38 protein-coding genes, 1 tRNA gene and 4 pseudogenes are annotated in these 48162 nt (G+C 73.3%); 17 read left to right on the forward strand and 26 right to left on the reverse strand.

Annotation, left to right across the window (positions count from 1 at the left end; genetic code table 11):
• Positions 1 to 29: 29 nt before the first annotated feature.
• Entirely contained in the window at positions 30 to 1928 is a 1899-nt protein-coding gene (locus tag EAO71_RS15975) for an outer membrane protein assembly factor BamB family protein (protein ID WP_147978338.1), read from the reverse strand.
• A gap of 112 nt (positions 1929 to 2040) precedes the next feature.
• Positions 2041 to 3846: an ABC-F family ATP-binding cassette domain-containing protein gene (locus EAO71_RS15980; RefSeq protein ID WP_147978339.1), complete on the reverse strand. Its 1806-nt coding sequence runs from the start codon at positions 3844 to 3846 to the stop codon at positions 2041 to 2043.
• Between the two features lie 95 nt (positions 3847 to 3941).
• On the opposite strand from EAO71_RS15980, the gene EAO71_RS15985 reads away from it, so the two are divergent.
• A complete protein-coding gene (locus tag EAO71_RS15985; RefSeq protein ID WP_147978340.1) occupies positions 3942 to 4988 on the forward strand; it encodes a hypothetical protein in 1047 nt (348 codons plus the stop codon).
• The gene (locus EAO71_RS15990; protein WP_147978341.1) at positions 4985 to 6079 is read left to right on the forward strand and encodes a hypothetical protein; all 1095 of its coding nucleotides are present in this window, start codon (positions 4985 to 4987) and stop codon (positions 6077 to 6079) included. Before EAO71_RS15985 ends, EAO71_RS15990 begins: the two co-directional genes overlap by 4 nt.
• Positions 6080 to 6116: 37 nt before the next feature.
• Here the strand turns inward: EAO71_RS15990 and EAO71_RS15995 are convergent, their stop codons facing one another.
• The 7 genes from EAO71_RS15995 to rsmI all read right to left on the reverse strand — a co-directional run bounded on the left by EAO71_RS15995 (position 6117) and on the right by rsmI (position 13088).
• Complete coding sequence (locus EAO71_RS15995) at positions 6117 to 7424, reverse strand: acyltransferase family protein (protein ID WP_147978342.1); 1308 nt, start codon at positions 7422 to 7424, stop codon at positions 6117 to 6119.
• A gap of 109 nt (positions 7425 to 7533) precedes the next feature.
• Complete coding sequence (locus tag EAO71_RS16000; RefSeq protein WP_147978343.1) at positions 7534 to 8475, reverse strand: 4-(cytidine 5'-diphospho)-2-C-methyl-D-erythritol kinase; 942 nt, start codon at positions 8473 to 8475, stop codon at positions 7534 to 7536.
• The gene (rsmA, locus tag EAO71_RS16005) at positions 8472 to 9332 is read right to left on the reverse strand and encodes a 16S rRNA (adenine(1518)-N(6)/adenine(1519)-N(6))-dimethyltransferase RsmA (protein ID WP_147978344.1); all 861 of its coding nucleotides are present in this window, start codon (positions 9330 to 9332) and stop codon (positions 8472 to 8474) included. Before rsmA ends, EAO71_RS16000 begins: the two co-directional genes overlap by 4 nt.
• On the reverse strand, positions 9329 to 10588 hold the full coding sequence (locus EAO71_RS16010) for a resuscitation-promoting factor (RefSeq protein ID WP_147978345.1): 1260 nt from the start codon (positions 10586 to 10588) through the stop codon (positions 9329 to 9331). Before EAO71_RS16010 ends, rsmA begins: the two co-directional genes overlap by 4 nt.
• 72 nt (positions 10589 to 10660) lie before the next feature.
• Positions 10661 to 11530, reverse strand: coding sequence for a TatD family hydrolase (locus EAO71_RS16015; protein ID WP_147978346.1), 870 nt, complete (start codon positions 11528 to 11530; stop codon positions 10661 to 10663).
• An 84-nt stretch (positions 11531 to 11614) separates the two neighbouring features.
• Positions 11615 to 12049, reverse strand: a complete 435-nt coding sequence (locus tag EAO71_RS16020) for a hypothetical protein (RefSeq protein ID WP_147978347.1) — start codon at positions 12047 to 12049, stop codon at positions 11615 to 11617.
• Between the two features lie 139 nt (positions 12050 to 12188).
• The gene (gene rsmI / locus EAO71_RS16025; protein WP_187282683.1) at positions 12189 to 13088 is read right to left on the reverse strand and encodes a 16S rRNA (cytidine(1402)-2'-O)-methyltransferase; all 900 of its coding nucleotides are present in this window, start codon (positions 13086 to 13088) and stop codon (positions 12189 to 12191) included.
• Between the two features lie 52 nt (positions 13089 to 13140).
• Here rsmI and EAO71_RS16030 point away from each other — a divergent pair, with 52 nt between their 5' ends.
• The 4 genes from EAO71_RS16030 to EAO71_RS16045 all read left to right on the forward strand — a co-directional run bounded on the left by EAO71_RS16030 (position 13141) and on the right by EAO71_RS16045 (position 18030).
• Entirely contained in the window at positions 13141 to 14901 is a 1761-nt protein-coding gene (locus EAO71_RS16030; RefSeq protein ID WP_147978348.1) for a dolichyl-phosphate-mannose--protein mannosyltransferase, read from the forward strand.
• A gap of 93 nt (positions 14902 to 14994) precedes the next feature.
• A complete protein-coding gene (locus EAO71_RS16035; RefSeq protein ID WP_147978349.1) occupies positions 14995 to 16629 on the forward strand; it encodes a penicillin-binding transpeptidase domain-containing protein in 1635 nt (544 codons plus the stop codon).
• Positions 16630 to 16672: 43 nt separating this feature from the next.
• The gene (locus tag EAO71_RS16040) at positions 16673 to 17182 is read left to right on the forward strand and encodes a YbaK/EbsC family protein (protein WP_147978350.1); all 510 of its coding nucleotides are present in this window, start codon (positions 16673 to 16675) and stop codon (positions 17180 to 17182) included.
• Positions 17179 to 18030, forward strand: a complete 852-nt coding sequence (locus EAO71_RS16045; protein WP_147978351.1) for a DMT family transporter — start codon at positions 17179 to 17181, stop codon at positions 18028 to 18030. Before EAO71_RS16040 ends, EAO71_RS16045 begins: the two co-directional genes overlap by 4 nt.
• An 88-nt stretch (positions 18031 to 18118) precedes the next feature.
• Here the strand turns inward: EAO71_RS16045 and EAO71_RS16050 are convergent, their stop codons facing one another.
• The 4 genes from EAO71_RS16050 to EAO71_RS16065 all read right to left on the reverse strand — a co-directional run bounded on the left by EAO71_RS16050 (position 18119) and on the right by EAO71_RS16065 (position 24032).
• The gene (locus EAO71_RS16050; protein WP_147978352.1) at positions 18119 to 21139 is read right to left on the reverse strand and encodes a protease pro-enzyme activation domain-containing protein; all 3021 of its coding nucleotides are present in this window, start codon (positions 21137 to 21139) and stop codon (positions 18119 to 18121) included.
• 333 nt (positions 21140 to 21472) lie between these two features.
• Complete coding sequence (locus EAO71_RS16055; protein WP_147978353.1) at positions 21473 to 22339, reverse strand: SDR family NAD(P)-dependent oxidoreductase; 867 nt, start codon at positions 22337 to 22339, stop codon at positions 21473 to 21475.
• A 7-nt stretch (positions 22340 to 22346) separates the two neighbouring features.
• Positions 22347 to 23519: a serine hydrolase domain-containing protein gene (locus tag EAO71_RS16060; RefSeq protein WP_147978354.1), complete on the reverse strand. Its 1173-nt coding sequence runs from the start codon at positions 23517 to 23519 to the stop codon at positions 22347 to 22349.
• Between the two features lie 72 nt (positions 23520 to 23591).
• Positions 23592 to 24032 carry an organic hydroperoxide resistance protein gene (locus EAO71_RS16065; RefSeq protein ID WP_147978355.1) on the reverse strand — a complete coding sequence of 147 codons (441 nt, stop codon included), beginning with the start codon at positions 24030 to 24032 and terminating at the stop codon, positions 23592 to 23594.
• Between the two features lie 89 nt (positions 24033 to 24121).
• Here EAO71_RS16065 and EAO71_RS38835 point away from each other — a divergent pair.
• Positions 24122 to 24430 (forward strand): annotated as a pseudogene (locus EAO71_RS38835) (AAA family ATPase); the annotation flags it as partial.
• Between the two features lie 221 nt (positions 24431 to 24651).
• On the opposite strand, the pseudogene cbiQ reads toward EAO71_RS38835, so the two are convergent.
• A pseudogene (gene cbiQ, locus EAO71_RS16080) lies at positions 24652 to 25380 on the reverse strand (cobalt ECF transporter T component CbiQ); the annotation flags it as partial.
• A gap of 1 nt (position 25381) precedes the next feature.
• Entirely contained in the window at positions 25382 to 26428 is a 1047-nt protein-coding gene (locus EAO71_RS16085; RefSeq protein ID WP_147978356.1) for an energy-coupling factor ABC transporter permease, read from the reverse strand.
• 127 nt (positions 26429 to 26555) lie between these two features.
• Between EAO71_RS16085 and EAO71_RS16090 the strand changes: the two genes are divergently transcribed.
• Positions 26556 to 26915: an SsgA family sporulation/cell division regulator gene (locus EAO71_RS16090; protein ID WP_147978357.1), complete on the forward strand. Its 360-nt coding sequence runs from the start codon at positions 26556 to 26558 to the stop codon at positions 26913 to 26915.
• Between the two features lie 89 nt (positions 26916 to 27004).
• On the opposite strand, the gene EAO71_RS16095 is transcribed toward EAO71_RS16090, so the two are convergent.
• Entirely contained in the window at positions 27005 to 29176 is a 2172-nt protein-coding gene (locus tag EAO71_RS16095; protein ID WP_147978358.1) for an MMPL family transporter, read from the reverse strand.
• 159 nt (positions 29177 to 29335) lie between these two features.
• Positions 29336 to 29908: a TetR/AcrR family transcriptional regulator gene (locus EAO71_RS16100; protein ID WP_147978359.1), complete on the reverse strand. Its 573-nt coding sequence runs from the start codon at positions 29906 to 29908 to the stop codon at positions 29336 to 29338.
• A gap of 182 nt (positions 29909 to 30090) precedes the next feature.
• Here EAO71_RS16100 and EAO71_RS16105 point away from each other — a divergent pair, with 182 nt between their 5' ends.
• The gene (locus EAO71_RS16105; RefSeq protein ID WP_147978360.1) at positions 30091 to 33360 is read left to right on the forward strand and encodes a S41 family peptidase; all 3270 of its coding nucleotides are present in this window, start codon (positions 30091 to 30093) and stop codon (positions 33358 to 33360) included.
• Here EAO71_RS16105 and EAO71_RS16110 read toward each other — a convergent pair.
• The 5 genes and pseudogenes from EAO71_RS16110 to EAO71_RS16130 form a co-directional block, all read right to left on the reverse strand.
• Positions 33303 to 33821: a GNAT family N-acetyltransferase gene (locus tag EAO71_RS16110; RefSeq protein WP_147978361.1), complete on the reverse strand. Its 519-nt coding sequence runs from the start codon at positions 33819 to 33821 to the stop codon at positions 33303 to 33305. The two genes, EAO71_RS16105 and EAO71_RS16110, sit on opposite strands and share 58 nt — an antisense overlap.
• 146 nt (positions 33822 to 33967) lie before the next feature.
• Entirely contained in the window at positions 33968 to 34150 is a 183-nt protein-coding gene (locus EAO71_RS16115; protein WP_147978362.1) for a hypothetical protein, read from the reverse strand.
• Positions 34151 to 34239: 89 nt separating this feature from the next.
• The gene (locus EAO71_RS16120) at positions 34240 to 35145 is read right to left on the reverse strand and encodes an SDR family oxidoreductase (RefSeq protein ID WP_147978363.1); all 906 of its coding nucleotides are present in this window, start codon (positions 35143 to 35145) and stop codon (positions 34240 to 34242) included.
• Positions 35142 to 36056, reverse strand: coding sequence for an alpha/beta fold hydrolase (locus EAO71_RS16125; RefSeq protein WP_147978364.1), 915 nt, complete (start codon positions 36054 to 36056; stop codon positions 35142 to 35144). Before EAO71_RS16125 ends, EAO71_RS16120 begins: the two co-directional genes overlap by 4 nt.
• Positions 36053 to 37302, reverse strand: a pseudogene (locus tag EAO71_RS16130) (flavin-containing monooxygenase). Before EAO71_RS16130 ends, EAO71_RS16125 begins: the two are co-directional and overlap by 4 nt.
• Positions 37303 to 37565: 263 nt before the next feature.
• Between EAO71_RS16130 and EAO71_RS16135 the strand changes: the two are divergent.
• The 5 genes and pseudogenes from EAO71_RS16135 (at position 37566) to EAO71_RS16155 (ending at position 42152) form a co-directional block, all read left to right on the forward strand.
• Positions 37566 to 38186, forward strand: coding sequence for a MerR family transcriptional regulator (locus tag EAO71_RS16135; RefSeq protein ID WP_147979331.1), 621 nt, complete (start codon positions 37566 to 37568; stop codon positions 38184 to 38186).
• A gap of 146 nt (positions 38187 to 38332) precedes the next feature.
• Positions 38333 to 38935, forward strand: coding sequence for a hypothetical protein (locus EAO71_RS16140; RefSeq protein WP_147978365.1), 603 nt, complete (start codon positions 38333 to 38335; stop codon positions 38933 to 38935).
• 611 nt (positions 38936 to 39546) lie between these two features.
• Positions 39547 to 39621, forward strand: a pseudogene (locus tag EAO71_RS38845) (hypothetical protein); the annotation flags it as partial.
• Positions 39622 to 40188: 567 nt separating this feature from the next.
• Positions 40189 to 40902, forward strand: coding sequence for an ABC transporter ATP-binding protein (locus tag EAO71_RS16150; RefSeq protein ID WP_147978366.1), 714 nt, complete (start codon positions 40189 to 40191; stop codon positions 40900 to 40902).
• Positions 40903 to 40970: 68 nt separating this feature from the next.
• Positions 40971 to 42152 (forward strand): ABC transporter permease, encoded by a 1182-nt coding sequence (locus EAO71_RS16155; RefSeq protein WP_187282748.1) that lies wholly within the window; start codon positions 40971 to 40973, stop codon positions 42150 to 42152.
• 88 nt (positions 42153 to 42240) lie between these two features.
• Here EAO71_RS16155 and EAO71_RS16160 read toward each other — a convergent pair whose 3' ends face one another.
• A complete protein-coding gene (locus tag EAO71_RS16160) occupies positions 42241 to 42591 on the reverse strand; it encodes an SH3 domain-containing protein (RefSeq protein WP_147978368.1) in 351 nt (116 codons plus the stop codon).
• Positions 42592 to 42939: 348 nt separating this feature from the next.
• On the opposite strand from EAO71_RS16160, the gene EAO71_RS16165 reads away from it, so the two are divergent.
• Positions 42940 to 44580 carry a sensor histidine kinase gene (locus tag EAO71_RS16165; protein ID WP_147978369.1) on the forward strand — a complete coding sequence of 547 codons (1641 nt, stop codon included), beginning with the start codon at positions 42940 to 42942 and terminating at the stop codon, positions 44578 to 44580.
• Between the two features lie 15 nt (positions 44581 to 44595).
• Here EAO71_RS16165 and EAO71_RS16170 read toward each other — a convergent pair whose 3' ends face one another.
• Together EAO71_RS16170 and EAO71_RS16175 are read right to left on the reverse strand one after the other, a co-directional pair.
• A complete protein-coding gene (locus EAO71_RS16170; RefSeq protein WP_147978370.1) occupies positions 44596 to 45309 on the reverse strand; it encodes a response regulator transcription factor in 714 nt (237 codons plus the stop codon).
• A 114-nt stretch (positions 45310 to 45423) separates the two neighbouring features.
• A complete protein-coding gene (locus EAO71_RS16175; protein WP_147978371.1) occupies positions 45424 to 46221 on the reverse strand; it encodes an exodeoxyribonuclease III in 798 nt (265 codons plus the stop codon).
• A 63-nt stretch (positions 46222 to 46284) separates the two neighbouring features.
• On the opposite strand from EAO71_RS16175, the gene EAO71_RS16180 reads away from it, so the two are divergent.
• Positions 46285 to 46770 carry a GNAT family N-acetyltransferase gene (locus tag EAO71_RS16180; protein WP_147978372.1) on the forward strand — a complete coding sequence of 162 codons (486 nt, stop codon included), beginning with the start codon at positions 46285 to 46287 and terminating at the stop codon, positions 46768 to 46770.
• Between the two features lie 86 nt (positions 46771 to 46856).
• Positions 46857 to 47825 (forward strand): trypsin-like serine peptidase, encoded by a 969-nt coding sequence (locus EAO71_RS16185; RefSeq protein ID WP_147978373.1) that lies wholly within the window; start codon positions 46857 to 46859, stop codon positions 47823 to 47825.
• Positions 47826 to 47896: 71 nt separating this feature from the next.
• On the opposite strand, the gene EAO71_RS16190 is transcribed toward EAO71_RS16185, so the two are convergent.
• A tRNA-Ala gene (locus EAO71_RS16190) sits at positions 47897 to 47973 on the reverse strand.
• Positions 47974 to 48162: the final 189 nt, after the last annotated feature.

Raw genomic sequence — 48162 nt, forward strand, 5'->3', positions numbered from 1 at the left:
GAGGGGGCTGGGTCATCGGTCTGCGTACCTCACTTGCTGAAGGCCATCATCGTCTTGACTTCCTTCTCCGCCTTGTCGTTCAAGGCCGACACGCGCCCTGCGGTGATCACGAAGGTGCCGTTGCCGTAGGCGTAGCCGGGGTCGTAGTAGGTGCTCTCGATCTGGGCGGTGGCCGCCGGGTGCTGGAGCAGGACCTTCGGCGCGCCGCCGGTCGGTGCGACGGTGGCGACGGCGCCGCCCTTGTCGTAGGACGGGTCGACGTAGACCAGGACGTCCGAGCCCTCCATCCGGAGGGGGATCATGCTCTGCTCGCCGGGCGCCTTGGACCGCCACTTGGCCTTGCCGGTGTTCAGGTCGAACGCGACGACCTCGTTCGGGGTTCCGTAGCTCGTCTCGGTGGCCATGTAGAAGGTGTTCGCGTCGGCGGCGACGCCCACGCAACCCTGGAGGTTCTTGCCAAACACGACGAAGGATCCGCCGCACTTGGGGGCGAACTTGTCGTTGCCGCCCTGGATCTGCGAGCGCAGGCGGCCGTCGGCGGTGAGGGCGAAGACCATCCACTTCTTCTCGTCGCGCTGCGTGGCGGAGACGACGAGGGGGTTCACCGAGTAGACCCGGTCGACCTCCCAGTTGGCCGGGAGCTTGTAGTTCCACCTGGCCTTGCCGGTGTTCGGGTCCACCTCCCCGATCTGCTGCTGCTTCTTGTTCACGTCACCGGAGGGGCAGGAGGAGGCCGCGATCAGCTTCTCCCCGCCCGCGTAGGCGTACGGCTTGCAGCCGCTGCTCGGCGAGGCGAAGAGCTGCTTGCCGTCCGCCATGGAGAAGCCGTACGAGCTGCTGGTGCCGGCGGCGGTCACCGTGCTGCCGCTGATGGCGAGGGTGTTGTCGTCGAAGGCGAACAGGCCGGTGGCCTTGGGCACTTCCTTCTTCCAGCCCGCCTTGCCGGTCTTCAGGTCGACCTGCTGGAGCTGCGTGCACTTGGCACGGTCGCCCGCCTTGTCATGGTGGCCGAAGACCATGGTGCCGTCGGCGGCCGGGGCCGGCGGGGCGGCGCACAGCTCGAAGGGCACGTCCAGGTGCCACTTCGCCGAGCCGTCGCTGAGGCTGTAGCCGTCGATGCTCTTGTACATGGCCTTGACGACGACGTCGCCGACGATCCACGGGCCGAGGACGTCGGAGCCGTTCTTCGGCAGGTCGACGTTGTTCTTCAGCATCCAGTTGATCTTGGCCTCGCCGGGCTGACGGCCGGCGTTGAGGTCCTCGGGACCCTTGTCGCCGTCGCCGCTGCCGTCGCCCTGGTCGACGGACTCGCTCGGCTTCGGGCCGGTCGGGGAGGCGGTCGGCTGGGCGACCGGCTTCCCCTCCTCGTCGCCGCTCAGGGCGAACCAGGTGCCGCCGCCGATGAGCAGGAGCGCGGCCGCGGCCGCGGCGATGATGACGCCGGGCTTGCCCTTGAAGGGGTTCGAACCGCCGCCGGGCGGTGCCGGGTACGGGGCCTGGCCGGGGTACTGCGGCTGGCCGGGGTAGCCGTAGCCGGGCTGCGGCGGCTGGCCGTACGGGCCGGGCTGCGCCTGCGTCGGGTAGCCGTAGCCGGGTTGGGGAGCCTGCTGGCCCGGGTAGCCGTAGCCGGGCTGCGGGGCCTGCTGCGGATAGCCGTAACCGGGCTGCGGCGGCTGGCCGTACGGGCCGGGCGCGGTCGGCGGCTGCTGCGGGGCCTGCGCCGGAGGCGGCGTCTGCGGGGCCGCGGCCGGCGGGCCCTGCGGGGGTTCCGGGGTCTTGTCGAACGGGCCGGGCGCGGGCGGCGTCTGCGGCGGCGCGGCCGGCGGGGCCGGCGGCATCGGCGGTACGGCCGGGGTGCCCTGGCTCGGGCCGTCGGGGCCTTCCGGAGCGCCGAAGCCAGGCGGCTGGTTGCTGGGCGGCTGGGTCATCAGCGCTTCCCCCTTGAAGTGAGCGGGTTTTCTTTCTACCACTCACGGGATGGCGCAAAAGTGACCGGTCCGCCCCTTGTACCCAAGGGAGGACCGGCCCGTGATGTCGTCGTTACGCGTCCTCGGCGAGTTCAAGCCAACGCATCTCCAACTCGTCACGCTCCCCGGCCAGTTCGCGCAGCTCGGCGTCCAGTTTCGCCACCTTCTCGAAGTCTGTGGCGTTTTCGGCGATCTGGGCGTGCAGCTTGCTCTCCCGCTCGGAGAGTTTGTCGAGTTGACGCTCCACCTTCTGCAGTTCCTTCTTCGCGGCGCGGGCGTCGGCGGCGGACACTCCCTGCTTCTGCTGCGCGGCCGGAGCGGCCGGCACCGGGGTGGCCTCCTCGATCATCCGGCGGCGGCGCTCCAGGTACTCGTCGATGCCGCGCGGCAGCATCCGCAGGGTCCGGTCGCCGAGCAGTGCGAGCGTCCGGTCCGTGGTGCGCTCGATGAAGAAGCGGTCGTGGGAGATGACGACCATGGAGCCCGGCCAGCCGTCGAGGAGGTCCTCCAGCTGGGTCAGGGTCTCGATGTCGAGGTCGTTGGTGGGCTCGTCGAGGAAGAGCACGTTCGGCTCGTCCATCAGCAGGCGCAGCAGCTGCAGGCGGCGTCGCTCGCCACCGGAGAGGTCGCCGACCGGCGTCCACTGCTTCTCCTTGGTGAAGCCGAACTGCTCGCACAGCTGGCCCGCGGTCATCTCGCGGCCCTTGCCGAGGTCGACCCGGTCGCGGATCTGCTGCACGGCCTCCAGGACGCGCAGCGAGGCGGGCAGTTCGGTGACGTCCTGGGAGAGGTAGGCGAGGCGCACGGTCTTGCCGACGGCGATGCTGCCGGCGGCGGGCTGGGTCTCGCCCTGGGTCTCTGCGGCCTCGGCGAGGGCCCGCAGCAGCGAGGTCTTGCCCGCGCCGTTGACGCCGACGAGGCCGATCCGGTCGCCGGGGCCGAGCTGCCAGGTGAGGTGCTGGAGCAGCGTCTTCGGTCCGGCGGTGACGGTCACGTCCTCCAGGTCGAAGACGGTCTTGCCGAGCCGGGCGTTGGCGAACTTCATCAGTTCGGAGGTGTCGCGCGGCGGCGGCACGTCGGCGATCAGCTCGTTGGCGGCCTCGATGCGGTAGCGCGGCTTCGAGGTGCGGGCGGGGGCGCCGCGCCGCAGCCAGGCCAGCTCCTTGCGCATCAGGTTCTGGCGCTTGGCCTCCTCGGTGGCGGCGATGCGCTCGCGCTCGGCACGGGCGAAGACGTAGTCGGAGTAGCCGCCCTCGTACTCGTGGACGGCGCCGCGCTGCACGTCCCACATGCGCGTGCAGACCTGGTCGAGGAACCAGCGGTCGTGGGTGACGCAGACGAGCGCCGAGCGGCGCTGCTGGAGGTGGCTCGCGAGCCAGGCGATGCCCTCGACGTCGAGGTGGTTGGTGGGCTCGTCGAGGACGATCAGGTCCTGGTCCTCGATGAGCAGCTTGGCCAGCGCGATACGGCGCCGCTCGCCTCCGGAGAGCGGCCCGATGACGGTGTCGAGCCCCTTCTCGAAGCCGGGCAGGTCGAGCCCGCCGAAGAGGCCGGTGAGCACGTCGCGGATCTTGGCGCTGCCGGCCCACTCGTGGTCGGCCATGACGCCGATGACCTCGTGGCGGACGGTCGCGGCCGGGTCGAGCGAATCGTGCTGGGTGAGCACGCCGAGCCGCAGGCCGCCGCTGTGCGTGACGCGGCCGGTGTCGGCCTCCTCCAGCTTGGCGAGCATCCGGATGAGGGTGGTCTTGCCGTCGCCGTTGCGGCCGACGACGCCGATCCGGTCCCCTTCGGAGACGCCGAGTGAGACACCGTCGAGCAGGGCACGGGTGCCGTACACCTTGCTGACGGCCTCGACATTGACCAGGTTGACGGCCACTTTGACTCCTGTACCGGGGGATCGATCGACGTCCAAGGGTAGACGCCGCGGGGGGTGCGATAGCCTGCTGCGATCTTTCGAGGCGGGGGGCCGGGATGTCCGATTCCGTGTGGGCGCGTCTGCGCGGGCACCGGTGGCTGCCCCAGGCGACCGCGGTGGTGGTACTCGCGGCGCTGGTCGCGGGCTTCTTCGTGGTCCGGGCGGAGCGCCGCGCGGACCACAACGCGGCGGTGCTGGCCAGGGCCTGCGGGGGCGTACTGCCCCGGGACGCCGTCCGGGACCTGCTGTCCGGGGACGTGCGGTGGGAGCTGCGGACCGGAGCCGGGCCGCGCGCCCTGGCCGGCTGCGCGGTCGGCGGGACCGGCGAGGACGAGCCCCGGCTCGAGTTCGCGGCCGTGCCGCTGGCGGACCCGCCCCTGAAGGGCGTCCGGGCGGAGGACCTGGCGGGCGACACCCCGTACGCGTCGGCGCCGGAGTGGGCACGTGAGCACGAGCGGGCCGACACGCAGGTGACCGTGGCCTGCCCCGCCGGGCTGCCCGGGCACCCGCGGAGGGTGACGGGCTTCCGGGTGTACGCCTCGCTGGTCGGGGGCCCGGAGGCGGCGGCCGAACTGGGGCCGGCCGTCGCGGCCCTCGCGAACGACGTCCGGGAGCGGAACCGCTGCGGGGGCGTGCCGGTGCGCCCGTCCGACGCGCGGGCGCCGGCACCCGCGCGGGATGACGGCGGCGAGCGCGAGGAGAACCCGGCGCCGTGCCGGTGGTTCGGCGGGAAGACGGAGTCGGCGGCGGGCGGCGAGCACGCCTGGGCCCGCGGCTGCGCGATCGGCCTGCCGGCGACGGACGTGCACGCGGTGAGCTCGGCGAGCTGGTGGGGTGACGTGCTGCCGGAGGCGCGCACGGAGTACGGAGCGGAACTCGCCGGACTCGGCGGCGGCGCGCCCGCTTCGGCGGTCCGGCGGTCCTACGAGGTGGCGGCCTGGGCCAGGTCGCGGTGCGCGCAGGGCACGACGCTGCACCGGGTGAGCGTGAGCGGCCTGGACAAGGCGGCGCTCGCGGCCCGCGTCGACGGGCTGCTCGACCGCTATCTGGCCGCGGCCACCGGCTGCCGTGACGTCGAGGTTCTCGGGAAGGTGTGGGCATGAGCGAGACGGACGACCGGCTCGTCCCGCGGCGGCGGGTGCGGCGGGCGGTGGCGTGGACGGTGTCCGTGGCCGTCGCGGCCGGGGCGGTGTTCTGGATGTCGGGTGGCTGGGACGCCTGGCGGCACGACGCCGCCCTCGACTCGGCCTGCGAGGGCGACCTGGCGGCCGGTGAGCTGCGGGCCCTGCTCGGCGGGGCCGAGGTGACGACGTCCGGCGGGCCCGGGGAGCGTGCCTGGTGGTGCCGGGTGCGCGGGGCGGACGACGAGGACGGGCGGGTCCGCCTCGACCTGTCGGTGCGGCGCGCCGGCTCCCCGGCGGCGGGCGTGGAGGCGGACCGCGAGGACGCCCCGCTCGGCCACGGCTGGACCGGGTCGTTCGGCTTCTCCCCCGACGGCGACGCGGAGGACCGCGGCGAGGCGAGGGTGACGGTGATGCTGGACTGCGGCACCGAACCGGGGGACGGGCTCGTCGCCTCGGTGAGCACCCGCATCGACCGGGCCGACTTCTCCCGGGCGGTGGAACGGGACCGGCTCACCGCGGTGCTCACCGGGACGGCGGTCTCCTACGCGCGCCGGACGGGCTGCGAGGCCGCGCCGGGGCGCCCGGTGAAAAACGTCGGCATGTCGGTGACGTCGTGGGACCACCGGCCGTTCGCCGAGGTGTCCGGGAGCTGCGCGGGCGTCCTGGACGCGGCGACCGCCGCGCGCTGGGGCGTCCGCACGGCGGTCGAGACCGTGCCGGGGCCGAAGCCGGTCGAAGGCTGCGCCCTCGGCGGGACGGCCGGCACCCCGCTGTACGGCTTCACGGCGTTCTACGGGCCGTTCCTCGGCCTCAAGGGCATGGAGCAGCGGGACGACGCCCGGCTGGTGGGCGCGCACCGGGACGGGCGGTACATGCTGGCCGCCTCGTGCCCGGGTGCCGGGGGCAAGGCCGTGTACGAGGTGGCCTCCCGCACCGGCGCGGGGCACACCTCCGTCCTCGCGCTGGACCACCCGGGCCTGCGCGCCGCCCTGCGGCGCTTCGCGGAGAAGTCCGCGAAGGCCCACGGCTGCGGGGTCCCGACGGCGTCCTCGGCGGTGTCCGGGAACTAGGTCCTGTCCGGGCGATCTCGGAGGATCGGCCCGCGGGTCAGACGGCTCCGGGCCGGTGCCGCGCGGTCCGGCCCGCACGTTCGACCAGGAGCCAGCCCGCGAGCGTCATGGCGATGGCGGCGGGGGCGGTGACCCGGACCGCGATCAGGGTGGCCGCGTGGCCCTCCAGGAGGCCCGCGAAGCCGGTCATGGACAGGCCCAGGACACCGAACAGCGCCAGGGTGATGCCGAGGACGGCGAGCGGGCCGCCGCTGCCGGTGGCGGGAGCGGCGGGTACGGGCTGTTCGAACCGGCGGAAGGCGGCGACGAGGACCGCGGTGACGACGACGGCCGCGGCGATGCGGACGGGCACCTGAGCCCACCAGGCGGCCGTCGCCGGGTCGGGCGGCGTCAGGCCGAGGGCGAGCACGGCGCCGTAGACGCCGAGCATGGCGGTCAGGTGCCAGAGGAAGGCCGTCATGGCGATGCCGTTGGCGGCGACGACCTTGCGCCAGACGCCGGCCCGCCCCGCGAACCTCGCTCCCGGCCCCTTGAGCAGTTCGACCGCGCCCACCAGCCACAGGCCGTGGCKGAGCAGGGCGAGTGTGGGCGGGGCCATGTTGGAGACCTTCTCACCGGGCATCCCGACCATGGAGAGCGGGTACGGGCCGAGGGCGACGAGCGCGGCGGCGCCGAGGAGGCCGGTGCCGGCGAGGAGGCCGGGGCGGCCGATCCGCCCGTCGGCGCGCAGGAAGCCGAGCTGGTGGACGGCGAGCCAGACGAAGGCGAAGTTGAGGAACTCGACGAACGGCACGTCGAGGGCGAAGCGCAGCACGTCGACGGCCGCCGCCCCGCCGGCCAGGCCCGCGAAGGCGCCCCAGCCGTGGCGCTCGTGCAGGCGCAGCAGCGGCGGGGTGAAGGCCACCATCGCGAGGTAGATGCCGATGAACCAGAGCGGCTGGGCGACCAGCCGCAGGGCGACGCCGGTCAGGCCGCCGTCCCGGCCGAGGAGCGGGACGAGGAGTGCCGCGGCGCCCCAGACGCCGATGAAGACCATCGCGGGCCGCAGCAGCCGCTGGAGGCGGGCCCGCAGGAAGGCGGCGTAGTCCGGCCGGGAGCGGTAGGCCAGGGCGTGGGAGAAGCCCCCGACGAAGAAGAACACCGGCATCACCTGGAGTCCCCAGGTGAGCGGCTGGAGTTCCGGTACGACGGCGAGCAGGTTGCCCACCGTCCCGTCCCCGGACACGGCGGCCATCAGCCAGTGGCCGAGGACCACGACGCCCAGCGAGGCGACCCGCAGGAGGTCGACGTACCGGTCGCGGGTCGCGGGCGTGGCGGCGGCGAGCTCACGAGCGCTGATTCCCATGCGCCCAAGGTCCCGCGGAGGGCGGGCCGTTCGTCAGGGCGCGGATACTCAACCGCGGCGTGAGTACGTGGCCGGGCCGGCGGGCCGGGCGGGACTTTCCGGACCCGCCCTACCGAACGGTGGCCCCCGGCGCGGGTGAGGTGGCCGTCCGTGCCGTGCGGCAGGTGCCGGAGGCGACGAGGGCGGCGGCGACCGACTCGGCGGTCTCGGCGTCCTTCACCAGGAAGGCGGTCGTCGGGCCGGAGCCGGAGACGAGGGCGGCGAGCGCCCCGGCCGACAGACCGGCGTCGAGGGTGGCGGACAGCGAGGGTCGCAGCGAGAGGGCCGCCGGCTGGAGACCGTTGGCCAGGGCGCCGGCGAGGGCGCCGGCGTCACCGGTGCGCAGCGCCTCCAGGAGCGCGGGCGAGGCGGCCGGTTCGGGCACGTCCACGCCGTCGTTGAGGCGGTCGAACTCGCCGTAGACGGCGGGGGTCGACAGGCCGCCGTCGGCGACGGCGAACACCCAGTGGAAGGTGCCGCCGACCGGTACGTCGGTCAGCTGCTCGCCGCGGCCGGTGCCGAGGGCGGCGCCGCCGACGAGGCTGAACGGCACGTCGCTGCCGAGTTCGGCGCAGATCTCCAGGAGTTCGGCGCGGGAGGAGTTCAGGCCCCACAGGGCGTCGCAGGCGAGCAGGGCGCCGGCGCCGTCGGCGCTGCCGCCGGCCATGCCGCCGGCGACCGGGATGTCCTTGACGATGTGGAGGTGGACGTCCGGGGAGATGCCGTGGCGGGCGGCGAGGAGCTCGGCGGCCCGCGCGGCCAGGTTCGTCCGGTCCAGCGGGACCTTGTCGGCGTCCGGTCCTTCGCAGGTGACGGTCAGGGCGGCGGCCGGAGTGGCCGTGACCTCGTCGTGGAGGGAGACGGCGAGGAAGACGTTGGCCAGGTCGTGGAAGCCGTCGGGACGCGCCGCACCCACGGCGAGCTGGACGTTGACCTTGGCGGGCACGCGCACGGTGACGCCGGCCGTCGTCGCGCCGGCGCCGGGGGTGCCGGCCGGTTCCGTACCGCTCACTTCTTGGCCTCCGCGATCCGCGCGAACTCCTCGACCGTCAGCGACTCGCCGCGGGCCTGCGGCGAGATGCCCGCCGCCACCAGGGCGTCCTCGGCCGCGGCGGGGGAGCCCGCCCAGCCGGCGAGGGCGGCGCGCAGGGTCTTGCGGCGCTGGGCGAAGGCGGCGTCGACGACCGCGAAGACCTCGGCCTTGGAGGCGGTGGTCGCGACCGGTTCGGTCCGGCGGACCAGGGACACCAGGCCGGAGTCGACGTTCGGCGCCGGCCAGAAGACGTTGCGGCCGATCGAGCCGGCCCGCTTCACGTCGGCGTACCAGTTGGCCTTGACCGAGGGGACGCCGTAGACCTTGTTGCCGGGCTGCGCCGCCAGCCGGTCGGCGACCTCCGCCTGGACCATGACCAGCGTGCGCTCGATGGTCGGGAAGCGGTCCAGCATGTGCAGCAGGACGGGCACGGCCACGTTGTACGGCAGGTTCGCGACGAGCGCCGTCGGCGGCGGCCCGGGGAGCTCCTGGACGTGCATCGCGTCGGAGTGCACGAGCGCGAAGCGGTCCCGCTTCGCGGGGAGGCGGGCCGCGATCGTCGCGGGCAGCGCGCCGGCCAGGACGTCGTCGATCTCGACGGCCGTCACGCGGTCCGCGGCCTCCAGCAGGGCCAGGGTGAGGGACCCGAGGCCCGGTCCCACCTCCACGACCACGTCGTCGGGTCGCACCTCGGCCGTGCGGACGATCCGCCGGACCGTGTTGGCGTCGATGACGAAGTTCTGGCCGCGCTGCTTGGTCGGGCGGACGCCGAGCGCAGCTGCCAGTTCACGGATGTCGGCGGGGCCGAGGAGGGAGTCGGGATCGGTGGTGCTCACCGGTACAGCCTACGGCCGCAGTGGGGCCAGGGACTCGCCCCCCGCTGCACGTAGAGCTTCTTGGCCCGGTACGTCTGTTCCGAGGCGGGCGCGTTCTGGGCGACTCCGGTGCCGCCGAGCGAGCGCCAGGTGCCCGGGTCGAACTGGTACAGCCCGCCGTAGGTGCCGGACGGGTCGACCGCGCCCGGCCGGCCGCCGGACTCGCAGGCGGCCAGCGCGCCCCAGTCGAGTCCGTCGGCGCCGGCCACCGACGAGGGCAGCGGGCGGGTGCCGACCTTCACCTTCCGGGCGACGGGTTCGCGGACGATCTCCTCGCCGATCCGCTTGGGCCGCTGCCGGACGCCGTTGACGGTCCGCAGCGCGTAGACGACTCGGCGCACACCGGCCCGGCCCTGCTCCTCGACGACCTCGGTGCCCGCGAACAGGTCGGGGTCGCGGGTGCGCTCGACGGCGTACGGGATCGGCTCCTCGCGCACTTCGCGGGTGCCGGTGATCCGCATGACGGTGATCGTCTGGCCGTCGCGCGGGAAGGATCCGGGCGGTGCCGAGGTGGTGTCCTGGCCGGTGAGGGTGATGCCGGCCTCCTCGACGGCCTCGCGGACGGTGGCGGCGTTGGTGCGCAGGGTCCGCTCGCGGCCGTCGGCGAGGAGCGTGACGGTCCGTTCGGTGCGGACGTCGAGGGCGAGGCCGTGGCGGGAGATGGCGGCGGAGCGCGAGACGGAGAGGTAGGCGCCCTCGGCGCGGACCCCGAGCTGGCGCAGGGCGCCGTCGACGGTCCGGGCCGTGGTCCACACCTCGCGGCGGCGGCCGTCCAGGGTGAGCCGGACGGGGCGGCCGTAGCGGACGACGACCTCGTCGCCGCTGGCCAGTGCCTCGCCGGGGGCGGGGGCGACGATGTCGTGGTCGCCGACGGTCAGCCCTTCGTCGGCGAGGAGTTCGTCGACGTCGTCGGCGAAGGTGTGCAGGGTGCGCGGGACGCCGTCGACGGAGAGCCGGACGGCTTTGTCGTTGGCGACGAAGGCGCTGGTGCCGCCGGCGAGGAAGGCGACGACGAGGGCCTGCGGCACGAGGCGCCGCAGGCCCTCGACGGCGGGCGGGGACGACTTGCGGCGCCGTGCGGCCCGCCGGGCCTCGGCGCGGGTGCCCTGACCGGGGACGACGAGGGGTGCCACCTGGGTCGGCTGCTCGTGGAAGGGCAGCGTCGCCGCCCGCTGTCCGCCCCGCGCGGCGCGATGACTGCCCTGGGAAGTGCTCACGAGGCCGGGACCCTAGCCCGGACGGCGGTCACTCTCCAAAGCGACTCGACTACACGACGTAACCGTTATGGATCAGTAATCGAAGGCCCGTGCGGTGTTGTCGGCGATCGCCGCGCACAGGGCGTCCTCGCCGATCCCGCGGACCGCCGCCATCGCGCGGACGGTGACGGGGATCAGGTAGGGCGCGTTGGGCCGGCCCCGGTAGGGCGCGGGCGTCAGGAACGGGGCGTCGGTCTCGACCAGGACGCGCTCCAGCGGGGCGACGGCGAGGGCGTCGCGCAGCGGCTGGGCGTTCTTGAAGGTCATGTTGCCCGCGAAGGACAGGTAGTAGCCCTTGGCCGCGCAGATCCGGGCCATGTCGGCGTCACCGGAGTAGCAGTGGAAGACGGTCCGCTCGGGCGCGCCCTCCTCGTCGAGGACCCGCAGCACGTCGGCGTGGGCCTCGCGGTCGTGGATGACGAGGGCCTTGCCGTGCCGCTTGGCGATCTCGATGTGGGCGCGGAAGGACCGCTCCTGGGCGGCCATGCCCTCGGGGCCGGTGCGGAAGTAGTCCAGGCCGGTCTCGCCGACGGCCCGGACGTGCGGCAGGGACGCCAGCCGGTCGATCTCGGCGAGCGCCTCGTCGAGGGCCGCGTCGCCGCCGGCCTCGCGCGCGCCCTGGCGGGACCAGCCGTCGGGGTCGCCGAGGACGATCCGCGGGGCCTCGTTGGGGTGCAGGGCGACCGCCGCGTGCACGTTCTCGTACGCGGCGGCGGTCTCGGCGGCCCACTGGGACCCCTTGAGGTCACAGCCGACCTGGACGACGGTCGTGACGCCGACGGCGGCGGCCTTGGTCAGGGCCTCCTCGACGGTGCCTGACTGCATGTCCAGGTGGGTGTGGGAGTCCGCCACCGGCACCAGCAGGGGCTCGGGCAGCGGCGGCGGGGCGTCCTTGGAACTCATGGACCCGATCGTACGAGGCTCGACGGGTCCCCTCGCGGTGGCCCGGGTGCGAGCGCCCGGGGCCGGCCGTCCGGTCGCGGCTGCCTACTTGTCGCGGTGCTGGAAGGGGTGCAGCAGGTCGGAGAGGTGCCAGTGGCGGGCGGGCTCGGCGGGCGGCGCCTCCTCTTCGGGCGAGCCCTCGATGAGTTCCTGTCCGATGGGCCCGGCCATGCCGACCGGCCTCGCCTCCCGGGCCCCGCGGCGGTGCTTCTCGGCCGCGGCGATGAGGTCGAGGACCGAGGAAACCTGTCCGGCCCGCATGATGCGCACGACGTGCCCGCCGCAATTCATGCAGGTCGGGCTGGACAGCGGTGACGGTACGCGTTCGCCACCCGCTTTGTAGACGATGAAAGTCTGACCGGCCGCATCGACGTGGTGCTCGATGTCGTACTCCTGCTCCCAGCCGTATCCGCAGCGCATGCAGGCGAAGGCGTACGCCTCGTGCGCGACGGGTGTGCCGGTGCCGGTGATCTCACTCATGCCAGCTCCTCTCCACTGATCCAGTGGACGCCTTTTCGGGCCGGAGCGCATCAGCGCCGGTGGAACAATGGAATGCTCTTTGGCCTTCCCTTGCCCTGAGGCCCTCGGCAGGCCCGCCGCACGGGTTTCGCTTTGCTTTTCACGATAGTCCTTTACCGTTCCCGGGGCTCTGCGCAGCCGCATTCTTTGCCGCGACGACGGCATCGAACACCTCGCGTTTGGGAAGTCCGGCCTCGGCGGCGACGGCGGCGATCGCCTCCTTGCGCCGCTCCCCCGCCTCCTCGCGCACCTGCACCCTGCGCACCAGCTCGTCGGCGTCGAGTTCGGCCGGCCCGGTCTCCGGGGCGCCCTCGACGACGACGGTGATCTCGCCGCGCACTCCGTCGGCGGCCCAGGCCGCGAGCTCGCCGAGGCCGCCGCGCTTCACTTCCTCGTACGTCTTGGTCAGCTCACGGCAGACGGCCGCCCGCCGGTCCGCGCCGAAGACCTCGGCCATCGCGGCGAGGGTGTCGTCGAGGCGGTGCGGGGCCTCGAAGTAGACGAGGGTCCGGCGCTCGTCGGCGACCTCGCGGAGCCGCCCGAGGCGCTCGCCGGCCTTGCGCGGCAGGAAGCCCTCGAAGCAGAAGCGGTCGACGGGCAGCCCGGACAGCGCGAGCGCGGTGAGCACCGCGGAGGGGCCGGGCACGGCGGTGACCTTGATGTCCTGTTCGACGGCCGCGGCGACGAGCCGGTAGCCGGGGTCGGACACGGAGGGCATGCCGGCGTCGGTGACCAGCAGCACCCGGGCGCCGCCGAGGAGCGCCTCGACGAGCTCGGGCGTCCGGGCCGACTCGTTGCCCTCGAAGTAGGAGACGACGCGCCCGGACGTGTGGATGCCGAGGGCGCGGGTCAGGCCGCGCAGCCGGCGGGTGTCCTCCGCGGCGACGATGTCGGCCGCCTGGAGTTCGGCCGCGAGCCGCGGCGGGGCGTCCGCGATGTCCCCGATGGGGGTACCTGCGAGTACGAGCGTTCCGGTCACCGTTCCTGTCACATGGCCCATCCTCGCAGCCCGCAGAGGCGACTCGCACAGGCGCGTTCCCTACGATGGCGCGGTGACCAGTACCGCACCTGAGGCCCTGGAGGGTCAGCACGCCGTGGAAGAGCCCTCGTCGGTCTCGACGCCGCCGGCATGGCAGCACCGTCTGCGGCGCTTCGGCTACGCGCCCGCGGCCCGGGGAGCGGCAGGGGCGGGGCTGCGGGAGCGCCTCGTGCCGTCGTACACCCGGCCCTCGGAGCGGCTGTGGTCGCTGCTGGGGGTGTCGCCGCTGCTCGCGGAGCGGCTGTGGCGGCTGTCGGCCTGGTGCGGTCCGCTGCTGGTGGCGCTGTTCGCCGGGGTGCTGCGGTTCTGGAACCTGGGCAAGCCGCACGCGGTGATATTCGACGAGACCTACTACGCCAAGGACTCCTGGGCGCTGGTCAACCAGGGGTACGAGGGTGCCTGGCCGAAGGACATCGACAAGACGATCCTGAGCGATCCGTCGAGCGTCGTCGTGCCGACCGATCCGGGCTACGTGGTGCACCCGCCGATGGGCAAGTGGGTCATCGGCCTGGGCGAGAAGATCTTCGACTTCACGCCGTTCGGCTGGCGTTTCATGGTGGCGCTGCTCGGCACGCTGTCGGTGCTGATGCTGTGCCGGATCGGCCGGCGGCTGTTCCGCTCGACCTTCCTGGGCTGCCTGGCGGGCACGCTGCTCGCCGTGGACGGCCTGCACTTCGTGATGAGCCGCACCGCGCTGCTCGACCAGGTGCTGATGTTCTTCGTGCTCGGTTCCTTCGGCTGCCTGCTGATCGACCGGGACTGGGCGCGGCGGCGGCTTGCGGCTGCCCTGCCGGAGGACGAGGAGGGGGTGCTGCGGCCGGACGCGGAGGTCGCGGAGACACTGCGCCTGGGCCTGCGACCGTGGCGGCTGGCGGCCGGGGTGATGCTGGGCCTGGCGTTCGCGACGAAGTGGAACGGGCTGTACATCCTGGCCGCGTTCGGCCTGATGGCCGTCCTGTGGGACGTGGGCGCGCGGCGCACGGCGGGCGCGGTCCGCCCGCATGCCGCGGTGGCCCGCCGGGACCTGGTGCCGGCGTTCGTCTCGGTGGTCCCGGTCGCGGTGCTCACCTACCTCGCCACCTGGACCGGCTGGATCAGCACCGACAAGGGCTACTTCCGCAACTGGGCGGCCGAGCAGGACAAGGCGTACGGCTCGGGCCTCTGGTCGTGGCTGCCGGACTGGCTGCGCAGCCTGTGGCACTACGAGACCGAGGTGTACCAGTTCCACGTCCACCTGACCTCGCACCACACGTACCAGTCGAACCCGTGGAGCTGGATCGTCCTGGGCCGCCCCGTCTCGTACTTCTACGAGAGCCCGGCACCGGGCGAGGCCGGCTGCCCCACGACCGCGACGGAGAAGTGCGCGCAGGAGGTCCTGGCCCTGGGCACGCCCCTGTTGTGGTGGGCGGCGTGCTTCGCGATCCTCTACGTCCTGTGGCGCTGGTTCTTCCGCCGGGACTGGCGGGCGGGCGCGATCGCCTGCGGGATCGCGGCGGGGTGGGTGCCGTGGTTCCTCTATCAGGAACGCACCATTTTCCTCTTCTACGCGGTGGTGTTCGTTCCGTTCCTGTGTCTCGCGGTGACGATGATGATCGGGGCGATGATCGGCCCGGCGGGTTCCTCGGAAAGGCGCCGGACGTTCGGTGCGGTGGGGGCCGGTGTACTGGTCCTGCTCATCGTCTGGAATTTCATCTATTTCTGGCCGCTGTACACCGGGACGGCGATTCCGATGGACCAGTGGAGAAACAGGATGTGGCTGGACACCTGGATCTAGTGGGGCCATTCCCGGCGCAATCGGATCTCGCTCGACACGCGGGCGGAGGCACTGGTTGACTGCGGCTACCACCTGGGGAGGGGATTCACAGTCATGCGCAGTGGAGCCAAGGTCGCGTTGGTAGGCAGTGTGTTCGTCGTCGTGGCGAGCGGGGTCGGATACGGCGGATACAACCTCTGGACCGGAATAAGCGGGAGCGGGAATTCCGGTACCGGCGTGCAATCCGGTACCGGTGCGAAGAAGTCCGGTCCCCTGCACACCGACGAGGTCGTCGGCACCGCCAAGGACTTCCTGGCCGCCTGGGCGGCCGGGGAGTCGGACCGGGCCGCGCAGCTGACCAACAACCCCGTCGACGCCGGGCCCGCCGTGCTCAACTACCGCGAGGGCGCGAAGGTCTCCGGAGCCGTCATCACCCCCGGCGCGCCGAACGGCACCACCGTGCCGTTCACGGTGAAGGCCACCGTCACCTACGAGGGGCGGTCGAAGCCCTGGACGTACTCCTCGCAGCTGACCGTCGTGCGCGGGCTCACCACCGGGCGCCCCCTGGTCGACTGGAAGCCGTCCGTCCTCCATCCGCGGCTGACCAGGGGCACGACGCTGCGCACGGGCACCGCGAAGGCCGCCGCCGTCAAGGCCGTCGACCGCAAGGGCGGCGAGCTGACGAAGGAGAAGTACCCCTCCCTCGGTCCGGTCCTCGACCAGCTGCGCGAGCGGTACGGCAGGAAGGCGGGCGGCACCGCCGGCATCGAGACCTGGATCGAGTCCGAGGCCGAGGGGGTGGCCGACTCCACCCTGCTGACCCTCGTCAAGGGCGAGCCGGGGCGGCTGGAGACCACCATCGACCCGGACGTGCAGGCGGCGGCCGAGCAGGCGGTCCGGCAGTACGGGCAGGCCGCGGTCGTCGCGGTGAAGCCGACCACCGGCGAGATCCGGGCCGTCGCCAACAACCCGGCGAGCGGCTACAACACGGCCTTCCTCGGCAAGCAGGCGCCCGGCTCCACACTGAAGATCGTGACCGCGGCCCTGCTCCTGGAGAAGGGGCTGGTGACGGCGGACCGGCCGGCCGAGTGCCCGGAGAACGCCATGTACTACGGCCGCACGTTCCACAACCTGAAGAACTTCAAGCTCGGCAACGTGCCCTTCTCGCAGAGCTTCGCGCAGTCCTGCAACACCGCGTTCATCAAGAAGATCGACGACGTCGGGGACGACGCGGCGCTCGGCAAGGAGGCCCGGGACGTCTTCGGGATCGGCCTCGACTGGCAGACCGGCGTGGACACCTACGACGGCAGCATCCCGGCCGAGACCGGCGGCGAGGCCGCCGCCCAGTACATCGGCCAGGGCACCGTGCAGATGAACGTGCTCAACATCGCCTCGATCACCGCCACCGCGAAGACCGGCTCGTTCAAGCAGCCGATCATCGTGCGCAAGGACCTGGACGACCGGACGATCGCCACCGCCCAGCGGCGCCTGCCCGACCCGGTGGCCCGTCAGCTGCGGGACATGATGCGGCGCACGGCCACCAGCGGCACCGGCGCCCGGGCGATGGCGCCGGTCGGCGGCGACAAGGGGGCGAAGACCGGCTCGGCCGAGGTGGGCGGCCAGGACACCTCCAACAGCTGGTTCACCGGGTTCTCCGGCGATCTGGCCGCGGCGGCCGTCGTCCAGTCCGGCGGGCACGGCGGCGACGCCGCGGGGCCCGTCGTGGCGAAGGTCCTGAACGCCGGCTGAAAACGTTCGCTTGGCCCGTACACATACCGTTAGCGTGCGGGCCATGAGCGCTCACGAACCCATCGCCGAGTCCACCGCGTCCCCGGTCCATCCCCTCTTCGCCGAAGCCCTGCGGGAGCTGGGCCTGGAGGTCGAGGTCCGCAGCTTCCCGGACGAGACCCGGACCGCGGTCCAGGCCGCCGAGGCCATCGGCTGCCAGGTCTCCGAGATCGTCAAGTCACTGATCTTCGCGGCCGACGGGGTGCCGGTGCTGGTCCTGATGGACGGCTCCTCCCGGGTCGACGTGGAACGCGTCCGCGAGGAACTCGGCGCCGCGGCCGTGACCCGGGCCGACGCCCGGATCGTCCGCGCGACCACGGGCTACGCGATCGGCGGTGTCCCGCCCTTCGGCCACCGCACCCGGACCCGGGTACTCGCCGACCGCGGCCTGCTCGACCACGCCGTGGTGTGGGCGGCGGCGGGCACCCCGCACACCGTGTTCGCCCTCGACCCGCGGACGCTGATCGCCCACGCGGGCGGCGCGGTCGTGGACGTCCGCGAGCGTGTGCGGTGACGCCGCTGGTCGCGGCGGCCGTCCTCGCCGCCGCGGTGACGCACGCCAGCTGGAACGCGATCGCCCACCACATCCGGGACCAGCTGCTCTCCTTCACGCTGATATCCGGCGGCGGGGCCCTGATCGGCGGCGTGACCGCCTGCTTCGTCGCCCTGCCGGCGCCGGGTGCCTGGCCGTACCTCGCCGGCTCCGCGGTGCTGCACGTGGGCTACATGGCCCTGCTCATGCGGTCGTTCACCCTCGGCGACTTCGGTCAGATGTACCCGATCGCGCGGGGCACGGCCCCGCTGGCCGTGACCGTCCTCGCGGCGGTCTTCGTCGACGAGATCCCGGACGGCTGGCAGCTCACCGGTGTCGCCTTCGCCTGCGCGGGCCTGACCGGCCTGGCCCTCTGGGGCATCCGGGGCACCGGGCGCCGCCCCGACTGGCCCGCCCTGCTGGCCGCCGGCGCCACCGGACTGGCGATCGCCGGCTACACGGTCGTCGACGGCGTCGGAGTGCGCGCGTCCGGTACCCCGCTCGGTTACATCGCCTGGCTGATGGTCCTGGAGGGCGTGGCGATCCCCGCGTACGCCCTGTGGCGCAGGCGCGGCGCGCTGCCGGCCCAGCTCCGCCCGTACGCCGTCCGCGGCCTGCTGGGGGCGGCGCTGTCGGTGGCCGCGTACGGACTGGTGCTGTGGGCCCAGACGAAGGCGGCGCTGGCGCCGATCGCGGCGCTGCGGGAGTCGTCGATCATCGTCGGAGCGGCGATCGGCACGCTGTTCTTCAAGGAGCGCTTCGGCGGGCCGCGGGTGGCCGCGGCCGGTCTGATGGTCGTCGGCATCGGGCTGATGCTGCACGCCTCCTGACGGGGGCGCGGAGCCCGGCGACCGAGGAGGCCCTGCCCCGCCGCGGTGAAGCGGTGGGGCAGGGCCTCCTGCGTGGCGCGGGGGCGCCTTACATGTAGTAGCCGAACAGGTCGGCGATCACGTGCACGGTGCCGCTCTTCGAACGGAAGTCGATCTTTCCGTTGACGACGGGGACGGTCACCAGGTTGGCCGTGGTCTGACCGGCCGTCCAGTTGAGGTTGGACGCGTTCGGCAGCGCCGTTCCGTCCGGCCACACGGTCAGGAAACCGGCGGTGGACGGGGCCGTGACGGTCACGTTGAGGACGACCGCCTTGGCGTTGGCCAGCGTGTGGCCGTCGTTCAGGTTCAGCACCAGGTTGGTGCCGGCGCCCAGCGGTGCCGCCGAGGCCGTACCGAGGGCGGAACGGGTGTCGAGCAGCCGGCTCGGGCCCGCGGTGTGGAAGGACACACCGTCGGTCGCGGCCGTGTAGTAGCCGAAGACGTCGGCGATGAAGTGCACGGTGCCGCCACCGGCGTTGTACAGCTTCACCTTGCCGTCCGCGCCGACCGGCACGACGACCATGTTGGGCCGGGTCTGACCGGTGAGCCAGTTGATGTTGGACGCGGTCGGCTGGGTGGTGCCGCTCGGGTACGCGATCAGGTGGCCGTTCGAGGTCGGCGCGGTCGCCGTGACGTTGAGGACGACCGCGGTGGCGCCCGTGGCCGGGACGCCGCCGGCGCCCGCGACGGTCAGGGTGACGGTGCCCTTGCCCGCGACCGGCGCGGTGCCGGCGCGGCCGATGGCGTTGCGGGTGTCCAGGATGCGGGCCGGGCCCTTGGGCACGTAGGTGCTGCCGCCGGCGTCGGCCGAGTAGTAGCCGGACACGTCCGCGATGAAGTGGGTGGTGCCACCACCGGCGTTGAAGAGGTCGACCGAGCCGTCCTTGCCGACCGGGACGGTCACCAGGTTCGGGATGGTCTGGCCCTTCAGCCAGTTGATGTTGGACGAGGACGGGCGGGTGGTGCCGCTCGGGTACGCCGTCAGGAAGCCCGACGCGGAGGGCGCGGTGGCCGTGATGTTCATGACGACCGAGGTCACGCCGGTGGCGGGGACGCCGCCGACGCCCGCGACCTTGAGCTTGACCGTGCCGTTGGCGCCGACGGGGGCGGTGCCGGCGCGGCCGATGCCGTAGCGGGTGTCCAGGATGCGGGCCGGGGCGAGCGCGTTGAAGGTGGTCGCGGCGGAGCGCGGGACCGCCTGGCACAGGCCCTTGACGATCTCGCGGCCGTTCGGCGTGCCGAGGCCGGTGGCGAGGTCGTAGCCGGCGCCGGCCTGGTAGAGGCCGCTGACGTTGCCGGACTGGGTCACGTTGTTGTGGCCGGTCGTCACGTCGCGGAAGGCCGTCGCCGGGAGCTTGTACAGCGCCTGGTGGGCGTAACCGACCGGGCCGTTGGCCTGGCAGGCGAGGTCCTGGTCGGCCTGGGCGATCAGGGCGGCCCACACCGGGGCGGCGCCACTGGTGCCGCCGATGATCCACCACCACTGGCCGCCGTCCTGGCCGAAGGCGACGGGGTAGCCGGTTTCGCCGTCGCCGACCGCGGAGACGTCCGGGACCTGGCGGCAGTTCGTGCCGGCACCGGCGGTGCAGAGGTCGCTGTAGCCCGCGCCGGTCTTCCCGGTCTGGAAGCCGTCGGCGGCCACGGTGAAGTGACGCGAGACGCCGCCGCCCGAGCCGGTCCAGGTGGTCTGGTTGGTGACCGAGGTCCGCATGGTGGTGCCGCCGACGCCGAGGACGTACGGCGAGGAGGCCGGGTTGTCGGTCACGAGCTGGTCGGCGTTCGGCTGGTCCGGCACGCCGTTCTGGTCGTTGTCGAAGTAGCAGCCGGTGGAACCGCTGTCGCCGGAGGCGGCGACGATGGTCTGCCCCTGGGCCGCGGCCTGCTGGAACGCCAGGTTCTCGGCGTCCATGACCTCGGTCGGGGTGTTCATCTCACAGCTGCCCCAGCTGACGGAGACGACCTTGGCACGGTTCTCCGTGACGATCTTGCGGAAGACGTCCGTGCCGTCGTCCCAGGTGTTCGGGCCCTGGTAGACGAGGATCTTGGACTGCGGGGCGAGACCGATGATGGTCTGGACGTCGAGCGCGGTCTCCATTCCCGCGCCGGTGTCCAGGCCCGCCGGCTCGGTGGGGCCGCCGTTGACCCGGACCGGGGTCACGGGCACCTTCGTGCCGTGGCACGCCTGGTAGCTCGCGATGTCCTTCGGGTCGTAGTTCTCCAGCGAGTAGATGGCGATCGTGGTGCCGGTCTGGACGTTCGGCTGGTTCGCCATGTTGTACGCGGTCGCGAGCGACCGGGCACTCCAGTAGTCCTGCTTGTCGTACATCGGCGGGTAGTTCGGGTCGGACGCGTCCGCGAACATGTCCACGATGCCCGAGCACATCGCCGGGGTCGTGCCCGTCAGGCGCGGCTGGCGGGTGACCGAGCCGGCGTCGTCCGTCGGCTGCACGCGGCCCGCGCGCTTGGCGCCGGAGTTCCGCGGCTCGAACGAGGCCAGGCTGCTCAGGCCCACGACGCCGCGGACGGCGCCGGCCGTCGCACCGTCGAACTGCGGGGCCGCGGTGTTCGCGACGCCCTTCTTGCCGTCCTTCAGCCGGTAGCCGTCGAACTCGGTGCGGAACGCCTTGGCGGCGCCGCCGACCGTCGTGGTCACCGGCAGGGTGAGGCCGTCGGCCTCCAGCTCGCCGACCGTGAGGCCCTTGGCCTCCAGTTCGGCCCTGACCTTCGCGACGGTCTGCGGCGCGGCGCCGAACGCGGCCGCGAACTCGCCCGTACCGAGGTACTGGCGGTACTGCGGCGACTTCGGGTCGGACACCGCCGCGACGAAGCGGTCCAGCGCGGCCTGGTCCCGCGGCTCCAGCACGACGTTCAGGTCGAGCTTCTCGCCGGCGGCCGGGTCCGCCGTGCGGACGGCGCCGTGCGGGATCTTCGGGGCCGATCCGACCCGCTTGGGTCCGGGCTCGTCCGTGGTGGCCGCCTGCGACGCCGGTATCCCGGCGGCGGTGACGGCGAGGGCGGCGACCGCCGCCGCGCCCCATCTGAATGCCTTCTCACGGGCGGTTCGGCCCATGCACACTCCCTTTCACGATCCCCGTCGTCCCGGTGTGCGGGCAGGTGAATCCGCGGGAAGGGTGCGCCGTGCGGGTATGCGGGCACGGCGAAAGCGTGCAAAGTCGTACTGGGGTCCGGGCTCCGCCCGGGACCCGACCATGTGAGCCCCCCCGGCGGTGTCACCGCTCCTGCGCGGTGGACGACGGCCAGACCTGAATCTTTATCAGGCAACAAAAACGCACTCCACAGCGGGTGCCGATGGTTACCGGACTGTGATCGATCCGAACCGGCACCGAAGGGGCGTTCAGGGAGCAACGGGTCGGAACGGGCGGGCTCCCGGGGCCGGTTCGGCTCAGTCGTCGAAGGCGCCGAGGACTTCGCGGAAGTGGGTGTTCACGGCCAGGAGCCCGCCGTCGACGCGCAGCGTCGTGCCGGTGATCCACGCGGCGTCGGCCGAGGCCAGGAAGGCGACCGCGGCGGCGATGTCCTCGGGGGTCCCGACCCGGCCGAGCGGGTAGACGCGTTCGGCCAGCGCGGCGAGGCGGTCCTCGCGGCCCGCCCAGCCCCGGGTCGCGACGGTGCCGGGATCGATCTGGTTGACGCGGACGCCGCGCGGGGCGCCGTCGCCGGCCAGGGTGCGGGTGAGCGAGGCGAGGCCGGCCTTGGCCGCGCTGTAGGCGTGGTTCCCGAAGTCCTGACGCGCGTTGACCGAACCGATGTTGACGATGGCCCCGCGCCCCGCAGCGGCGGCGAGGAGGGGCAGCGCCGCCCGGGAACAGCGGACCGCGCCGAGGAGGGTGGCGTCGAGCTGCTGCCACCAGCCCTCGTCGTGGTCGTCCTCGAAGGCGGCGGCGTCGGGCGCGACCGGGGCGAGGGCGTTGTTGACGAGGACGTCGAGTCCGCCGAAGGACTCCGCCGCGCAGGCGACCGCCGCCTCCACGGAGGCGCGGTCGGTGACGTCGCAGCTCAGGCCGACGGCCCCGGGGATCGCCTCGGCCGCGGCGCGCGCCGCCCGGCCGTCCAGGTCCGTCACCAGGACGCGGGCGCCCTCGGCGGCCAGCCGACGGGCCGTCGCCTCGCCGATGCCGCGGGCCGCGCCCGTGACCAGGGCGGTGTGGCCCGCGAAGCGACCGTGGACGGCGCGGGGCGAAGGGCCGCCGGCAACGTCCGGGAGACGGTCCGCGGGCGGCTGCGGGGAAGGGTCCGGGTGGTGATCCATGAAGGGATCACAGCACCGAACGCACCGCCCGCACCAGAGCCTGGGCCCGCGGATCGGCGGTCACCGTCTTGCGCATCCCGTTGGTCACGTACCCGAAGGAGATGCCCGACTCCGGGTCGGCGAAGCCGAGCGAGCCGCCCCGTCCGGGGTGCCCGAAGGAGGTGGGGCCGAGCAGCGGGGAGGCCGGGCCGTGGAGCATGTGGCCGAGTCCGAAGCGGGTGCCGACCATCAGCACCCGGTCGGGCCCCACCGACTCCTCGGTGCGGGCGAGCGTCAGGGTCGCCGGGGCGAAGAGGCGGACGCCGCCGTCGACGGGTCCCAGGGCGGAGGCGTAGAAGCGGGCCAGCGCGCGGGCCGTGGAGACACCGGCCGAGCCGGGGAGTTCGGCGGCCCGGTAGACCGGGTCGTTCTCGTCGGGCTTGGGGTCGATGGCGCCGAAGGCGCGCCGGGTGAGCGAGCCGGGATCGCGGTAGGCCTCGGTGACCGAGCGCTTGGGGCGCAGCCTGAGCGCTCCGCCGCCGGGCGGGTCGATCTCCTCGACGGGGCCGATGCGGCCGACCCGGTGGTCCTCGTCGGCGGGCAGGCCGATCCACAGGTCGAGGCCGAGCGGGCGGGCGATCTCCTCGGCGACCCAGCGTCCGATGGTGCGCCCGGTGACCCGGTGGACGATCCCGGCGAGCAGCCAGCTGAAGGTGTGGGCGTGGTAGCCGTGGGCGGTGCCGGGCTCCCAGACGGGCGCCTGGGCGGCGATCGCCCGCAGGGCGGTCTCCCGGTCGACGGCCTCGGCGAGGGTCAGCGGCCGGTCCAGGACGGGCAGGCCGGCCTGGTGGGCGAGCACCTGCCGCACCGTCACCCGGTCCTTCCCGGCCGCCTTGAACTCGGGCCAGTAGGTGCCGACCGGGGCGTCGAGGTCGAGCTGTCCGCGCTGGTGGAGCAGCAGGGGTACGGCGGCGGCGACGCCCTTGGTGGCCGAGCGGACCACCTGTGCGGTGTCCACGGCCCAGGGGGCGTCGGCTGCGTTCCCGTCGACGTCCCGGGCGCCGGCCCACAGGTCCACGACCTTGACGCCGTCGCGGTAGACGGCGACGGCCGCGCCCCGCTCCCCGCGCTGCTCGAAGTTGCGCCGGAACGCGTCCCCCACCGGTTCGAATCCGGCCGCCACCGTGCCCCGGACGTCCACGTGCCACGCTCCTCGTCGTTCGTCGTCACCCCATGGTGCAACGTCCGCCTCGAAGCGCGGATTCCGGGTCGGTCAGCTCAGCACGACGGAGACGTCGATGTTGTCGCGGGTGGCGTTGGAGTACGGGCAGACCTCGTGCGCCGCTTCCACGAGCGAGGCGGCCAGCTCCTGGTCGACCAGGGGCAGGGAGACGCTGAGGGCGACCGCCAGTCCGTAGCCGCGCGCCTTGTTGGGTCCGATGCCCACCTTGGCGGCGACGGTGGATCCGGAGAGGTCGTAGCCGGCCCGGCGGCCGACGAGCACGAGCGCGTTGTGGAAGCAGGCGCTGTACCCGGCGGCGAAGAGCTGCTCGGGGTTGGTGCCCCGGCCGTCCCCGCCGAGCGCGGGCGGCATCGCGAGGCGGAGGTCGATCAGACCGTCCTGGCTCGTCACGAAGCCGTCGCGACCGCCGTGCGCGGTGGCCTCGGCCACGTACATGATCTTCGTCGGACGGCTGTCCGCGCGGTCGCTCATGGTCCGCCCCGGTAAGTGAGGAGTGCACAAATGGATTGTGCACAAGGTATCGGACGGAGCGGCTCCACGTTACCCCGGGGTAGTGAGGGCGCCCACGGCCCCGGGCGGCGACCGTGCTCGCGATGGAGCCGGAGATCCTCGTCCTCGACGAGCCGTCCTCCAACCTCGACCCGGCCTCGCGCCGCGAGCTCGCCGACATCCTGCGGTCCCTGGACGTCACCGTCCTGATGGTCACGCACGACCTGCCCTACGCACTGGAACTCTGCCCGCGCTCGGTGATCCTCAGCGACGGGGTGATCGCGGGCGACGGGGAGACCAGGGACGTGCTGAGCGACGCCGAGCTGATGCGGCGCCACCGGCTCGAGCTGCCCTTCGGCTTCTCCCCGCAGTCGGTCTGAGCCTCCGCGGCCTGACCGCCCCGCTCAAGCTGCGCGTCGGCGGCGAGCTCGTCGACGCCGCACCGGCCCGCGAGGCCGCGCCCGCCGGCGGCCCCGCGCCGCGCAGGCTGTGGCTCGGCGGTCTGGTCACCGCCCTCCTGCTGGCCGGCTTCGTCTCCTTCTACGCCTCCGCCAGCCCGGACGGCCATCAGGCGCTCTTCGGGGTGGACCTGACCGTGGGGCGCGGCGAGCGGGAGGGCGGCGGCCCGCGCCCACTGGGCCCGGGAGGCGGTCACCTCGTCGATGACCGGCATGGCCCCCGCGTATCCGCGGCTGACCATGGCGAGGTGGACGCGTTCGCCCCGCTCGTAGGAGCGGATGAAGAGCGCGCCGGCGGACTTGGCCAGCACGCCCCAGTGGCGGACGCCCTTCGCCTCGAAGCCGCGCGAGCGCCGGGCGATCGACATCCGGCGCATCTCGTCCGAGATCACGTCGCCGTAGCGGAGCATGAAGGACGCGATCTGGACCAGCAGCGGCGGGAGCCTCAGCCGCTGGAGACCGAGCAGCAGGGAGCGCAGCTCGGTCGTGGCGGCGAGCAGGACGGAGGCGGCGACGCCCAGGGTCCCCTTGGCCAGGACGTTCCAGGCGCCCCAGAGGCCCGGGACGGACAAGGAGAGACCGAGCAACCCGACCTGCTCGCCGGGGACCACGAAGGGCATCAGGAACGCGAACGCCACGAACGGGATCTCGATGACCAGCCTGCGCAGCACGAAGCGGGCCGGCACCCGGGCCCGCGCCGCCACCCCGGCGAGGAGCAGGGCGTAGAGACCGAAGGCCCAGACCGCCTCGCGGGACGTGCAGACCACGACCACCACGAAGGCGAAGACCGCGGCCAGCTTGACGTGCGGCGGCAGGGCGTGGACCGGCGAGTCGCCCCGCCGGTACAGCTTGTGCGCGTGCCCCGCCCCCATCTCAGACCCGCACCCCGGCCGACGCGTCGTGGGAGGCACGACGGCGCTTGACGGCCCAGAACGCGCCGGAGCCCGCGGCGAGGGTCACCCCGACGCCGATCACGCCGGCGAGGCCGCCGGAGAGCCGGGGGGCCTCGATGCCCTTGATCCCGTAGTCGGCGAGCGGGGAGTCGGCGGCGGCGTGCTCCTCGACGTTCCTGTCGATGCCCTTGTCGGCGGCGACCTTCTCCAGGCCGTCCGGGCTGGCGGAGGCGTAGAAGGAGACGAAGCCGGCCAGCAGGAGGGCGGTGACCAGACCGCCGAGCCACAGCCTGCGCGGCGCGGGGCCGCCGGCGGGCGCGGCCTCGCGGGCCGGTGCGGCGTCGACGAGCTCGCCGCCGACGCGCAGCTTGAGCGGGGCGGTCAGGCCGCGGGCGCCGTGGACCAGGTCGGGGCGGACGGCGATGACCGCGCCGACAGTCAGCATGGTGATCACGGCCTCGCCGATGCCGATGAGGGTGTGCACGCCGATCATGGCGGTCAGCACCTGCGGGATCGGGACGTCGGTGGTGCCGCCGATCGCGTAGACGAGGGTGAAGGCACCGGCCGCGGCCGGCACGGAGACGAGCGCGGCGACGAAGGAGGCGACCGTCACCGAGCGGCGGGTGCGCGGCAGGACGAGGACGAGACCGCGGAAGAGCGCGTACGCGACCACGACCGTGACGACGCCCATGACGGTGATGTTCACGCCGAGCGCGGTCAGGCCGCCGTCCGCGAAGAGGATGCCCTGCATCAGCAGCACGACCGCTATGCAGAGCACGCCCGTGTACGGGCCGACGAGGATCGCGGCGAGCGCGCCGCCGAGCAGGTGTCCGCTGGTCCCGGCGGCGACCGGGAAGTTCAGCATCTGGACCGCGAAGATGAAGGCCGCGACCAGGCCGGCGAGCGGAGCCGTGCGCTCGTCCAGCTCGCGGCGGGCTCCGCGCAGGCTGACGGCGACGGCGCCCGCGGCGACGACTCCGGCGGCCACCGAGACCGGGGCGTTGATGAATCCGTCAGGTACATGCACGGCACTGATGATAGGCGCTACCTGCAAAGAGCTTGCAAGAGCGCACGGACGACAGAAGTGCGCCGCGCGAAAGCCGGAGAATATGGGACATTAGGTAATACAAGCCTCAAGCGCGAGGAGTCGGCCGATGCACCCTGCGGATGACCACGCCGTCGAAGATCACGCCAAAGGCCGGATCATCACCGACGCCCCTCTCTCGCGGCCCGTCCCGGTCGCCCTGCGCTACGACCCCGACGCCGAGCCCGCCACCGTGCGCTTCGCCTTTCCCGGCAACATCGAGTGGTCCTTCCCGCGCGCCCTCCTCGAATCGGGGATGCGCGCCCCCGCGCGCCGCGGCGACATCGGCATCTGGCCCTGCGGCCGGGTGCAGACGGTCGTCGAGTTCCACACGGCGCACGGGGTCGCCGTCGTCCAGTTCGACACGACCGCCCTGCTGCGCTTCCTGCGACACACCTACGCCGTCACCGCGTCGACCACGACACGATGACGGCGTAAGGCCGCGTCGGTACCCCGTCCCCACGGGTCCCGGCGCGATCCGGGGCGCGACCGCTCGTTCGCGGCCCCGGAGCCGGGGGATCAGACCTTCACGAGCCTGCGGTCCGCGTCGGGGTCCGCGTCCTGCGGGTCGTCCGCGGGGGCGGCCAGGGCCTCACCCTCCACGTCCACGTTCGGCAGGATCCGGTCGAGCCACTTGGGCAGCCACCACGCCTTGTGGGACAGCAGGGCGAGCACCGCGGGCACGATCGCCATCCGGACCACGAACGCGTCGAAGAGGACGGCGACGGCGAGACCGAAGCCGATCATCTTGATCATCTGGTCGGTCATGCCGATGAAGCCGGAGAAGACCGCGATCATGATCACGGCGGCGGCCGTGACCACCCGGGCGCTGTGCCGGAAGCCGGTCACGATCGTCTCGCCGGGGCGTTCCCCGTGGACGTACGCCTCCCGCATCCGGGTGACGAGGAAGACCTCGTAGTCCATCGCGAGGCCGAAGACCACACCGACCATGAAGATCGGCATCATCGACATGATCGGGCCGGTCTGCTCGACCCCGAACAGCGAGCCGAGCCAGCCCCACTGGAAGACCGCGACGACCGCGCCGAGGGCGGCGACCACCGAGAGCAGGAAGCCGAGGGCCGCCTTCAGCGGGACCAGGACCGAGCGGAACACCAGCATCAGGAGCAGGAAGGCGAGGCCGACGACCAGCGCCAGGTAGGGCACGAGCGCGTCGTTCATCTTCTGCGAGAAGTCGATGTTCATCGCGGTGGCGCCGGTGACCAGGACGTCGTCGCCGGTCGAGGCCCGGATCTCGTGGACCAGGTTCTCGGTCTCCACGGAGGAGGGGCGGTCCTTGGGGATCACGGTGATCATCGAGGTGTCGCCGGCCTTGTTCGGCGTCGGCGGGGTGACGGCGACGACGCCGTCCAGGCCCTTGATCGTCGAGACGGTGGAGTCGGCCGCGGCCTTGTCGCCGTCCACGACCACCATCAGCGGGCCGTTGAACCCGGGACCGAACCCGTCCGACAGCAGGTCGTACGCCCGGCGCTCGGTGGCGGAGGCCGGCTTGGCGCCGTCGTCCGGCAGGCCCATCTCCAGGGAGGCGGCGGGCAGGGCGATCGCACCGAGGCCCAGGACGCCGACGAGCAGGACCATGACCGGGCGGCGGATGACGAACCGCGCCCAGCGGGTGCCCATGTTGGGCTTGTCGTCGGCCTTCTTCAGCCCCTTGCGCTCCTTGCGGCCCACGACCTTGGAGCCGGCGAAGCCGAGCAGGGCCGGGATCAGGGTGAGCGCGATCAGGACGGCGATCACGACCGTGCCGGCCGCGGCGAAGCCCATCTTCGTCAGCATCGGGATGTTGACGACGGCGAGGCCGACGAGGGCGATGACCACGGTCAGCCCGGCGAAGACGACGGCCGAACCGGCCGTGCCGACCGCGCGGCCCGCTGCGTCCTCGCGTTCCCGGCCGTCGGCGAGCTCCGCGCGGTAGCGGGAGACGATGAAGAGGGCGTAGTCGATGCCGACGGCGAGGCCGATCATCATCGCGAGGGTGGAGGTGGTGGAGCCGAGGTCGAGGACGTTCGCGAGCGCCGTGATCGAGGAGACGCCGATACCGACGCCGATGATCGCGGTCAGCAGCGGAAGCCCGGCGGCGACCAGCGAACCGAAGGTGATGACGAGCACGATGCCGGCGATCACCACGCCGACGATCTCGCCGGCTCCGGTCTCGGGCATGGTCTGGAGCGCGTCACCGCCGATCTCGACGGTCAGCCCCTGACCCTGCGCGTCGTGCCCGGTCTTCTGCAGGGCCTCGCGCGTCTCGTCGCTCAGCTCCATGCCGGAGAGCTTGTAGCTGACGGAGACGTAGGCGGTCGAGCCGTCCTTGGAGACCGCCTGGGCGGTGTACGGGTCGGTGACCGAGGCGACCTGGTCGGAGCCGGACTTCAGCTCACCGACCACGTCCTGGACCTTGGCCTTGTTGGCCGGGTCGGTCATCTTCTGACCTTCGGGGGCCTTGAAGACGACCCGGGCGGTGGCCCCGTCGGCGTTGCCGCCGGGGAAGCGCTGCTCAAGGAGGTCGAAGGCCTTCTGGGCCTCGGTGCCGGGGATCGAGAAGGAGCTGGAGGTCGCGGCGGGCGCGGAGGCCGCGCCGGCTCCGGCGAGCGCGAGCAGCGCCACCCAGAGCAGGGCGACGAGCCGTCGGCGCCGGTAGGCGGAGCGACCCAGCTTGTAGAGGAACGTGGCCACGGGGGCGTACTCCCATTGGTGAGTGGGACAAGGGCATGGGGAGCCGGCCCGACGGCGTGAGCGGTGCGACGTCAGGTACTGCGGTCTTCAGGGGTGCCGGACGCCGGGGTGAGGGGGCACCTCGGCGTCGGGACGGTGCCGGTCGGGGGGGATCCCCGGTCAGACGCCCAGTGCGGGGAGCACGACGGCGTCGACGTAACCACTGAGGAAGGCGTGGTCGACCGGCTGGTCCTCGATCAGCGGGCGGGCGATGAACGCCCCGATCAGCATGTGGGGCACGAGTCTCAGGGCCGGGTTGTCGGCACTGATCTCGCCCCGGTCCACCGCTCGCCTCAGCACCTCGTCGAGGCCGGTCATCTCGGGTTCGATGAGCAGCTCGCGCAGCGCCTGGAGCAGTTCGGGGTTGTTGTGGACGGCATGGGCCAGGCCCCGCATCAGCGCGGAGTCCTTCTCCATCTGGCAGTCGTCGGTCCGCTCCAGGATCGCGTGGAAGTCGCCGCGCAGGCTGCCGCTGTCGATCTCGGCGAGACTGACGGGCTTGTTGTGGCGCAGGGCCCTGGCGACGAGTTCGGCCTTGCTCCCCCACTGGCGGTAGAGGGTGGCCTTGCTGGACCGGGTGCGGGTGGCGACGGCGTCCATGGTGAGGGCGTCGTAACCGACCTCGCGCAGAAGGTCGAGCACGGCTTCGTACAGCTCGGCCTCACGCTCCGGGGTGAGCCTGCTGCGGGCCATGTCCGATCCTCCTTCCGAACGAAACGGTTTCGTACAGTACGAAGATACCCGCCCGCCCAACGAAACGAAACCGTTTCGTACGTGTCGCAGCCCACACCGGCCGGGCGCGGAAGCCGGAACTCCGCCCGAAAGATTCGCGTTCCCGAGTTGCCGCACCCCCTCCCCGCGGAAAGCATTGGGGAGTGAGTGACGACGTCGCGTATCTCCGCTTCCCGCACCTCCACGACGACCTGTTGTGCTTCGCGGCCGAGGACGATCTCTGGGTCGCGCCCCTCGTCCCCGAGGGGCGGAGTCCGGGCCGGGCCTGGCGCATCACGGTCGACCGCACCCGGGTCGGCCATCCACGCTTCTCGGCCGACGGACGTCGGATCGCCTACACGAGCTGGCGCAGTCTCGACCCCGAGATCCATCTCGCCCCGGTCGAGGGCGGCCCCTCCCGCCGGCTCAGCTACTGGGGCTCGACGGACACCCGGGTCTGCGGCTGGTCGCCCGACGGCGACATCCTCGCCGTCTCGTCGCACGGCCAGCCGTTCTCGTACTACTCCTGGGCCTACACCGTCCCCACCGACGGCTCCCCCGGCGGCCGGATGCCCTGGGGGCCGGTGTCCGACATCGCCGTCGCCGACCTCGACGGCGAGCGGCGCACCCTGCTGCTCACCGGCAAGCCGCCGCACGAGCCGGCGGCCTGGAAGCGCTACCGGGGCGGGGCGACGGGCCGGCTCTGGCTGCACGGCGAGCGGCTGCTGCCGGAGCTCGGAGGCCACCTCGACGCGCCGATGTTCGTGGCCGGCAGGATCGCCTTCCTCTCCGACCACGAGGGCATCGGCAACCTCTACTCCTGCCTGCCCGACGGCACGGACCTGCGCCGCCACACCGACCACGACGCCTTCTACGCCCGGCACGCCTCCAGCGACGGACGCCGGGTGGTCTACCAGTGCGCGGGCGACCTGTGGATGGTCGAGGACCTGACCCTCCCCGACGCCGCCCCGCGCAAGCTGGACGTCAGGCTCGGCGGCCCGCGCGCCGGCCGCCGCCCCTACCAGGTCCCGGCCGCCCATCACGTGGACGCGCTCTCGGTCGACGAGACGGGACGCGCCAGCGCCGTCGACGTGCGCGGCAGCCTGTACTGGCTCACGCACCGCGACGGACCGGCCCGGACCATCGCCGACACCCCGGGCGTCCGGGTGCGCCTGCCCGAGATGCTGGGCAGCGGCGGTCAGATCGCGTACGTCACCGACGCCGACGGCGAGGACGCCGTCGAGGTCGCCTACCTCCCGCGCGCCAGCGGCGACCGGCCGCCGCGCCGGCTCGCCTCGGGTGAGCTGGGCCGGGTCGAGGAGCTGGTCTCCGACCCGGACGGCGAGCGCCTGGCCATCGCCTCCAACGACGGCCGGCTGCTGCTCATCGACGCCACCGAGGAGTCCGGCGGCGAGGTGACCGAGCTGATCCGCTCGATCAACGGCCCCGTCCGCGACCTCGCCTTCTCCCCCGACGGGTGCTGGCTGACCTGGTCCCACCCGTTCATCGGCCGCTCCCTGCGCCAGATCAAGATGGCCCGGATCGCGGGGCCGGGCGCCCGGATCATCGTCGACGTCACCAACGGCCGGTTCGAGGACGAGAATCCGGTGTTCACCCGTGACGGCCGCTATCTCGCCTTCCTCTCCTGGCGGGGCTTCGACCCGGTCTACGACGTGCACACCGGCGACCTGTCCTTCCCGCTGGGCTGCCGTCCCTATCTCGTACCGCTGTCCTCGGCGACGCCCTCCCCCTTCGCGCTGCTGCCGGACGGCCGCCCGGCGGCGGGCGGGCTCGACCCGGTCGAGGACACCGACGACGGCGACGGCACGGTGACGGTGGAGGTCGAGGGGCTGGAGAGCCGGGTGACGCCGTTCCCCGTGTCGGCCTCCAAGTACTCGGCGCTGCACCCGGTCAGCGGCGGCGGGCTGGTCTGGCTGCGCTGGCCGATCTCGGGCGCGCTCGGCGAGACCTTCGCCAACCCCTCCGACACCTCGGGCCGCCCCACCCTGGAGCACTTCAACATCACGAAGGCCCGCAAGGCCGAACTCGTCCAGCACCTCGACTGGTTCGCCGTCAGCGGCGACGGCTCACGGCTCGTGGTGGCCGACGAGGGCGAGCTGCGGGCGGTGCCCTCGACGGAGTCGGGCGACAGCGACTCGACCGTCTACATCGACCTGCGGCGGATCCTGCACGAGGTCGAACCGGAGGCGGAGTGGCGCCATGCCTTCGACGAGGCCGGCCGGATCGTCCGCGCCTACTTCTGGGAGCCCGGTCTGGGCGGGGTCGACTGGCCCGCCGTGCTGGACCAGTACCGCCCGCTGGTCGAACGGGTGTCCTCGKCCGACGAGTTCGCCGACCTCCTGCGCGAGGTCATGGGCGAACTGGGCACCTCGCACGCGTACGTCACGCCCGCCCGCCGCAACGAGGGGCCGCCGCACTACCAGCGGCCGATGGGACTGCTGGGCGCGAACCTGGTGCCCCGCGACGGCGGCTGGACGGTCAAGCGGATCCTGCCCGGCGACTCCTCCGACTCCAAGGCCCGCTCGCCGCTGGCCGGTACCGGCATCCGCGAGGGCGCGGTCCTCACGCACGTCGACGGCCGCCCGGTGGACCCGGTGTGCGGCCCGTACCCGCTGCTGGCCTCCTCCGGCGGCACGACGGTCGAGCTGACCTTCCGGCCGGCGGAGGGCGAGGGCCCGGCGCGCCGGGTCGCCGTCGTGCCGCTGGTCGACGACCGGCCGCTGCGCTACCAGGACTGGGTGGCCAAGCGGCGCGCGGTGGTCCGGGAGATCAGCGGCGGCAAGTGCGGCTACCTGCACATCCCGGACATGGGCGGCTCGGGCTGGGCGCAGTTCAACCGCGACCTGCGGATGGAGGTCTCCCGGCCGGCGCTGATCGTGGACGTGCGCGGCAACGCGGGCGGCCACATCAGCGAGCTGGTCGTCGAGAAGCTCACCCGCAGGATCCTGGGCTGGGACCTCACCCGCAACGCCCAGCCCGTCAGTTACGCCTCGAACGCCCCGCGCGGTCCGGTCGTCGCCCTCGCCGACGAGGCCACGTCCTCCGACGGCGACATGATCACGGTCGCGTTCAAGCTGCTCGGCCTCGGGCCGGTGGTGGGGCAGCGCACCTGGGGCGGCGTCGTCGGCATGACGGGGCGTCACCGGCTGGGCGACGGCACGCAGATCACGGTGCCGATGAACGCCGCCTGGTTCCCCGAGTACGGCTGGTCGGTCGAGAACCACGGCGTGGAGCCGGACCTGGCGATCCTGCGCACCCCGCTGGACTGGGCCGAGGGCCGCCACGCGCAGCTGGACGACGCCGTCGAACTGGCGCTGTCGCTGCTGGCCGGGACCCCCGCGGCCAGTCCCCCGAACTACGACTCGGTGCCCGACCGTTCGCGCCCGAAGCTGCCACCGAGGTCCAGCACGTAGAAGAGGCCGGGCCGCCCGTCGAACGTCTCCTCCCCGACGGGCACGAAGCCCGTCCTGGCGAGCACCGCCCGCGAGCCCGCGTTGTCGAGAGTGGTCGCGGCCCGGATCGTCCGCAGCCCGTGGACCCGGGCGGCGAGCCGGCACACCTCCCGCACGCCCGCCGTGGCCACGCCCCGGCCGGCGGCCTTCCGGGCGACGCGGTAGCCGAGTTCGGCCGATCCGTCCGCCACGTCGACGAGGTTGAACCGCCCGAGGATCTCCCCGTCGTCGCCGACCAGCACGTGGAAGAGGATCGCGCCGGTCTCCTGCTCGTCGAGCAGCGCCCGGTGGCGCTCCTCGAACTCCTCGAAGTACGCGTCCCCGCGGTCGGGCACGGAAGCGGCGAACCAGGCCCGGTTCTCCCGCTCGAAGGCGAGCAGGGCGGGGGCGTGGTCGAGGCGCAGCGACTCCAGTCCGGGCATGGCGGCACGGTACGCGCCGCCGTGGACGGGCCGCACCCGGGTTTCCTCCGGCCGCCGGGCAGGGACGGCGCGCGGCCCGGGGCGGGCGCGGACGGCGCGAAAGGCGCACCCGGCGTCCCGGGTGCGCCTTCCTCAGTGGACAGACGTCAGGCGTCGTAGTCCTGGTCGAAGCGGTCCTGCGCCTCCATCTGGGCCCGGCGCTCCTCGTCGGAGCGGTCCTTGGCCCGGGAGGCACGCGACGACGCCTCGTCCTTCGCGTTGCCCATCTTCGCCCTCGCCTGGTCGGCGAGGTCCTGCGCCTTGTCCCTGAACTGGTCTGCCTTGCCCATGAAGGTTCACTCCTGTGTGAGGGGTACGGGGCGTGACGCCCCTTGGGCCTCGACCAGCGTGGCACGGCAGAACATTCCACGCATTTCGATCAGGCACCCTCGGTAGTCGCCGGGCCCCGGCCCACCGAGCGGGCCTCCTCGTCGGCCGCTCCGCCGGCGCCCACCAGGCCCTTGGACACACCGGAGAGCCGCGGTTCGAAGCGCTTCATCTCGCGCTGCCCGACGGTGGCGATGAGCCCCGGGAGGTAGCCGCGCACCGACTGCATCCCGCGCAGCCACCACTGCGCGTAGACGTGCGCCGAGCGCCGCTCGATGCCCGCCACGATCCGGTCCACGGCCGGGCCCAGCGGGTAGGTGCGGTTCGACGGCCAGGGGAGCCGGGAGCGCAGCTCCTTCATGACGTCGTCCTGGTCCGCGCCGCGCACCATGTCGGTGTCGGTCCAGGACAGGTAGCCGACGCCGACCCGCACGCCCTTGTAGCCGACCTCCGCCCGCAGGCTGTGGGCGAAGGCCTCGACGCCCGACTTGGAGGCGCAGTACGCCGTCATCATCGGTGCGGGCGTGATCGCCGCCAGGGAGGCGATCTGGAGGAAGTAGCCACGGGACTCCGTGAGGACCGGCAGGAACGCGCGGCCGGTCACCGCCCCGCCGATCAGGTTGACCTCGATGACGCGCCGCCAGGCCACCGGGTCGGAGTCCACGAAGGGGCCGCCGGCGGCGACGCCCGCGTTGGCGACGACGATGTCGACCTTGCCGAAGCGCTCCTTGACCTCCTCCGCCACCCGGGCCATCGCCACGTGGTCGGTGACGTCCGCGTGCCACCAGTCGGCCTCGGTGTGCAGCCGCGCGGCGACCTGCTTCAGCTCCTCCGGCTCCAGGCCGACGAGCGCGATCCGCGCGCCGCGCGCGGAGAGCTTGCGGGCGAGGAGCTCGCCGACACCGCGGGCCGCGCCCGTGACGACCGCGACCTGCCCCTCCAGGCTCACCCTGCTCATGCGTCCTCCTTCACACCCAGGTACGTGACGGTCAGTTCGCGGATCTGCCCGGTGACGACCTCCGGGGCCTCCACCGGTGTCATGTGGCCCATGCCCGCCAGTTCGACGAGGCCCACGCAGCGGGGCAGTGCCGCCGCGATCGTGCGCGCGTGCACGGGCGGGGTCAGCCGGTCCGCCGTGCCGACGAGCACGGCCACCGGCTGCGTCAGGTCCGCCAGGCCCGCCTCCAGGTCGAGCTCCGCCAGGACGTGCGACCAGGCCACCCGGGCCGGGCGCGGGCAGGCGTGCACGATGCGGGCGCAGGCGTCGACCCGGTCCGGCGCCGAACCCGGGCCCATCGTGGCGTACTTGAGGACCTTCCGGGAGACCGGCGTGACCGGCCCGAGCGGCGCCCTGGCTCCCAGGATCCCCCGGGTCAGCCGGCTTCGCAGGCCGCCCGGCCGGATCGGCACCACGAGGGACTCGGCCACCAGCCGGGCGGGGCCGGTGGAGCACAGCAGCACGGCGGCGGCGTGGTCCCGCAGACCGGGGCGGTCCGCGGCGGCCATGATCGTCATGCCGCCCATGGAGTGCCCCGCCAGGACCGCCTTCTCGCCGGGCGCGAGGGTCGCGGCGAGGACGGCCTCGAGGTCGTCGGCGAGGGCCGCGGTCGAGTAGCCGGACCGGCCGACCTGCGGCGTACGGCCGTGGCCGCGCTGGTCGTAGGCGATGACCCGGTGGTCGGCGGACAGGTCGCGTATCTGCTCGGCCCAGAAGGCGATCGAACAGGTCCAGCCGTGCGCGAGGACGACGGCCGGGGCGTCCTCCGGCCCGAACACCTCGACGTGGATCCGCGATCCGTCGGCCGAGACGGCGGTCAGTTCGCGCGCGGGGCGCGGTGCGGCGGGTCCCCCGCCGGTCAGCCGGCTCACTTGACCTTCTCCTTCTTCTCGGCGGTCCGCGGGGCGGCCTCGGCCTGCTCCTGCCTGGCGGGGGCGCGCAGCACCTCGTACTCCGCGAGGTCGACCTGCCTGGTCTCGCGCCGGAACTCGCCCGTGGTGCCGGGCCACAGCGTGGTGTTGCGGCCGTTGGCGTCGAGGTACCAGCTGTCGCAGCCGCCGGCCTTCCAGACCGTGCGCTCCATCCGGGACTGCACCTTGCGGTTCCAGGCGCCGACGGCGGAGGGCCGGGCGGCGAGGGCGGCGCGGCCGCCGAGGACGTCGAGCTGGCGCATGTAGTCCGCCAGGTAGTTCAGCTGGGACTCGATCATCAGGATCATGGAGGAGTTCCCGAGGCCCGTGTTGGGGCCGATGATCGTCATCCAGTTGGGGAAGCCGGCGGCGGTGGCGCCGCGCAGCGACTCCATGCCGTCCTTCCAGGTCTCCGCGAGCGTGCGGCCCTCGGCGCCGACGACCCGTTCGGCGATCGGCATGTCGGTGACGTGGAAGCCGGTGCCGAAGACGATCGCGTCGACCTCGGTCTCGGTACCGTCGGCGGCGACGAGCGTGCTGCCGCGGATCTCGCGCAGCCCGGAGGCGACGACGTCCACGTTGGGCTCGGCCACCGCCGGGTAGTACTCGCTGGACAGCAGGATCCGCTTGCAGCCGATGCGGTACGACGGGGTCAGCTTGGCCCGGAGCACCGGGTCCTTGATCGCCTTGGCCATGTTGGCCTTCGCGATCGACTCGACCAGACCGAGCTCGGTCGGGCGCTTGGTGAAGGCGCTCACTTGGAGTTCACGGATGCCCCAGAGCAGTCCGCGGCGCAGCGTGCCGGTCACCGGCAGCTTGCGGTGCAGCCAGCGCTCGGGGCCGGTGATGGCGCGGTCCATGCGCGGCATCACCCACGGGGGCGTGCGCTGGAAGAGGGTGAGCGTGCCGACGCGGGGCTGAGCCGGAAGGTGTCGGTGACGTGCTCCAGGTAGGCGCGGATGTGCCGCTGCCCGGAGAAGGTCCGCGGCCAGTCGGCGTTCGGCGCGAAGGAGAAGGAGTAGAGGTGCGAGGGGACGTCGCAGGCGCAGCCGGGATAGCTGTTGTCCCGCCAGGTCCCGCCGACGGAGTCCGCCCGCTCCAGGACGACGAAGTCGGTGATCCCCTCGCGCCGCAGCCTGACCGCCGCGCCGAGGCCACCGAAGCCCGTTCCGATCACCGCCACCCGCACATGCTCGTGGTTCGTCATGCCGCCTCCGCCGCACCCAGGACTCCGCCAGCAATCACTGGCACGATTGGGAGAGTAGAGCAGCTCCATACCGAGCGGTAGGGGTACGACGAGGGAAAGTTACCGGCGGTACAACATAGGCTGGCCGCGTGGCGGAAGGATCGGATCACGTGACGGATCAGGCGGCGGGACGGACGACGGGGCAGCCCGGCCGGGCGGGCGGAACGGGCCGCGCCGACCGGACGGGCACGGCCGACCCGGCATCCGGCGTCCGTGAGTACCGGATGGAGGAACTGGCCTCCGAGGCCGGCATCACCGTGCGCACGCTGCGCTTCTACCGCGAACGCGGCCTCATCCCGCCGCCCCGCCGCGAAGGCCGGATCGCCTGGTACGACGAGCACCACCTGGCCCGGCTCCGCACGATCGCCGCCCTGCTGGAACGCGGCCACACCCTCAACGGCATCGCCGACCTCACCGCCGCCTTCGAGAGCGGCCGGGACGTCGGCGAGGTGCTGAGCCTGGGCGAACCCACCGAGGAGGAGCCAGTCCGGCTCACCCCGGAGGAACTCGCCGACCACTTCGCCGGCGAGGTCACCCCCGAGAACCTCGCCGCCGCGCTCGACCTCGGCTACCTCGCGACCGACGGCGAGGAGATCATCCACATCAGTCGCCGGCTGCTGGACGTCTCGGCCGCGCTCGTCAGGGAGGGCGTCCCGCTGGCCGCGGTCCTGGAAGCGGGCGGCCGGGTCCGCGAGCACGCGGACGCGCTGGCCGCGCTCTTCACGGACCTGCTGCGCGCCCACGCCGAGGAGAAGGACGTCGAGCGGCTGCGCCCGCTGGCGAAGAGCGTCGTGGAGGCCGAGCTGTCGATGGCGCTCGACCGCAGGCTGCGCGAGGCGCCCTGACGGCCGGACCGGCGGGACGCCCCCGGGCGCTCCCGGAGCGCATGATCAGGTGACAGGTTCTTCAAAGGTTCTTCATCACTCCCGGCCTACGTTCGATCCGCCCGCCGCACCCGCGGCCGGGCGAGGCGGGACGAGCGGGAGAACCGATGAGGACGAACCGGGTACTGCTGGCCGCGGCGGCCTCGGTCATGGCGTTCGCGCTGACCGGCTGCGGCGGTGACGACGGCGCGGCGAAGGTGCCGACGGCCGACGGCGGCGGATCGTCCGCGTCGGCGGGGGCCACCGGCGGGAAGGACGGCGCGGGCGGCAAGGACGAGATCGCCGCCTACGTGGACGGCCAGCGCGCGTACGTGACGTGCATGCGGAAGAACGGCGTCGACCTGCCCGACCCGGACGCCCGGGGCCGGATCGACTACGGCACCGGCGGCAACGCGCTCACCCTGAAGAAGAACCCGAAGTTCGTCGCGGCCTCCCAGAAGTGCGCCTCGCTGGCGCCGGCCGTCCCCGAGAGCCTGGAGAAGGCCGACAACCCGAAGCTGACCCCCGAGCAGCTCAAGACCCGGCGGGACTACGCCGCCTGCATGCAGAAGAACGGCGCGCCCGACTTCCCCGACCCCGGCCCGGACGGCGACTGGGGCGGCTCCTCGGGCTCCGAGTGGAACCAGACCTCGGCCGGCGCGCGACGCGCGACGCGGCTCTGCGCGGCGATCAACGGCGACCCGACCGACCCGCCGCCGGCCAAGGGCTGACGATGACGGAGACGGTGACGCAGGCCGCCGACGCGGTCGCGGCGGCCGGCCCGCCGGCCCGGCCGCCGCGCGGCCGGTACCGCCGGCGGACGGTGCTCGTCGGGACGGCCGTGGTCGTCGTGGCGGCGGTGGCCGTCGCCGGGGCGCTCGGGCTCGGCGGGGGCGGGGCCGAGGGCCCGGGCGCCCCGCCCCGGGCCGGCTCCCTGGTGCCGGTGACGAGGACCACGCTGACCGAACGGACCTCGGTGGACGGCCGGTTGGGCTTCGGCGCGGAACTGCCGCTGCCGGTCAAGGCCCAGGGCACCGTGACCTGGCTGCCCGAGGCCGGCACGACGGCCGAGCGCGGCGACGAACTGCTGCGGGTCGACGACCGGCCGGTGACCCTGCTGTACGGGGCCCTGCCGATGTACCGCGACCTCGGACTCGCCCCGCGGGAGGACGCCGAGGCCCCGGCCGGGCGCACGGCGGACGACGGCGGGCAGGGCGAGGGGAAGGGCACCTCCCCGACCCCCTCGGGGTCACCGGCGCCGGGGGGCGCCGGTGACCGGGGGACGGCCGGCGGGACCGGTGCCGGCGGCACCGCCCCCCGCGTCACGAGAGGCATGGACGTCATGCAGTTGGAGACCAACCTGGCCGCCCTCGGCTACACCGGCTTCACCGTGGACGAGACGTTCACCCGCGGCACCGCCGAGGCCGTCAAGCGCTGGCAGCGGACGCTCGGGCTGCCCCGGACCGGAACGGTCGGCGTGGGCGACGTCGTGTACGCGGCGGGCCGGGTCCGGATCGGCCCGGCCGGCACCTTGCTCGGCCAGGCCGTCGGGGAGAACACCCTGGCGTACACCGGTACGGCCCGGAAGGTGGTCGTCGACGCGTCCGCCACGGACGCCGCCTGGGCCGTGCGCGGGGCGGCCGTCACGGTCGGACTGCCCGACGGCGCCACGGTCAGGGGCGAGGTGGTGTCCGTCGGCAGGCAGGCGACCGCCGGCCACGGTGCCGGTCACCGTCGGCATCAAGGACCAGAAGTCCGCGGGGCGTTGGGAGAGCGGCCCGGTGACGGTCGAGTACGTCGGGCGGGAGGTCGCGAACGTGCTGAGCGTCCCGGTGTCCGCCCTGGTCGCCCTCGCCGAGGGCGGGCACGGCCTGGAGACGGCGGACGGCCGGTTCGTCGCCGTCAGGACCGGTCTGTTCGCCGACGGCAGGGTCGAGGTCCGCGGCCCGGCCGTCCGCGAGGGCATGAAGGTGAGGATCCCCGAATGACGGTCACGGGGTGCGACACGGTGGTGGAGTTCGACGCCGTCGGCAGGACCTACCCCGGCGGTGTGGCGGCCGTACGGGACGTGAGCCTGCGCATCGGGCGGGGTGAACTGGTGGCGATCGTCGGGCCCTCGGGCTCGGGCAAGTCCAGCATGCTGAACCTGATGGGCAGCCTCGACCGGCCGTCCACGGGGCGCGTCCTGGTCGACGGCCACGACGTGGCGGCCCTGTCCGACCGGGAGGTCTCCGCCCTGCGCGCCACCCGGATCGGCTTCGTCTTCCAGCAGTTCCACCTCGCCGTCGGGGTCCCCGTCCTCGACGCGGTGGCGGACGGCCTGCTGTACGCGGGCGTGCCGATGCGCCGCCGCCGCGCCAGGGCGTCGGCCGCGCTGGAACGGGTGGGCCTGCGCCACCGGACGCACCATCTGCCGCACCAGCTCTCCGGCGGCGAGCGCCAGCGCGTCGCGGTGGCCCGCGCGGTCGTCGGGGAACCGGCCGTCCTGCTCGCCGACGAACCCACCGGCAACCTCGACTCCGCCTCGGGCGCGGCCGTCCTCGCCCTGCTGCGGGAACTGCACGCCGCCGGCACGACCGTCGTCGTCATCACCCACGACCGCGAGATCGCCGCGGAGCTGCCCCGGCGCATCGAGATGCGCGACGGCCGGGTCGTCGCCGACACGGCGCACGGCGCGACGATCGGGGCACCCCGGTGAAGCGCACCGCCACCGGGGCGGCCGGACGGGATCCGGCGACCCCGGCCGACCCGCCGGCGCGGTCCGCGCTGCGCGCCGCGCGACTCGGCCCCGCGGACGTCGTCCGGCTCGGCGGCACCGGTCTGCGGACCAGGCCGCTGCGGGTCTTCCTGTCCGCGCTCGGCATCGCCATCGGCGTGGCCGCCATGATCGCCGTGGTCGGCATCTCCGGCTCCGGCCGGGCGGAGGTGGACCGGCGGCTGGACGCGCTCGGCACCAACCTGCTGCGGGTCGCGCCCGGCGAGACCCTCTCCGGGGACGCGGCCGCGCTGCCGCCGGAGTCCGTGGCCATGATCCGGCGCGTCCCGCCCGTGCGGCAGGTCGCCGCCACCGGCGCGACCGGCGCCCGGGTCTACCGCAACGACCGCATCTCCCTGGGCCGCACCGGCTCCCTCGACGTGCTCGCCGCGGGCTCCGGCCTGCTGCCCGCCGTCGGCGGACACGTCCGCAGGGGGCGCTGGCTGGACGGCGCGACGGAGGACTACCCGGCCGTCGTGCTCGGGGCGACCGCGGCCCAGCGCCTCGACGTGTACACCCCGGGGATCCGGCTCTGGATCGGCGGCCGCTGGTTCTCGCTGATCGGCGTGCTCGACCCCGTACCGCTCGCGCCGGAACTCGACAGCGCCGCGCTGGTCGGCTGGCCGGCCGCCGGGACGTACCTCCGCTTCGACGGCCATCCGTCGACCGTGTACGTCCGGGCGGAGGACAGCCAGGTCGCGGCGGTGCGGGCGGTGCTGGCGGCGACGGCCCACCCGGCGAAGCCCGGCGAGGTGCGGATCTCGCGCCCGTCGGACGCACTGGCGGCCCGCGAGGCCACCGAGTCGGCCCTGACCGGCCTGCTGCTCGGCCTCGGCGGGGTGGCCCTGCTCGTCGGCGGGGTCGGCGTCGGCAACACCATGGTGATCTCGGTGCTGGAGCGGCGCCCGGAGATCGGCCTGCGCCGGGCCCTGGGAGCGACCAGGGGGCAGATCCGGACCCAGTTCGTCACGGAGTCCCTGCTGCTGTCGCTGATCGGCGGCCTCGGCGGGACGGTCCTGGGGACGCTGATCACCGCCGGATACGCCGTCAGCCGCGACTGGCCGACGGTCGTCCCCGTCTGGGCGAGCGCGGCGGGCGTCGGCTCGACCCTGCTCATCGGTGTGATCGCGGGGCTCTATCCCGCGGTCCGGGCGAGCCGGCTGTCGCCGACGGAGGCGCTGGCCGGCACCTGAACGGGGCCGGGGGCGGCCCCGTTCGGGACCGCCCCCGGCGTGCTCCGTTCGTCAGGACCCGGGCGCGCTCAGCGCGTCCGGGACGGCGTCAGCACGGGACGAAGCTGCCGCCGTTGCTCAGCAGGTCGTCACGGATCCAGCCGTACACGTTGTCGGAGCGGTTGTGCAGGTAGGTCCACGTGTAGCCGTCGTTGCCGACGGTGTAGCAGAAGTAGTTCAGCTGGTCGTTGTTGTAGGCGATGCCCTTGCTGACGCAGCCCGTGCTGGACCCGCTGCGCTCGTTGGCGCCGTTGGCGTAGTTGCCCCACGCCGAGCCGTCCTTGTCCGAGGCGCCGGTGCCACAGGCGGCGTGGGCCGCCGCCGGCGTGGACGCGACGACCGGAATGGCCAGTGCCGCCATGGCGACGGCGGGAAGAATTGCTGCGATTCGACGCTTCACTTCGAAACCCCCAAGAATGTCGTTTCGTCAGCACTGCACCCAGGGCCGGACGGAACCCGGAACGAATGCAGCGGCCTCTGCGCCGAACGTGCGGCGAGCGGCGTGAAAACCGTCGCCCGCCGACGGAGATGAAGAAATGCTTCCGGCGCGGACTGACCCATTTCGGGCACCTCCCGGTCCGGAATTCTCCCGGGCGAAATCCCGCCGCTCCCAGGGGAAATCGGCCGTTCCGCCGCCCTTTCCGATCCCCGGCCGCAGCCCCTCCCCCGTCCCGTAGCGTGGGAAATCCCCGACCGAAGGAGTCCCCTTGAGCGCACGCCTCCCGTCGTCCGGTCCGGGTGGGCCGCGATGAGCTTCCGGCTCCGTGCGCTCGGCCTGCTCATGCTGGTCGCCCTGACCGCCACCGCCGCCACCGCCTGGCTGACCCTGCGCCAGGCGAACCGCCAGGTCCGCGAGGCCGTCGCGGCCGGCCAGGAGGAGGTCTCCCGGATCACCGGCGAGCTGCGCGGGTACGGCTTCGCCCACGGCACCTGGGACGGGCTGGCCCCTACGGTGGGCGCCCTCGCCCGGGACACCGGTCAGCGCATCCGGGTCGCCACCGAGACCGGCGTCGTCCTCGCCGACTCCGACGCCCTCCAGGGCCGCGAACCCCGCGCCCTCGGCAGCCAGCCGGCCGTCGTGGTCGACGCCCGGCCCGTCCTGGCCCTCCCCGCGGGGCTGGTTCCGGGGGCCGCCCGGAAGGTGACCGTCACCGCGATCGGCGACTACCGCGCGACCGCGGCGGACGCGGTCTGCCTGACCCGGGCGGGCGCCGCGGTGACGGCCCGCGCCGACGAGCTCGGCCTGCCCGCGCTCACGACCCCCGTCCGCCCGGCGCAGTGCCGCGAGCCGTCCTCCCCGGACGTCGCGCAGCGCGCCGCCGACGACGCGGCGACCCGGCGCWGCGCCGGCGAGGGGCCGCTCACGCCCTGTCTCCGGCAGGTCTTCCACGAGCGCACGGCCTCCGTCGCCCCGGCCCGGCTCGACGTGCGCCTTGGCTACCAGGACGAGTCGCCCCCGGCGCTCGCCGCCGCGCCCACGGTGGCCGTCGCCGTCGGCGTGGCCCTCGCCGCGATCCTCGGCGGCCTGCTCCTGAGCCGGGCCGTCCTGCGGCCCGTCCGGGCCATGACGATCGCCGCGAAGGACCTCGGCGAAGGGGACCTGGGGCGACGGGTGCCCGTCTCGGGACGGGACGAGATCGCCCGGCTCGGCGGGGCGTTCAACCGCATGGCCGACTCCATCCAGGCGGGCGAGGCCCGGCAGCGCCGGCTCACCGGCGACATCGCGCACGAGCTGCGCACGCCGCTGGCCAATCTGCGCGGCTATCTGGAGGCGCTGCGGGACGGCGTGATCGAGCCGACGCCCGAGGTGCTCGCCTCCCTCCACGAGGAGGCGCTGCTCCAGCAGCGGATCGTGGACGACCTCCAGGACCTCGCCCTGGCGGAGGCCGGCGCCCTCACCTACCACCGCTGCGAGGTCGACCTGCGCGAGCTGCTGGAGGCCAGCCGCACGGCGCACCGCGCCCAGGCCGAGACCGCGGGCGTCGCGCTGGAACTGGACGCCCCTCGGCCGGTGTACGTGACCGCGGACCCGGACCGGCTGCGGCAGGTCGTCGGGAACCTGGTCGGCAACGCGCTGCGCGCCACGCCGCCGGGCGGAGGCGTGACCCTGGCCCTGGTGCCGCACGCCGAGCTGGCGGTCGTCGAGGTGCGGGACACCGGCCACGGGATCCCCGCGGAGGACCTGCCCCGCCTCTTCGACCGGTTCTGGCGCGCGGACGCCTCGCGCGGGCGGGCGACGGGCGGCAGCGGCCTCGGTCTGTCGATCGCCCGCCAGATCGTGACCGACCACCGGGGGACCATCGACGTGCACAGCACGGTGGGGGCCGGGACGACGTTCCGGATCGTCCTGGGCGCGCGGCCGGGACCGGGCGGACCCGGGGCGGGCTGACCCTCCGGGCACGCCTCAGACGGTGCCCGCCGTCCCGTCACCGTCGGCGAGCCGGTACCCGCGCCCGTACACGGTCTCCAGGTGGCGGGGGCGGCCCGGGTCGGCCTCCAGCTTCCGCCGCAGGTTCATCACGTGCGCGTCGACCGTGCGCTCCAGGACGTCCCGGTCGAAGCCGAAGACCCGCTCGATGATCTGCGCCCGGGTGAAGACGCGGCCCGGCTCGCGGGCCAGCGCCTCCAGGATGGCGAACTCCTTCGAGGTCAGCGTCACCGGACGGCCGGCCACCCGGACCTCGAAGCGCGCCGTGTCCAGCTCCACCTCGCCGACCCGGAGCAGCGCGGTCTCCGCCGCCGCGCCGCCCTTGCGTGAGCGGCGCAGCAGGGCCCGTACCCGGGCGGTCAGTTCCCGCGGGCTGTAGGGCTTGGTGAGGTAGTCGTCCGCGCCGAGGTCGAGGCCGAGGAGCATGTCCTCCTCGGTGCTGCGGGCGGTCAGCAGCAGAATCGGCACCTCGGATCCCTCGGCGCGCAGAATGCGGCAGACGTCGAGACCGTCGACGAACGGCAGCATCACGTCGAGAACGATGAGATCCGGCCGACCGGATCGCGCCTTTTCGAGTGCGGCGCGTCCGTCGGCCACGACTTGGACGGCGTTTCCCTCGCGTTCGAGATACACCCGGATCAGTCGTGACTGTTTTTCGTCGTCCTCGGCGACCAGAATGCGCGCGTTCAACGATTTCCCCCCACCCGGAACCGCTCTTTCCCGCACGGTATTACAGAGCGGCCCGGGAGGGTGTCCGGACCGGCCCCGTTCCCGTCCGGACGAGCGCCCTCCACGGGACTGCCCTCAGAGCTCGTAGACCGCCGTGACGGGCGCGTGGTCGCTCCACCGCTCGCCGTGCGTGGCGGCGCGCTCGACGAAGGCCTTGACGGCCCGCCGGGCCAGACCGGGGGTGGCCACCTGGTAGTCGATGCGCCAGCCGCTGTCGTTGTCGAAGGCGCGTCCGCGGTACGACCACCAGGAGTACGGGCCCTCCTGGTCGGGGTGGAGCGCGCGAACGACGTCGACGTACTCGGCCTCGTCGAAGACGCGGGTCAGCCAGGCCCGCTCCTCGGGGAGGAAGCCGGAGTTCTTCTGGTTGGTCTTCCAGTTCTTGAGGTCGGCCTGCTGGTGGGCGATGTTCCAGTCGCCGCACACCACGACCTCGCGGCCGTCGGCGGCGGCCCGCGCCTTGAGCTCCCGGAGGTACGGCAGGAACTCGTCCATGAAGCGGACCTTCTCGTCCTGCCGGTCGGTGCCGACCTCGCCGGACGGCAGGTAGAGGCTGGCGACGGTGACACCGGGCAGGTCGGCCTCGATGTACCGGCCGCTGCCGTCGAACTCGCTCGATCCGAAGCCGACCTGCACGCGGTCCGGCTCACGACGGGTGTAGAGGGAGACGCCGGCACGCCCCTTGGCGGCGGCCGGGGCGTGCGCGGTGAACCAGCCCTCGGGCGCGCGGACCTCCTCCGGGAGCTGCGCCGCCTCGGCGCGCACTTCCTGCAGGCAGACAGCGTCGGCGGAGGTACCGGCCAGCCACTCCACGAAGCCCTTCTTGGCGGCGGCTCGGAGACCATTGACATTCACGGACGTCACAGTGAGCATCCCGGGAGAATACCGACACGGGAGGCCCCGGGTCGGGTGGCGCATACATGTACGATGTATCGCATGATTATCCGCCCCACCCCGTACGACCACCCCGACGCGGTCAAGCTCGAAGACGCCGTGCAGCTGGAGTACGCCGTCCGCTACGGCGACGAGGGCGACGCCACCCCCCTCGACGCGGGGATGTTCCTCCCGCCCCTCGGCCTCTACCTCCTCGTCTACGACGCCGAGGACCGCCCGGTCGCGACCGGCGGCTGGCGCACCCAGGACGAGAACGACGAGGGCTACGCGAACGGCGACGCCGAGCTGAAGCGCATGTACGTGATCCCGGAGGCCCGCGGCCTCGGCCTGGCCCGCCGCGTCCTGGCAGCCCTGGAGGACGACGCCCGCGCTGCCGGACGGACCCGGATGGTCCTGGAGACGGGTGTCATGCAGCCGGAGGCGATCGCCCTCTACGAGTCCAGCGGTTACGAGCCGTGCACCAAGTTCGGCCACTACCGCCTGTACGAGAACAGTCGTTGTTTCGCCAAGAGTCTGACGCGCCCCTGACATCTCCGCCCTTCTCTGGCAGCCTTCTCACGCACGTCGATCCGCACCGCTCTCATCCCCACCTGCCTCGGCAGAAGGAGACATGCGTGAGACGCCATCGCACAGTCGCGGCCGCCCTGTCGGCCGCCTGCACCCTGCTCGTCGGCGCCCTGACCACGACACAGGCCCAGGCCGCCGACACCACCCCCGCCGCCGCTCCCGCCGCCCGCTCCGTCACCGCGACGCAGCAGCAGCGGGCGGCGGCGTTCTGGACCCCGGCCCGTATGAGGTCGGCCACCCCGCTGGACCTCCGGCTCGTTCCGGGCGCCCGCACGGAGGTCGCCCGCGCGGAGCGGCCGACGACGGTCTCGCCCACCGCGGCGGCCCCCGCGGCCTTCCCGCAGGCGGGCGGGGCCTGGACCGGCGGCGGCGCGGTCGTGAAGACCTCGGGCAGGGTCTTCTTCACCTTCCAGGGCCGTACGGCCTCCTGCTCCGGCAACGCCGTCACCAGCCGGAACGCGAGCACGGTCGTCACGGCCGGCCACTGCGTGAAGTACCAGGGCGCCTGGCACACGAACTGGGTCTTCGTCCCCGGCTACGCCAACGGCAGCGCGCCGTACGGGCAGTGGACGGCGACGAAGACGCTCACCACCCCGCAGTGGGAGGCGAGCGAGGACATCAACTACGACGTGGGCGCGGCGGTCGTCGCCCCGCTGGACGGCCGGACGCTGACCTCGGTCACCGGCGCCCAGGGCATCCAGTTCAACGGGGGCTACAACAAGCCGATGTACGCCTTCGGCTTCCCGGCCGCCTCCCCGTACGACGGCAGCAAGCTGGTGTACTGCTCGGGGAACTCCTCGAAGGACTTCCTTCTCTCCCAGGACCACGGCCTCGCCTGCAACATGACGGGCGGCTCCAGCGGCGGCCCGTGGTTCACCGGCTTCGACGAGTCCGCGGGAACGGGCCTGCAGGTCTCGGTGAACAGCTTCGGCTACGCGTTCCTGCCGAACCGCATGTTCGGCCCGTACTTCGGCAACGACGCGAAGGCGCTGTACGAGAAGGCCCAGACGTCCTGACACCCACGCGCACCGCGCAAACGCGGAGATCCCGCCCGATCTTCCGATCGGACGGGATCTCCGTTGTGCGCTGGTGGACCTGTGGGGATTTGAACCCCAGACCCCCTCGATGCGAACGAGGTGCGCTACCAGACTGCGCCACAGGCCCTTGCGACGTGTGAAACATTAGCATCCCGATCGGGGTACTCGGAAATCCGCTCCCCGCAGGTCAGCCGACGCGTCTCATTCGTTGGCCGCGCGGGGGCGGTCGTCGTCCGCGTACTGGTCGAAGAGCGGGGTGCGGCCGTGGTCGCGGTTGCGGCGCTGCGGGGCGCTGCGCTGGCGGGGAGCCGGGGAC

Origin of the sequence: Streptomyces sp. MS191, from assembly GCF_008042125.1 — a bacterium.
Lineage (GTDB): Bacteria > Actinomycetota > Actinomycetes > Streptomycetales > Streptomycetaceae > Streptomyces.

Excerpts from the sequence above, each read along its gene's own strand:
- EAO71_RS16140 (WP_147978365.1), top strand. The coding sequence starts at position 38,333 with ATGAGGACGAACCGGGTACTGCTGGCCGCGGCGGCCTCGGTCATGGCG.
- EAO71_RS16100 (WP_147978359.1), bottom strand. The coding sequence starts at position 29,908 with ATGGCCCGCAGCAGGCTCACCCCGGAGCGTGAGGCCGAGCTGTACGAA.
- EAO71_RS16150 (WP_147978366.1), top strand. The coding sequence starts at position 40,189 with ATGACGGTCACGGGGTGCGACACGGTGGTGGAGTTCGACGCCGTCGGC.
- EAO71_RS16020 (WP_147978347.1), bottom strand. The coding sequence starts at position 12,049 with ATGAGTGAGATCACCGGCACCGGCACACCCGTCGCGCACGAGGCGTAC.
- rsmI (WP_187282683.1), bottom strand. The coding sequence starts at position 13,088 with ATGGGCCATGTGACAGGAACGGTGACCGGAACGCTCGTACTCGCAGGT.
- EAO71_RS16015 (WP_147978346.1), bottom strand. The coding sequence starts at position 11,530 with ATGAGTTCCAAGGACGCCCCGCCGCCGCTGCCCGAGCCCCTGCTGGTG.
- EAO71_RS16055 (WP_147978353.1), bottom strand. The coding sequence starts at position 22,339 with ATGGATCACCACCCGGACCCTTCCCCGCAGCCGCCCGCGGACCGTCTC.
- EAO71_RS16090 (WP_147978357.1), top strand. The coding sequence starts at position 26,556 with ATGCACCCTGCGGATGACCACGCCGTCGAAGATCACGCCAAAGGCCGG.
- EAO71_RS16110 (WP_147978361.1), bottom strand. The coding sequence starts at position 33,821 with ATGCCCGGACTGGAGTCGCTGCGCCTCGACCACGCCCCCGCCCTGCTC.
- EAO71_RS16040 (WP_147978350.1), top strand. The coding sequence starts at position 16,673 with ATGAGCGCTCACGAACCCATCGCCGAGTCCACCGCGTCCCCGGTCCAT.
- EAO71_RS16065 (WP_147978355.1), bottom strand. The coding sequence starts at position 24,032 with ATGAGCGACCGCGCGGACAGCCGTCCGACGAAGATCATGTACGTGGCC.
- EAO71_RS16180 (WP_147978372.1), top strand. The coding sequence starts at position 46,285 with ATGATTATCCGCCCCACCCCGTACGACCACCCCGACGCGGTCAAGCTC.
- EAO71_RS16115 (WP_147978362.1), bottom strand. The coding sequence starts at position 34,150 with ATGGGCAAGGCAGACCAGTTCAGGGACAAGGCGCAGGACCTCGCCGAC.
- EAO71_RS15985 (WP_147978340.1), top strand. The coding sequence starts at position 3,942 with ATGTCCGATTCCGTGTGGGCGCGTCTGCGCGGGCACCGGTGGCTGCCC.
- EAO71_RS15975 (WP_147978338.1), bottom strand. The coding sequence starts at position 1,928 with ATGACCCAGCCGCCCAGCAACCAGCCGCCTGGCTTCGGCGCTCCGGAA.
- EAO71_RS16175 (WP_147978371.1), bottom strand. The coding sequence starts at position 46,221 with ATGCTCACTGTGACGTCCGTGAATGTCAATGGTCTCCGAGCCGCCGCC.
- EAO71_RS16135 (WP_147979331.1), top strand. The coding sequence starts at position 37,566 with ATGGAGGAACTGGCCTCCGAGGCCGGCATCACCGTGCGCACGCTGCGC.
- EAO71_RS16035 (WP_147978349.1), top strand. The coding sequence starts at position 14,995 with ATGCGCAGTGGAGCCAAGGTCGCGTTGGTAGGCAGTGTGTTCGTCGTC.
- EAO71_RS15990 (WP_147978341.1), top strand. The coding sequence starts at position 4,985 with ATGAGCGAGACGGACGACCGGCTCGTCCCGCGGCGGCGGGTGCGGCGG.
- EAO71_RS16050 (WP_147978352.1), bottom strand. The coding sequence starts at position 21,139 with ATGGGCCGAACCGCCCGTGAGAAGGCATTCAGATGGGGCGCGGCGGCG.
- EAO71_RS16120 (WP_147978363.1), bottom strand. The coding sequence starts at position 35,145 with ATGAGCAGGGTGAGCCTGGAGGGGCAGGTCGCGGTCGTCACGGGCGCG.